Genomic DNA, 41582 nt, shown 5'->3' on the forward strand with positions numbered 1-41582 from the left:
GGCAGCGGCCGGCCGCAGCCGACCACCGCCGTCCCGGCCAGGGACGTGGCGTCGCCACTGCCCTCGTCAGGCTGCCCCGTCGTCCAGCCCTCGCCAGGGGGCAGACCGGTCACCGCGAGGGTGGCCTCAGCGCTTCCGTACGCGGGGACCAGCGCGCCGCGGTCGAGGCCGTACGGGCCCAGCAGCGCGTGGAAGTCGCGCAGCACCCGCGGGTCGACCCGCTCCGCGCCGATGATCACGGCCTGGAGCGCATCGAAGCTCAGGCCCTCCAGATCGGCCGGCCTGACGCGGCGCAGGATGTACGACAGGCCGAAGTTGGGCATGGCCGTCATGACGATGCGCCGCTCGCTGAGGCAGCGCAGATAGCGCAGTGGCGAGCGGATGAAGTCGTCCGGCTGGAGCATCCACCCGTCGAAACCGGTGACGACGACGTTCAGCAGAAAGCCGACCAGGCCCATGTCGTGGTGGACCGGCAGCCAGCTGGCCGCGGGGCGGTGCGGGGCGCAGCCCAGCCAGGTGCCCATCCCGCCGATGTTGGTACGCAGCGCCTCGGCGGAGATCCGCACCCCGCGCGAGAAGCCGCTCGACCCGGAGGTGAACTGGAGCAGCGCGGTCTCGGGTGGTGGCAGTGGCCGCTCCAGCGGCTCGGTGTCCGCGATGAGTTGATCGAAGGCCACCGGTTCGTCGATGCCCTGGTCGGCGGCGATCTTACGCAGGCGCTCCAGCGACTCGTCGTCGCACACGACGGCCGCGGGGCGCACGGTCCGCAGCAGATGGGCGGCGTGCACCTCGTACTCGTCGGCCCGCTGGTAGGCGAACGGCGGGGCGATGGCGCACGGTGTCGCACCGGCGGCCAGAGCACCGAAGAACCCGGCGACGAAGCCCGGGCTCGAGCGCTGCACCAGCGCCACCACCTCGCCCCGCCCGACCCCGCCCGCCCGCAGCGCGGCGGCGGTGGTGAGCACCAGTCGGCCCAGGTCGCGGTAGGACCAGAAGTCCCAGCCGTCGTCGTGGTTCGCGTAGTACAGGCCACGCTCGGTGGACGCCTCGTCCAGCCAGTCGAGCAGGCCTCGGTCCGGGATTCCCAACGTCCCCGTCACGTCCCCGTCCTTTCAGGAGTGCACGGGCCACGCCCGTACGTCCAGGGGCGCGACCGCATGCCCGGCTGTCGCACAGCATCGCCACGAGGTCACGCGGCCACCAGGCAACCGGCCGGTAACTCGCCCGGGGCCGGGCGGCATTTCGACCAGCAACCGCGATTGCCGGTCGATTGCCTGGAAAGCGGCCACGCCACCGATGCAGCATCGACCGAGATTGCGAGCCCTTGGTGCGCCCGGCAGTCCGGCGGAGCGGCCCGTCGAGCGCAGGAGAGAGCGGTTACGACCCGATGACTTCACGCGACACCGAGCTGCTTCCGCTCACGGCCGCCCAGCGGGGCGTGTTCCACGCCCAGCGCCTCCAGCCCGACAACCCGGCCTACAACACGGTGGCCGCCATGGAGCTCCGGGGACCGGTGGACGGGGAGCTGCTGCGGCGGGCGATCCGCCGCGCGGAAGGGGAGAGCGGCAGCTGGGACGTAGAGCTGGTGGAGCGGCCGGACGGGCTGTACCAGCGGCCGGTCGGGCCCGGCTGCTCGACGTGGCGGGAGATCGACCTCAGTGGCGAGCCGGATCCGCTCGCCACGGCCCACGCGCTGATCGACCGCGACCGTGCCACCCCGCGCGACCTGTTCCAGGACGCGTTGTCCGGCCACGTCCTCATGCGGATCGGCCCCGATCACCACGTCTGGTATCAGCGCAGCCACCACATCCTGTCCGACGCCTTCGGCTCCGTACTGCACTCGCGCCGGATCGCGGCCCACTACGAGGCCCTGGCCGCCGGGGCGGAGCCGACGGGCGAGCCGCTGGGCCGCCTGGAGGAGCTGCCGGCGGAGGAGGCGGACTACCGCGCGTCGGACGACTACGCCACGGACCAGGAGTACTGGAACGGGGTCTTCGCCGAGCGGCCCGAGGCCGTGTCGCTCGCGCCGGGGGTGCCGACCGGCGCCGCGGGGCGCGCGCTGTCGGTGACGACGGCGCTGTCGGCGGCCGAACTGCGGGCGCTGGGGGCCGCGGGGCGGGACGCCCGCGCCCCGTGGACGGTGGCGATGCTGGCGGCGGTCGCCGCCTATCTGCAGGGCATGACCGGGGCCCAGGACCTCACCGTCGGTGTCCCGGTCACCGCGCGCGTCGGCACCCGGACGCGCAACGTGCCCGGCATGCTGTCGAACACCCTACCGCTGCGACTCACCGTCAGCCCGGCCGCGGGCCGGACCGCGCTGGTCCGGCAGGTCGCACGGCGGCTCGGCGAACTCCTCACCCACCAGCGCTACCCGTACGACGAACTCCGCCGCGACCTGCGGCTGTTGGGCACGGATGAGCAGCTTTTCGGCGTACTGGTGAACATCGTGCCGGCGGGCTCCGAGACCGCGTTCACCGGGCTCGAGGCCCGCCTCACCGCGCTGTCCGGCGGCCCGGTCACCGACCTCAACATCACCTGCCACCCCGGGCCCGACGGGCAGGGCGCGCGCGTCGAGTTCGAGGCCAACCCCGACCGGTACACCGCCGCCGAACTGGCCGCGCACCAGGCCCGTTTCACCGAGTTCCTCGCCCGGTTCCTCGCCGCCCCGCCGGACCTCCCGCTCGCCCGCGTGGACGTCCTGACGGCCGCCGAGCGCGCCCAGGCGCTGGCCGTCGGCCGGCCGCCGGGGCCGGCGCGGGATATCGCGCCACGGACCTTCCCGGAGCTGTTCGAGGAGCAGGTCCGCCGGACACCACACGCCCCCGCGGTACTCACCCCCGAAGGCGCCCTCGACTACGCCGAGCTGAACGCCCGCGCCAACCGCGTCGCCAGGGCCCTGGTCGCACTCGGTGCCGGCCCCGAGCGCCTGGTGGCCGTCGCCCTGCCACGCGGCGTCGCCGCGCTGACGGCCGTGATCGCGGTGATGAAGGCGGGCGCCGCGTACCTCCCGGTCGACCTCGGCTATCCGCGGGCGCGTATCACCGCCATGCTCGATGACACCGAACCGCTGCTCCTGCTGACCACCCGGGCGGCCGACGACACCACAACAGCCCCCGACGTGCCACGGCTGTATCTGGACGAGGCCCCCAGCGGCCAGTTGGCAGGACTACCGGAAACCGACACCGACGCCGACCTCGACGACCGCGACCGCCGAGCTCCGTTGCGGCCGGGCCACCCGGCGTATGTCATCTACACCTCCGGCTCGACCGGCCGCCCCAAAGGTGTCCTCGTCACCCATACGGGCCTGGCCGCCCTGCTGCGCCACCAACACAATCAACTCCAGCTGACCCCGGACACCCGGGTGCTGCAGTTCGCGTCGCCGAGCTTCGACGCCTCCGTGTGGGAGCTGTGCGTGGCGCTGCTCACCGGCGCCGCCGCGGTGGTCGCCCCGCCCGAACGGCTGGTGCCCGGGACGCCGCTGGCCGAGCTCGTGGCCGAGCTGGGGGTCGACTGTCTGCTGCTCGCCCCCTCGGCACTCTCCGCCATGCCACCGGACAGCCTGCCCCGGGGCATCAATCTGGTCGTCGGCGCCGAGGCCTGCCCGCCGGAGCTGGTCGCCCGCTGGTCCCCGGGACGGCACATGGTCAACGCCTACGGCCCCACCGAGGCGACCGTCATCGCCACCCAGACCGGGGCGTTGTCCGGCCGTACCGTCCCGCCCATGGGGCACTCGGTCCCCGGCGGCCGGATCCGGCTGCTCGACTCCGCGCTGCGGCCGGTGCCGCCCGGGGTCGCGGGCGAGGTGTATCTGAGTGGCGACGGGCTCGCCCGCGGCTACCTCGGCCGCCCCAAGGTCACCGCCGAGCGGTTCGTCGCCGACCCGTTCGGCCCGCCCGGCGCACGGATGTACCGGACCGGCGATCTGGCCCGGTGGACGGCGGACGGCGAGTTGGCCTATCTTGGCCGCGCCGACAGCCAGGTCAAACTGCGCGGCCACCGCATCGAACCGGGCGAGGTCGAAGCCGTACTCGCACAGGCGCCCGGCGTCGGCGGGGCGGTCGCGGGCGTCCGCGAGGACCGGCCGGGGATCCGACACCTGGTCGGGTACGCCGTCGCCGCCGCGGACACCGACCCCGGCGAGTTGCGCGAGTTCGTGGCGCGGCGGCTGCCGGCGTATATGGTCCCGGCGGTCGTGGTGGTGGTCGACGCCCTGCCGCTGACGCCGAACGGCAAGCTGGACCGGGCGGCGCTGCCCGCCCCGCGGTTCCAGGCCACCAGCGCGTACCGCGCCCCGACGAGCGAGCGGGAGCGGGTGCTGCACGAGGTGTTCACCGACGTGCTCGGCGGGGAGCGGATCGGCGTGGACGACAGCTTCTTCGACCTCGGCGGCGACTCGGTCGTCGCCATGCAGCTGGCGGCCCGCGCCCATGCGGCGGGACTCGCCGTCACCAGCAACGACGTCTTTCGCCACAAGACCATCGCCCGGCTCGCCGAAGTGGCCCAGGACACCGGCCCCGAACCCGGGACACCGCGGGACGCCGGGAGCCTGCTGCACCTCGACGCGGAAGAACTCGACGAGCTCGAAGCCCAGTGGGAGACATCACGGTGAAACAGACATCCCTGGAAACGGTGCTGCCGCTCTCCCCGTTGCAGCAGGGCATCCTCTTCCACGCCCTCTTCGGCGAGGGGGACACCGAACGAGGGCCCGCCGGGCCGGTTGACTTCTATACCGTGCAGACCCCCCTGGAACTGGTCGGGCCGCTCGACACCGAGGCGCTGCGCCGCTCCTGCCTCGCCCTGCCGGCCCGCCATGCGAGCCTGCGCGCCGGGTTTCTGCGGCGCCGCTCGGGCGAGCCCGTCCAGGCCATCGCCCGCGCGGTCGAGCCACCGTGGGAGGAGGTCGACCTCTCCGGCCACGGCGCCGAGGAGCGCCGGGCGCGGCTCGCCCGGCTGCTGGCCGAGGACCGCGCCCGGCGCTTCGAGATGACGAAGCCGCCGCTGCTGCGCTTCACCCTGGTGCGGCTGGCATCCGACCGCCATGTCCTCGTGCTCACCAACCACCACATCCTGCTGGACGGCTGGTCGCTGCCCCTGGTCCTCGCCGACCTGTTCCGTATCTACCGGGACGGCGGCAGCGCCGAACGGCTGGAGGCGGCCCCGTCGTTCGGGGAATACCTCGGCTGGCTCTCCGAACAGGACCACGCGGAGGCCGAACGCGCCTGGCAGGCAGCGCTGTCCGGGCTCGACGGCGCGACGCTGGTGGGCGGCGGAGCGGGCACCGGCACCTCCGACCGCGGTCAGCAGCGCGTCGTCGCGGAGCTGTCCGAGGCCGATACGGCACGGCTGACCGACGCGGCCCGCTCGCGCGACCTCACCACCAACACCATGGTGCAGGGCGCGTGGGCGCTGTTGCTGACGGCGCTCACCGGGCGGCGGGACGTCGTCTACGGAAACACCGTCGCCGGGCGCCCGCCCCAGCTCCCGGGCAGCGAGCGCATGGTGGGCCTGATGATGAACACGGTGCCCGCCCGGGTACGGGTCGACCCGGCCGAGCCCGTGGCGGACCTGCTGGCCCGTATCCAGCGCGAGCAGACGGCCCTGACCAGGCATGAGTACCTGGGTCTCGCCGATATCCAGCGCGCCGTCGGCGCCACCGAACTCTTCGACACCACCGTCGCATTCGAGAACGTCCCCGTCGACGAAGCCGTCCAGGGGTCCTCGGTGGCGGGGCTCACTGTCACCCTGCTGCGGGACGCCGTCGAGGACGCCTTCGAGGGCACCCACTATCCGTTGAGCCTGGCCGTCCACCCCGGCGCCCGGCTCCGCTTCGAACTCAACTACCGCGAGGACGTCTTCAGCGGTGAGGCGGCGGCCGAGGTGGCGCGGCGCCTGTGCGCGCTGATCCGGGACATCGCCGACCGGCCCGAGGCTCCGGCCGGGCGGCTGCCGCGGTGCTCCGACGGCGAGCGGCGGCGGATCCTGGGCGCGTCGAGCGGCCGGAGCGTGGCGTACCCGGACCAGACCCTGCCCGAGCTGTTCGAGGCGCAGGCCCGTACGACCCCGCACGCGGTCGCCGTCACCGATGCCACGACCAGCCTGACCTTCGAGAGGCTGGACGCCGACGCCACCCGGCTCGCCCGGCTGCTCGTGGCGCACGGCGCCGGCCCGGACCGCCTGGTGGGCGTCGCCCTGCCCCGTACCGCGGCCGCCGTGACGGCGATCTGGGCGGTCTGGAAGTCGGGGGCCGGATATCTGCCGCTCGACACCGAACACCCCCCGGAGCGGATCGCGGCGATCTGCGCCGAGGCAGGACCTGCCCTCGTCCTGGCCACCGCTGAGACCGCCCACGCCGTACCCGAAGGGGTGGCGGCCCTCCTGGTCGACGAGGCACCGCCGCCCGAAGCCACGGACCTGGACACCGCTGGGAGCTTCGGTGCGCCGCTGCCCGGCCACCTGGCGTATGTGATCTACACCTCCGGCTCCACCGGACGGCCCAAGGGGGTCGCCGTCGAACACCGCAACCTGGCCAATATGTTCCACAGCCACCGGGTGAACTTCTTCGACCCGGAGCGGACACGGGCGGGCGGCCGGCCGCTGCGGGCGGCGCTCACCAACTCGCTCGGCTTCGACGCCTCCTTCAGCCAGCTGCTGTGGATGGTCGCGGGACATGAACTGCACATCGTCGACGACACCGTGCGCAAGGACGCCCTGGCGCTGGTCGACCGTGCCGTGGCGGCGGAGGTCGACGTTCTCGACACCACGCCGTCCGTCGCCCGCCAGATGCTGGCCGCGGGCATGTTTCAGGCGCCGGGGGAGCGGCACCGGGTGAGTGTTCTGGCGCTCGGTGGCGAGGAGGTCGCGGACGGCCTGTGGGCCGAACTGCACGCGGTGCCGGGCCTGTCGGTCTACAACCTCTACGGCCCCGCCGAGTGCACCGTCGACGCGATGCTCTGGCACGGCGAGGGCCGGCCCGCCATCGGCCACCCCGCCGACAACGCCCGGGTGTATGTGCTCGACCCGTTCCTGCGGCCGGTGCCGGACGGGGTGGTCGGCGAGCTGTACATCGCCGGTGCCGGGGTCTCCCGCGGCTACCTGGGACGCCCGGGCCCGACGGCGGAGCGTTTCGTGGCCGATGTGTTCGGCCCGGCGGGCGCCCGGATGTATCGCACCGGTGACCTGGGGCGCCGCGGTCCGGACGGGGTCGTGGAGTACTGCGGGCGAGCGGACTCCCAGGTCAAGATACGCGGCCACCGCGTCGAACTGGGCGAGATCGAAGCCGCGCTGGCGGCGGCGCCCTCGGTGGCGCGGGCGGTGGCGGCGGTGTCCACCGACCCGTCCGGTGTACGGCGCGTCGCGGGCTACGTATGCCCCTCGCCCGGCGCCCGGCCCGACCCTGCCGAACTGCGCGACGCGGTGGCGCGCCGGCTGCCGGCGTATATGGTCCCGGCGGTCGTGATGGTGGTCGACGCCGTGCCGCTCACGCCGAACGGCAAGGTGGACCGGGCGGCGCTGCCCGCGCCGAGTTTCCAGGCCACGGGCGCGTACCGGGCCCCTTCCACCGAGCGGGAGCGGGCGCTGCACGAGGTGTTCGCCGATGTGCTCGGCCGCCCCCGGATCGGCGTGGACGACAGCTTCTTCGACCTCGGCGGCGACTCCATCATCGCCATGCAGCTGGCGGCCCGCGCCCACCGGGCCCAACTGGCCATCACCACCAAGGACATCTTTCTCCACCCCACCATCGCCCGGCTCGCCGAAGTGGCCAAGGACATCGGCGCGCGGGACGAACCGCGAGGTCAGGACCGTGCGCCCGCGGGGCCACTGGTCACGCTCTCCGACGCCGAGCAGGCGGAACTGGCCCAGGACGGGCGGCGGATCGCCGAGGTGCTGCCGCTGACGCCCCTCCAGCAGGGCATGCACTTCCACGCGGTGCTCGCCGCCGACGGCGTCGACGTGTACACGGCCCAGGCCCCCGTACGGCTGACCGGCCCGCTGACGCCCGACGCACTGCGCGAGGCCGTCGGGGCAGCCGTCGCCCGCCACAGCGCCCTGCGGGTCTCCTTCACCCTGCTGAGCTCCGGCCGTCTGGTCCAGGTGGTGCACGAGGAGATGAGCGTGCCCTGGCGGGAGGCCGACCTCTCGGGGCTCGCCGAGGACGAGCGCCGCCACCGCCTCGCCGAGCTGATCGACGAGGACCGGCTGCGCCGCTTCGACCTCGCCCAGCCGCCGCTGCTGCGGGCCACCCTGGTCCGGCTCGCCGCCGACGACCACCTGCTGCTGGTGTCGTACCACCACGGGCTGCTGGACGGCTGGTCGCTGCCGCTGTTCTTCCGCGACCTGTTCGCTCTCTACTCCGGTGGCGGCAGCAGCGCCGGGGACCCGCCGCCCGTGCAGTTCGCCGACTTCCTGCGCTGGCTCGCCGCCCAGGACGCGGAGCGGGCGGCGCGGGCCTGGCGCGAGGAACTGGCCGGCCTGGACGAGCCGACACTCGTCGCCCCCGACGCCGAGGCCGCCGCCGCCACCGTGCCCCATCTGGTGACCGAACTCCTCGACCCCGAGCGGACCACCGCGCTCGCCACCGCGGCACGGAGCGCGGGGCTGACCCTCAACACCGTGGTCCAGGGCGCCTGGGCGGTGGCGCTCGGCCAGCTGCTGGGCCGCGACGACATCGTGTTCGGCGCGACCTGCGCCGGACGCCCGCCGGAGCTGCCGGGCTCCGAGGACATCGTCGGCCTGCTCATGAACACCGTGGCGGTCCGGGTGCGGCTCGACCTGGCACGGCCACTCGTCCAGGTCCTGGCCGACCTCCAGCGCCGACAGGCCGAGCTGGGCCCGTACCAGCACCTGGGCCTCGCCGAACTGCAGCGGACCCTTGGCCTCGGGGAACTCTTCGACACCGTCGTCGGGTTCGAGAACACCCCCGTCGACGGCGAAGCCGTCCAGAAGCACATCCCCGGCCTGCGGATCTCCGTCGACGACCGGCCCGTGCCCGGCGCCACCCACTATCCGCTCAGCCTGGTCGTGGTGCCGGGCGAGCGCCTGAGCCTCGAACTCAGCTACCGCGCCGACCTGTTCACCGCCGAGGCATCCCAGAACCTGCTGACCCGGGTGGGCAAGGTCCTCGAAGGCTTCGTGACCGACCCGGCGGCGCCGCTGGGCCGTATCGACCTGCTCACGGCGGGGGAGCACAAGCGGTTCCGCGCCGCCGCCGACGGCCCGTCGCACCCCGTCGTGCGGACGTTCCCCGAGCTCTTCGAGGAGCGGGTCCGGGCCCGGCCCGAGGCCGTCGCGGTGTACGAAGGGCCGCTGGCCGTCAGCTACGCCGACCTCAACGCGCGGGCCAACCGGCTGGCCCGGGCGCTGGTGGCCCAGGGCATCGGGCCCGAGGACACCGTCGCGGTCGCCGTGCCCAAGTCGGCCCGCTCCGTGCTCGCCGTCGTCGCCGTACTCAAAGCGGGCGCCGCCTATCTGCCGCTGGACCTCGGATACCCGCCGGAGCGGCTGCGCCAGGTCATCGCCGATGCTCGGCCCGCCCTCGTCCTGACCACCGCCGAGGCGGCCGGGCCGATGGCCGAGGCGGGCGCCGGACGGACTCTTGGCCTGGACGGCGCGGATGCGCCATCTCAACTCCTCGCCATCAACGAGGAGTTGACCGACGGGCTGTCCGGCGAGGACCTGACCGACGCCGACCGCGTGGCGCCGCTGCGGCCCGAGAACACCGCGTATCTCATCTACACCTCCGGGTCGACCGGCCGCCCCAAGGGTGTGCTGGTGCCCCACCGCGGTCTCGCCGCCCTGGTCGCCCAGCAGCGCACCGGTCTGCGACTGCGCGCGGACGAGCGGGTGCTGTTGTTCGCCTCGCCGAGCTTCGACGCGTCGGTGTGGGAGCTGACGACCGCCCTGCTGACCGGGGCGAGCGCGGTTGTCGCGCCCGCCGACGAACTGCTGCCGGGCCCGGCCCTGGCGGCCACCGTGGCCCGCCACGGCGTGACCACGCTGCTGCTGCCGCCGTCCTCGCTCGCCGTGCTGCCCGAGGACGGACTGCCGGCCGGTGTCACGCTCGTCGTGGGCGGCGAGGCATGCCCGCCCGAGCTGGTCGAACGCTGGTCGTCCGGGCGCCGGATGGTCAACGCCTACGGACCGACCGAGTCGACCGTCATGGCCACGATGAGCCGCCCGCTGGCGGGCCGGACCAGACCGCCGCTCGGCGACCCGGTCGCGGGGGCGCGCGTCTATCTGCTGGACGGCGCGCTGCGACCGGTGCCGGTGGGGGCGCCGGGTGAGCTGTATCTGGCGGGCGAGGGGCTGGCGCGCGGCTACTTGGGCCGGGCCCGGCTCACCGCGGAGCGGTTCGTGGCCGACCCGTACGGCGCGGCCGGGGCGCGGATGTACCGCACCGGCGATCTGGCGCGCCGTACGCCGCACGGCGCCCTGGAGTATCTGGGCCGGGCGGACCAGCAGGTCAAGGTGCGCGGCTTCCGGATCGAACCCGGCGAGATCGAGACGGTGCTGGCCGACGACCCCGCGGTCGCCCAGGCGGTCGTGGTCGCCCGCGAGGACCCGGCCGGCCGACGGCTGGTGGCGTATGTGGCCCCGGCCGCCGACGCCCTGCCGGATCCGGCGGCCCTGCGCGGCCGGGTCGCCGCCGCCCTGCCCGACCATATGGTGCCCGCCGCCGTCGTCGTCCTCGACCGGCTGCCCGTCACGCCGAGCGGCAAGCTCGACCGGGCGGCCCTGCCCGCGCCCGACTTCTCCGGCACCCCCGCCTCCCGGTCGCCCCGTACCGCCATCGAGGAGCGGCTGTGCGCGCTCTTCGCGCAGGCCCTCAAGGTGGAGCGGGTCGGCATCGACGACAGCTTCTTCGACCTCGGCGGCGATTCGATCAGCTCGGTCAAGCTCGTCACCCTGGCCCATGCCGACGGCCTGGACATGGCGCCGCGCGATGTGTTCACCCACAAGACGGTGGCCGCGCTCGCCGACGCGGTGAAGGAGCTCGCTCCGGACACCGGCACGGCCACCGACGAGGCCGAACTGGAAGAGCCGCTGATCACCCTGGACCAGCACGAACTCGACGCCTTCGCCGAGGACTGGCAGGAGCCGGTCTGACCCCCGGCGGCGGCCGGACACTTCCATCGCACGACCACTGGGCCAATACGGCCGGGACCCTGCTCGGCCGGCTCCGTGGGGCACCACCACGCGGCCCGGCATTGGTGCGCGGGCCGCACAGGACCGAACGACGGACGACCCGAGCGGTCACGACCCGGTGGAGGACCATCGACATGACAAGCACGTACCCCGCTGCCCGCGCCCTCCGCCCGGGAGCGGCCGATCCGGTCCCCGACGTCCCCGACACCCCTCTCGAATACCACCTCGACGCCCACGAGGCCGCCGAGCTGCGGGCCGTCGTGGCACGGTTCGCGGACACCCAACCTGCCCCCGACCAGCCGGAGTTCTACGACGGCGACCACGCGGCCGAGGAGCTGCTGCCCGCCGGGCTGCGCGGCTTCCTCCTCTCGTACCGCCGCACCGAGAGCACCGCCGCGTGCCTGGTGCACGGCTTCCCGGTGGACGACGGCCGGCTCGGCCCCACCCCCGGCCACTGGCGCGAGGCCATCGGCGGCCGGGCGGCCAGGGCACAGGAGCTGTGGCTGGCGATGTGCGGTCTTGCGCTGGGCGACCCGTTCGGCTGGGTGACCCTCCAGGAGGGCCGCATCATCCAGAACATCCTGCCGATCCGCGGCGACGAGCGGCGCCAGAGCGGCTACGGCAGCGAGAGCCTGCTGGAGTTCCACACCGAGGACGGTTTCCACCCCAACCGCTGCGACTACCTGCTGCTGTTCGGCCTGCGCAACCGGGACCGGGTGCCGACCGTCGTGTCCTCCGTCCGCGACGTCCGGCTGAGCGATCACGATCGTACGGTGCTCGCCGAGGAGCGCTTCCACATCCTGCCGGACACCGAACACATCCGGCAGCTGGAGGCGTCCGCGCCCCGCCACCCCGCGCTGCCCAGGCTGTACGCCATGACGGACCGGCCCGTGCCCACCGCCGTGCTCTTCGGCGACCGGCTCAATCCGTATCTGCGCATCGACCGCCCCTTCATGCGGGTGGGCCCCGGGGACAGCGAGGCGGCGGCCGCGCTCGACCGGCTCATGGACGAACTGCGGCGCGTTCAGCGGGAGATCGTGGTGGGCCCCGGCTCGCTGCTGATCGTGGACAACTACCGCGCCGTACACGGCCGCCGCGCCTTCACCCCGCGGTACGACGGGACCGACCGCTGGCTCAAGAAGCTGACCGTCAGCCGCAATCTACGGCGCAACCTCAGCGGATACGCCCTGGAGCACCCCCGCGTCATCGTCTGAACCCGGCCCCGCGCCCACCCGGTCTCCTACGGAAAGGCAGCCACACCCCATGCGCACCGTCATCGTGTCCGGCGCGTCCAGCGGAATCGGCCACGCCACCGCCGAGAGGTTCGCCCGCGGTGGCGACTACGTGGTCAACCTCGACCTCCAACCGCCCGCCCCCGGCACAGTGGACGGCCCCCGCGAGGGCGGGGGCCAGGTCCGCTGGGTCGAGCTTGACGTCGCCGACTGGTCGGGCGTCCGCGCCGTCGTCGACCAGGTGCACGCCGAACTAGGCCGGATCGACGTCGTCATCGCCAACGCCGGCATCAGCGTCCGGCACGGCATCCTCGACCTCACCGAGGAGGAGGCGCGGCGCACCCTGGACGTCAATCTGATGGGTGTCCTCGCGCTGTGGCGCCACGCCGTCCCGCATATGCTGCGCCGCGGCGAGGGCGTCCTGCTCGCCACCGCGTCGGTCAACGGCTCCCGCGGCTATCCGCTGTACGCGGACTACAACGCCAGCAAGGCGGGGGTGGCCTCGCTGTGCCAGACCTTCGCCATCGAGCTGGCCCCCCTCATCAGAACCGCCTGCGTGGCGCCCGGCGCCGTGCTGACGCCCATGCAGCGCGCCGAGTACACCAACGCCATGCTCGACGAGGTCAACGAGCGCATCCCGGCCCGCCGCCACGCCCTCCCCGAGGAGATCGCGGACGTGTTCCACTTTCTGGCCTCCCCGCAGGCGTCGTTCGTATCGGGCCAGCAGTTCGTGGTGGACGGGGCCGAGACCGCCGGGGCGACCACCGCGTTCTTCCCCGGACCGACCAAGCCCCTGGGCTGAGCCCACCCCGCACCCCGTACCGCAGCGTCCCGCGCCCCAGCGTCCCGCCACCACGCCTAAGGAAACCGCCATGGACACCCGCCGGGCTCTCCCCCCACAACCGCTCGACCAGCTGGATCTCGCCGATCCCCTGCTGCACGCCCACCACGACCTGGGGCCGCTGTGGCGCCGGCTGCGCGCCGAGGCCCCCGTGCACTGGCAGCCCGAGACCGCGCGCGGCCCCGGGTTCTGGGCGGTGAGCGGTTACGCCGATGTGGTCTCGGTGCTGGGCGACAGCGAGACCTTCACCTCCGAACGCGGCAATGTGCTCGACACCCTGCTGGCGGGCGGCGATTCGGCGGCCGGGCAGATGCTCGCCGTCACCGACGGCAGACCGCATCAGGCGCTGCGCAGCGCACTGCTGAAGCCGTTCTCACCGCGCTCCCTCGATGTGGTGGTCGACAGCGTCCGGCGCGGTACCCGTGCGCTGGTCGAGGAGGCGGTGGAGCGCGGCGAGGTGGACTTCGCCGCCGATGTGGCCGCGCATATCCCGCTCGCCGCCATATGTGATCTGCTCGGCGTCCCGGCCGCCGAGCGGCAGCACATCATCGACCTCACCTCCGGCGCGCTGTCCTCGGCGGACGGCGCGCCCACCGAGGAGGCCACCTGGGCGTCCCGGAACGGCCTGCTGCTCTACTTCTCGGAGCTGGCCGCAGAGCGCCGCGCCAAACCGTACGACGACGTGGTCAGCCTCCTGGTGACCAAGGAGATCGACGGCCGGCCGCTGACCCACGAGGAGATCGTCTTCAACTGCTACAGCATCATCATGGGCGGCCATGAGACGACCCGTTTCGCGATGGTCGGCGGTCTGCGGGCGCTGATGGAGCACGAGGACCAGTGGCAGGCCCTCAAGTCCGGCCGGGTCGCCACCGCCTCGGCCGTCGAGGAGGTGCTGCGCTGGACCACCCCGGCCCTGCACAGCGGCCGGACCGCGACCCGGGACGTCCTCCTCGACGACCGGTTCGTCGAGGCGGGGGACATCGTGGTCACCTGGCTGGCCTCCGCCAACCGCGACGAGCGGGTCTTCGACCGGCCGGACGAGTTCGACCTGTCCCGCACCCCCAACAAACACCTGTCGTTCGCGCACGGCTCGCACTTCTGCCTCGGCGCCTTCCTGGCCCGCGCAGAGCTGACGGCACTGCTGGAGAGCGCGCGGGACCTGGTCGACAAGGCCGAGCCCGCGGGCCCGCCGCGGTATGTGTACTCCAACTTCCTGAGCGGCATGTCGGCGCTGCCGGTGTCCCTCACGCCGAGTTGCCGTGTGCTTGCCGGGCCCGTTGCCTGGGAGGGGCCCACGGCTGGGCTTACCGTCGGAAACATGACTCACACTCCTGCCGCCGTCGGCGCCGAAGCCGTCTCCGCCGTGGTGTGCGGCATGGTCCGGCTGGTCGCCCCGCGCAAACTCGACCAGGTCGAGCTCGACCACCGGCTCGTCGGCGATCTCGGCTTCCACTCCCTCGTACTCGCGGAACTCGGCTACAACCTGGAGGATCTGTACGGCCTGAGGGCGCTGACCCCGGAGGAGACCATGAAACTGGAGCGCGTCAAGGACGTGATCGAGTTCGTCTCCACCGAAGTGGCGAGCGGCCGGGCACAGCTTCCCGACGAGGAGGAGCTGTCCGACCTCTTCGCCCGCTACGGCGCCGACGCCCCCACGGCATGACCGGCGAGGTGTCCGACCGCCCCTCCTACGCGCTGGCCGCGGACTTCGAGCGGGTGCTCGGCGACCCGGCGGCGAGCGGCGGTCCGTTCAGCCACGCGGAGACGGTCGAGCACGAGGAGCTGGGCGCGCTGCCACCGGGGGCGGTGGACCTGGTCCGCTCCTGGGGGTTCAGCCGGTATCTGGTGCCCGAGGACTTCGGCGGCGGGCTGCGCAACCTGGAGCAGCTGGTCCTGCTGACCCGTGCGCTCGCGCGCCGCAATCTGACCGTCGCGGTGATGTTCGGCTCGGCGCTGCTCGGCGTCAACCCGGTGTGGCTGTGGGGCGACGAGGAACGGCGGGCCCTGGTGGCGCGGGGCGTCCTCGACGGGGATCTGGCCTGTTTCGCGGTGTCCGAACCGGACCACGGCAGCGACCTGGGGACCAACGAGACGACGGCGTCGCCGGACGGTGACGGATATGTCCTCACCGGGGAGAAGTGGCCGGTGGGCAACGCCACCCGGGGCCGTTTCCTCAGCGTCTACGCGGCCGTCGAGGGCATCGGCCCGTCCCTGCTGCTGGTCGACAAGCGGCAGCTGTCTGCCGGGAGCTGGGACAACCACCCCTTCGTCCGGACGGTGGGCCTGCGCGGCCACGATCTGAGCGGGATCACCTTCCGGGGCACCGAGGTGCCCGCCGGCGCGCTGCTCGGCCGCCCCGGCGCGGGCCTGGCCCAGATCCTTCAGGTGCTGCAGATCACCCGCACCGCCATCGGCGCGCTGTCGCTCGGCACCATGGACTCGGTGCTGCGGATCGCGCTGCGCCACGCATGCTCGCGGGTGCTGTACGGGCAGGAGATCTACCGCATCCCCGTCATCCGGCGGCACTTGGTGCACGCGCATCTCGACCTGCTGATCGCCGAGTGCACCACGCTGCCGGTGGCACGCGCGCTGTCGGTCGCCCCGTCCCGGCTCAGCCTGTGGTCCTCCGTGGTCAAGTACCTCGTACCGACGCTGGGCGAGGAGGTCGTGCAGGAGTCCGCCCGGGTCCTGGGGGCCCGCGGCTATCTGCGCGAGGGCGTGGCCTCCGGTGTCTTCCAGAAGCTCCAGCGCGACCATGCGATCGCGAGCGTCTTCGAGGGCACCACCCATGTCAACCTCCATGGCATCGCCTCGCAGCTGCCCACCGTGGCCCAGGTGGCCGACCGCCCCGCCCCCGGCCAGGACGGTGTGCTGCGGCAGCTCTTCGACTGGTCCCAGGAGGCCCCGGTGTGGCATCCCTCGGGCCGGGCGCTGCGGCTGACCAACGCCACCGAGGACGAGATCACCCGGGGGTGGGGCCCGGCGGTGGCCGAGGCGCGCCTGATCGCGGAGCGCGAGCTGGCGGTGTCCGAGGCCGATGCGCTGCTGAAGGTCCTTGACGCGCTGTCGGCCCGCCGGGCTGCCTTCTATACGCGGATCGCCGCCGAGTCGCTGGACGCGGCGACGACCGAGGGACAGGACCGGGCCGCGGAGCACTGCGTCCACCACGCCGCCGCCTCATGCCTGTACACCTGGCTGTACTCCTTCGCCGGGGAGCGGGCCTCGGCCGGGGGTACGGGATGGCTGGTCCTCGTACTGCAACGGCTGCTCGCCCGGCTCGACCCCACGGCCGGGCTTGAGGAGAGCCTGCTGCCCTGGCTGGAGGAGCTGATGTTCGCCCGCCTCGACGGCCCGGAGTACTTCTCGCTCCGGGCCGTCAAGGCAGCCGCCGGAACGGCGGAAGGCTGAGAGGGGGCCGGCCGCCGCTCAAGCGGCGGTGTTCTGGGAGTGGCGCGCCAGCTGCGTCACGACATGCCGCACCAGGGCATGGATGCGATAGGTGTACTGCCGCTCCCGGTGGGTCTGGACCAGCGAGGCGTCGGCGAGCTCGGCCAGCAGATGGGCCACCCGCACCATCTCGGGGCGGCGGCTCGGCTGGGCGGTCAGCACGTCGTCGAGTGAGAAGCCGTCCGGCAGGGCGACCAGGTCGTGCAGCAGTTCACGGTGTGGCGCGGGGAGCAGATCGTAGCTCCATCGCACGCTGTCGGACAGTGTGCGATGCGCGCTCAGGCCCCCCGTGTCGGCCTGGCCGAGCAGATGGAAGAGCGTGTCTTCCTGGAGGAGCGAGGTCAGCGGGAGCGATCGGAGCCGCTGTGCGGCGATCTCGATGGCCAGGGGCACCCCGTCCAGGAGTTGGCACAGCGTGGTGACCAGCGGGAGGTGATGGGCGAGATCCAAGGTCGGCAGGGCGGCCTGCACCCGGCGCAGCAGGAGCTCCACCGCGCTCGGCACGGGCATGTCACGGCCCTTGGGGCCGTCCACGCGCAGCGGTTCGACCTCCCAGGTCTCGGCCGCGCTGGCGGCCAGGGCGCGGCGCGAGGTCACCAGCAGATGGAGCCCGGGATGCTCGTCGAGCAACTGCCGCGCGGCACGGGCCGTCTGCTGCGCGACATGTTCGGCGCCGTCGAGCACCAGCAGCCGCCGGCCGCCGCGCGCGCCCGCGAGAGAATGTCCGGATACGCCGGTGAACTCCCGTGTGACGCGCGTCAACTCGGCACGTGCGTGTGCGGGGTCGAGATGTTCGGGCGGGCAGTCGCGCAACTCGACGACGGCGACTCCACCGCGGAACAGCGGACGCAGCCGGGACGCCGCCGCGAGGGCCAGCCGTGTTTTGCCCACCCCGCCAGGACCGGTGAGGACGACCAGCCGACTGCGCTGGGCGGAGGCCAGAACATGGCGCATATCGAGCTGTCTGCCCACTAACGGATCGCCGAGCGGCCGGGGGCCGTGCCACGGCGAGGGCTCCGACGAGCGGCCGCGGTACGCCTCCGGGCGCTGTTCGGGCAGCGCCGCCATGTCGTCCGCGCCCCACGGTGCCGTCTCAGAGGGCGCGGCGGGCGCCGCACCCAAGGCGCTGAGCAGCAGGGCCACCGAGGTTCTGCGCGGGTTGGTGTTGGAGCCCGTCTCCAGATTACGGATCGTCCGCACGCTCACCCCGGAGCGCTCGGAGAGCTCTTCTTGAGTCCAGCCGGAGATTCGGCGTTGGCTGAGCAGAAAGTCGCGCAACTGATGAATGTCGGTCCCGTCGAACGACATGAATTCATTTGGAATCACCATGGAGTGAGTCCCCCTTGCTTCCCCGCTTGTGCATGCTCCAGAACCCGAAAAGTCATGTGCACGCAATGACAATGTCCCCGTAGAACAGCAAGAAGACCGAGGTGTGACGGTGTGGCAAGAACCGGACCCTACTCGACAACTCGGCCGAGTGGGAGTGGTAGTCTTGACATGAAAGCGCCAGGTGTCCACTAGTTGACAACTCCGCCAATGCGGCCCGAAGTGGACATCCCGACATTACGCGCTCTTGAAACATTCTTTCTTCGTCACACGGCCGCTCCCCTCGGTGAGCGGCAATTCTCCCCGTGAATTGCCGGTGCACTGCCTGGCCCGGGCCGACACACATCGACCAGCATGCTGCGCGAGATCCACAGCGGGGCCCGGAGCCCCAACGGGCGAGATGGCGAAGGAACAGGGGGGCGCAGGCGATGGCGCAGTCACGTCCCGAGGAGTCCGAGGAGACACAGGGCACTCAAGGGAAGCGACCGTCGCTCTGGCGCAACCGCGACTACCTGTACTGGTGGTCCGGAAACGGCCTTTCCACCCTGGGCACCAGCGTCTCCACGCTCGCCTTCCCCCTGCTCATGCTCTACGCCACCGGGTCCGCGACCCAGGCCGGCACCATCACCGTGCTGCATATGCTCGGCAAACTCGGCACCCTCGCGGTGGGCGGAGCGCTCGCGGACCGCGTGTCGCGCCGCGCCATCCTGTGCCTGGTCCCCCTGGTCGAGGCGGTGTCGATGGCCGCCGTCGCCCTGCTGGTGTACCGGGGCGACCCGCCGGTCCTGGGGCTCGACGCGCTGGCGCTGGTCAGCGGGTTGGCCGCCGGGCTGAAGGTCGGCGTCTCGACACCGGTGCTGCGCCGGATCGTCCCCAAGGAGCAGATCGCCACCGCGACGGCGCAGGGCATGGGCCGCGACATGGTCGTACAGCTCGTCGGCGCCCCCCTCGGCGGGCTGCTGTACTCCATGGCCCGCTGGATCCCGTTCCTCTTCGATGCCGTGTCCTTCGTCTTCATCACGCTGAGCTCGCTGTTCATCCGCCGCCCCCTCGGCCCGGACCGGCACACCGACGGCGAGCGGCGGACCGGCCTGGCCGAGGACATGAAGGACGGTCTGCGGCTCATCAGACGCAGCGACTATCTCGTGTTCACCCTCGCGTGGGGGGCCCTGCTCAACACCGTGGCGCAAGGGCTCACCCTGCTGTTCGTCGTGCTGGTACGGCACCGCGGTGGCGGGCCGACCGCGGTCGGCGTCGCGACCTCGCTCGCGGTCGCCGGCGGTGTCATCGGGGCCGTCGCCGGACCGTGGCTGATGCGCAGACTGGGCGCGCGGCGGGTGCTGATGCTCTCCGCCTGGGTGTTCGTGGCCTCCTTCGCCGTCGTGGCGCTGGTGCCCGAGCCGTGGCAGATCGGTCTGGTCCTGATGGCCGGCATGGTCAGCATGGTGCCGATGAACGTCGTCATCGAGTCGTACGAGGTCCGGCTGGTCCCGGACGCGTATCTGGGCAGAGTCGCCGCAACCAGCCAGTTCTTCTTCCAGGCGCTGCAGTGGATCGGTCCGCTGGCGGCCGGTGTGCTCGCCGACGCCCTGGGGGTGGAGGCGGCCGTGCTGATCCTGGCCGTGGCCATGGCCCTGCTGGCGCTCGCACTGCACACCGCCCGGCGCCAACTGAGCGTGCTGGACATCCCGCTGGCCGAGGTGGTCGAACTTCCGCCCCCGCCCCCGGCGGCCGGCCGCCCGTCCGAAACCGAACCCGTTCACCCGCACGACGGGGGCTCGACCCTGCAGCGGTGAACACCCACCGTGGGAGCGAAGGGACAACACGTGGCCACTTCAGTGGAGATGGGCATCGTCGCGACGGGCACGTCCTTCGGCGAACAGCGTGGTGTGGCCGAGACGGCCGGTGCGTATGTGCCCGACCCCGAGGTCGTCGGCGCCCTGGGGTACCGGACCTACCACCGGGTGGCCGACGGTGACACCGCCACCGACCTCGCCGCCGAGGCGGCCCGCGAGGCGCTGGCGAACGCGGACCTCGACATCGTCGACATCGACCTGATCGTCGTCGGCCACTCCGATGTCCCCGAGTATCTGGGCTGGGACTCCTCGGCCGCCGTGGCCCGGGCGTTGGGCGCGTACGGCACCCCCACCGTGCTGTGCACCCAGGTGTGCGCCGCCTGGTCGGTGGCGCTGGACCACGCGGCCGGTGCGATGGCGCTCTCGGCCGACACCGGGACCGTGCTGGTGGTCCTGGTCAACGCGGCCAGTGAGGCGCACACCAACAGGATGGACTTCAACGGGGCCATCGCCAGCGACGGCGCCGTCGCCGCGGTGCTGCGGCGCGGACACCCACGCCTGCGGCGGCTCTCCTCCGCCCACTTCACCAACCCCGAGTACGCGGACTTCTTCCGCATCGAGTTCGGCGGTTCCGCCGCTCCCGTACCGCCCGCGGGCCGCGACAATCTGCATGCGGACCCGATGGTCGGGATCTTCCGCCACTTCGACCGCGACCCCGGGCGCTTCCAGGCGTTCATGAAGGAGATCAGCGGGCGGATCGCGGACGTGGTCGACCAGGCCCTCTCGCGCGCCGGCAAGGACCGGACCCAACTGGCCCGGCTCATCTACCTCAACGACAACCAGCAGGCGATCCGCGAGGCCGCCGACGCCGTCGGCCTCCCCATCGAGCGCACCAACGCCGAACTCGCCCGCGAACTGGGCCATATGGGCGCCGCCGACCAGCTGATCTGTCTGCGGCGCCATATCGAGGACGGCGAGGTGGCGCCGGGGGATCTCGTGGCACTGGTGGGTGTCGCAGCGCCGGGCATGCACTGGTTCTGCACGCTCATCGAAGTGTGAGCCCAACGATGTGTGAGGACGTCAGGGATCAGTGGAGGGAAACAGCATGTCCGCCCAGCCCCACCCCGCACCGCCGACCGCGCCCGCCGTCTCCGAGGACGACATCGCGGCCTTCGTCGTCGAGCGGTTTCTGCCCGGCGTCGACGCGGCCGAACTCGATGCGGAGTACGACCTGCTGGCCACCGCCGTGATCGACAGCCTCGGTGTGCTGCGGATCGCCGAATGGCTGGCGGACCGCTATCGCATCGTCGTCCCCGACACGGAACTGACCAGCAGAAACTTCCGCTCGGTCGGCGCCATCCGGAGCACGGCCGAACGCGCGGCGGCCGGAGAGGGACACGTATGACCGGCACGTTCGTCACAAGGTTCGCCCAGCACGCGGCCACCCGGCCCGCCGCGCCCGCGCTCGTCTGGGAGGACCGCACGATCGGCTACGCCGAGCTGTACGCGATGGCCTGCCGGGCCCGCGCGCAGGTCGAGACCGCTGCCCCGGACGCCTCCCGCCCGGTGGGCCTGCGGATGCGTAAATCCCCCGAGGCGGTGGCCCTGGTGCTGGGCGCCCTGATGGCCGGCCGCCGCATTCTGCTGCCGTCCCATGAACTGCCCGACACTCCGGCGAAGGAGCTGTACGAGCAGGCGGGATGCGGCGTCGTCCTCGGCCTGGCCGCCGGTCCGCTGATCGACCAGGTGGTGGACCCGCACACGGTGTCCGGGAGCGCCGGAGGGCCGCCGCCGACACCGGTCGCTGACGACGCCATCGGCTTTATGCTCACCACCTCCGGCTCGACCGGCCTCCCGAAGATCGTTCCGCTGTCGTTCGGGGCGGTCACCCGGTTCACCGCGTGGGGGGCCGAGACCTTCGGGATCACGCCGGGCACGGCCGTACTCAACTACGCGCCGCTCAACTTCGATCTGTGTCTGCTGGATGTGTGGACCACCCTCGCGTACGGCGGCACGGTCGTCCTGGTCGACCCCGACCGGGGCGCCTCGGCGGGCTATCTGCGCGATCTGGTTGTCGACCACCGCGTCTCGCTCATCCAGGGCGTACCGCTGCTGTTCCAACTGCTCGTGGAGGCGGCGGCCGGCGAAGAGCCGCTGGCCGGGCCCGAACACCTCGTCTTCGCCGGTGACAGCATGCCCGCACGGGTGCTGGCCGGGCTCTTCACGGTCTTCCCCAAGGCCCGCTGGTACAACAACTACGGCTGCACCGAGACGAACAACAGCTTTCTCCACGAGGTGGACCGCGCCCGGCCGGTCCGCACCCCGCTGCCGATCGGCCGCCCACTGCCGGGTGTCAGCTGGCTGGTCGTCGGCGGGAACGGGCGCGCGCTGACCGGCCCCGGACAGGGCGAGCTGCTGGTCAACACGCCCTTCCAGACCACCGGTTATACGAATGTGCCGAGCGAGGAGAAGTTCGGCCCGCATCCGGACGGCGTCCCCGGTCTCGTCTACTACCACAGCGGCGATATCGCCACCCGGCACGAGGACGGCTCCCTCAGCATCCTCGGGCGCACCGACTTCATGGTGAAGGTACGGGGCTTCCAGGTGAGCACCCAGCAGGTCGAGGGCATCCTGCTGGACCATCCGGCGGTCGTCGAGGCCGCCGTCGTCGCGATCCCCGACCCGGTGGCCGGACACCGTCTGCACGCCCGGCTCCGCCTCGCCGAGCCGGGCTCGGTGGGGGTGCTGGCCCTGCGGCAGTACTGCGCGGAGCGCACGGTGCGGGCGGCCATCCCCGGGGTGATCGAGACGGTGGCGGACCCGCTGCCCAGGACCTCCACCGGCAAGATCGACCGGAACCGGATCAGGGAATCCCTGGCCGGGGCGAGTATCAGCCACGCGCCGCGCGGAAGCTCTTGAACACCGCGCTCACGCCCAGGGCGAGCACGATCAGCGCCGTGCCGGCATAAGCCTGGTCCGTTGATGACCACAGGGTGTCGGCGTCCGCGAGGAAGTCCGGGTTGAAGACGGACTTTTCATTGAACACCCAGGCCAGCGGAAGCGTGAACATCGCCTGGGCGACGGCGTTCCCAGCAGCCAGGGGGACGGTCCAGCCGCGTGCGGCCACCCGGGCCAGCTGGACCACCACGAGCCCGGCGAGCCCGGCGAGCATCGGCCACACCCAACCCGACCACAGCCCCGGGTCCAGCACCTCGATCCGCTTGGTGTCCCCGCCCGCGCCGTCCGCCCGGTAGGGCTCGGCGGTGTGCTGCCAGATGATCAGCCCGACCAGCAGCCCGTACCACACCGCCGCGGCGCAGGCCGCCACGCCGCCCTTGTCGGGCTGCCGGACCTCGGGCAGGTCGTCGGGTGTCCAAGTGGCGGCATCGACCACGCCCTTGTGGTGCCGGACCCGCTCCATCACGCCGAACACCACGGTGAGCACGGCGATCATCTGGCAGCCGAGCGTGAACAACGTGCCGATGCCGGAGCCTATGGCCGAGCCGAGGTTGTCGTCGTCCAGGACGTCGAGTACGACGAGCCCGAAGGTGACCGCCGGCAGTAAGGTGCACAGCAGGGTGACGAGCAGTCGGATATACGTCGGATAGAGGTCGGGGCCGATCAATGCGAGCGGCCGGTCCGTATAACGAGAGGCGTACCTGACCGGATCGCCCAGCTCGCTCAGCACCTCGCGCTCCGCCACCCGCGGGTCGGCCGAGCCGCGCCCCTCGACGGTGTCGGCGATGGTGGTGCGCAGCTCCTCGGCGATATCGTCCCGCTGCTCGGCCGGGAGCCGCCGGACCACCTCGTGCACATATCGCTCAGTGAGCACGCTCGTACTCATCCGCTCTCCTTGGTAAGTCGTGAAATCGAGGAGACAAGGTCCTGCCACTCGCGCACCAGACCGGTGCGGACCCGGGAGCCGTCGGGGCTGACCTGGTAGAACTTTCGCGGCCTGGACTCGTCGGTGTTCCACTCGCTGGTCAGCAGGCCCTGCTTCTCCAGCCGGCGCAGCAGGGGGTACAAGGTGTTGCCGTCGACGGTAACCCCCGCGTCGTTCAGCGTCTCCAGGAGCGCATAGCCGTAACTCGGCTTCCGGAGCAGCGCCAGACAGGCCAGCACGACCGTCCCGCGGCGAAGCTCCTGAGCCTGGGCAAGGGTCAGTTCTTCTACGGACACGCGTCACACGATACTGTGCGGCACACACTAATGTCACCCCTCGGGGTCGGGGTGCTGGGCCACGGTCGGGAGCGTGATCGTCACCGAGGCCGCCCCGCCGCCGCTGGTGTGTTCCACGGTGCCGCCCATGGCCTCGGTGAGGTCGCGGGCCAGCCGCAGCGACGGGCTCTCGCGCTCGCCGTCCACCGCGCCACCGGTGGTGTCGCCCGCGATCCGGACCGTCAGCCGGTCCGGCAGCGCCTCGGCCGTGAGGGTCGGCGGGGCGTCGGGCGGGCTGTGGCGCAGGGCGTCGGCCACCAGCGTGGCCAGCACCCGGGCGAGGAGGGCGGCGTCGGCGATGACATCGGGCAGCCGTTCCGGCAGCCGCAGCGAGATGGAGTGGCCGCCGGGGCCGAGGTCGTCGAGGGCCGCGGTCAGCGCCTCGTCCAGATCGACCGGGCGCAGATAGAGGGCTGCGGCGCGCGGTCGGCCCTGCTCGTCGAGGTCCGTCCCCGCGCCGCGCCGGGCGAGTCCGCCCTGGGTGTGGGCGACGCCGATCTGCGCCGCACACGCGGTGAGGATGCGGCGGTCGTCGCCGCTGAGGCCCCGGCCGCGGGCGGCCAGAGTGAGACGGTCGTCGATGGGCGCCTCCACATCCGCGTCGTACGGTCGCTCGGGCGGCCGGACACCGGTGCTGGCGACGACGTACCAGCGGGGTTCCGGGCCGTGGTCCGTACCGCGTTCCAGCAGGCTGACCGCGGTGAGGGAGAAGTTCTCCCGCACCTGTTCCAGCAGGGTCGGCAGGGGCTCCCCGCGCATCATGGCCGCCGCCATCCGGCTCAGCGCCCGGGCCTCGGACGTCGCGCGGACGGCCTGGTACGTATGGCGGGCGGCTGTCCCCGCCGCGCTGCCCACCAGCCACGCGGCGGCGAGGAACACGACCAGCCCGACGACGTCGACGCCCCGTTCGACCTTGAAGGAGTGCAGCGGCGGGGTGAAGTAGTAGTCGGTCAGCAGGCCCGCCGCGACCGCGGTGAGCAGCGCGGGGAGGCGTCCGCCGACGAGCCCGGCCAGCACGACGGCCAGCAGGTAGAGCACCAGGGCGCCGGACAGGCCGACACCCGTGCGCAGCCCGGTGAGTACGAGCGTCATCAGGGGCAGCAGCAGCGCGGCTCCGACGAGCGCGGACCAGTACCGCACCGGTCCGGTGCCGCCGTGGCCGGGCCGGGGCAGCCGGGGCGCGGAGGCGCCCGCCGCCGCCTCATGGGTGACGATGTGGACGTCGATGGGGCCCGAGTCATGGATGGTCCGCTGCCCCACACCCGCGTGCAGCAGCAACGAGAACCTGCCGCGCCGGCTGGCGCCGAGCACGACCTGGGTGATGTTCTCGGCCTCCGCGAACTGCAGCAGCGCCTCGGGGATGTCCTCGCCGGTCATCTGGTGGTAGCTGCCGCCCATCGACTCCACCAGGGAGCGCTGGCCGGACAGCGCGGCCGGGTCGCCCCGCGCGAGCCCGTCGCCGGGCACGACATGGAGGGCCAGCAGCTCGCTGCCGGGCGTACAGGCGGTGATCCGGGCGGCACGGCGGATCAGTGTCTCGCCCTCCGGGCCGCCGGTCAGGCCCACCAGAATGCGCTCCCGGGTTTCCCACGGGGCGGTGATGCCGTGTTCGGCGCGGTAGCGCTGCAGACCCTCCTCCACCCGGTCGGCCAGCCACAGCAGGGCCAGCTCGCGCAGCGCGGTGAGGTTGCCGACGCGGAAGTAGTGGGTCAGGGCCGCCTCGATACGGTCCGGGGGATAGACGTCGCCGTGCACCAGACGCCGGCGCAGCGTCTCGGGCAGCAGATCCACCAGCTCGATCTGGTCGGCGCGGCGCGCCACCTCGTCGGGCAGGGTCTCGTGCTGGGTGACGCCGGTGATCTGGCGGACGACGTCGTTCAGGGACTCCAGGTGCTGGACATTGAGCGTGGTGACCACGTCGATGCCCGCCTCCAGCAGCTCCTCGACGTCCTGCCACCGTTTGGCGTTGCGCGACCCCGGCACATTGGTATGCGCCAGCTCGTCGACCAGCGCGACCTGCGGACGACGGGCCAGCACCGCGTCGAGGTCCATCTCCGTGAACGACACCCCCCGGTGGACCAGGGTGTGGCGGGGGATGGTCTCAAGCCCCTCCGCCAGCGCCGCGGTCGGGCGCCGCCCGTGCGGTTCGACCAGGCCGATGACCACCTCGGTGCCCAGGGAGCGCAGCCGCTGGCCCTCTTGGAGCATGGCGTACGTCTTGCCGACCCCGGGGGCCGCCCCGAGGTGGATCCGCAACCGTCCACGGGCCATCGGCGTACTCCTGTCCCATGTGGAGGCGCGGCGCGATCACGCGCTCCGCACTTCCATGGTGCGCTCGCGCGCATACTCACTCGATCGGTCCGAATTGCGGCAGGACACGCCGAGGTCCCCGGCCCAGGCGTCACGGGCGCGCTAACAAGGGGCGTATGCCGGATTTGCTGTTCATCGCGGTCACCGTCGTGGTGTTCGCCGTCATCGGCCTGGTGGCGAAGGGGGTTGGGCGGCTGTGAGCGACGCACGCGCGGCCGCCGGTCCGCACACGACCGCGATGGCCGCACCTCTGCGCCGCGCGGGCGACAGTGACATCAGCCGCTGCCGCGGCGGGGCGAACGGAGAGGCACTGTGAGCGTCGACAACGTCGTCGGGCTCGTCGTGGCCGTGGCTCTCCTCGGCTATCTCGTGCTGGCCCTGATCTTCCCGGAGAAGTTCTCGTGACCGGCGCCCTCGCGGGCTGGCTGCAGATCCTCGCGCTGGTGGCCGCGCTGGCCCTGTCGTACCGGCCGCTGGGCGACCACCTCGCCCACACCCTGACCACCGCCCGGCATCTGCGTGCCGAGCGGCTGGTCTACCGGCTGGGCGGCGTGGACGGCGACGCCGACCAGGGGTGGCCGGCCTATCTGCGTGGCGTACTCGCGTTCTCCGCGGTGTCCGTCCTCTTCCTCTACGGATTCCTGCGGCTGCAGAACCATCTGCTGCTGTCCCTCGGCAGGCAGCCGATGCCCGCGGACCAGGCCTTCAACACCGCGGCTTCCTTCGCCACCAACACCAACTGGCAGTCGTACTCGGGCGAGTCGACGCTGGGCCATCTGGTGCAGATGGCCGGGCTCGCGGTGCAGAACTTCGTCTCCGCGGCCGTGGGCATCGCTGTCGTCGCCGCCCTGATCCGCGGCTTCACCCGGGAGCGGACCGACCAGGTCGGCAACTTCTGGGTGGACCTCACCCGGATCGTGGTGCGGGTGCTGCTGCCGATCGCGTTCGTCTTCGCGATCGTGCTGGTCGCGGGCGGGGTGATCCAGAACTTCCACGGTGTCGAGTCGATCCGGACCGTCGTCGGGGGCCACCAGAACCTCATCGGAGGCCCGGTGGCCTCACAGGAGGCGATCAAGGAGCTGGGCACCAATGGCGGGGGCTTCTACAACGCCAACTCCGCCCACCCCTTCGAGAACCCCAACCCCTTCACCAACTGGTTGGAGATCTACCTCCTGCTGGTGATCTCCTTCTCCCTGCCGCGCACCTTCGGGCGGATGGTCGGCGACCACCGCCAGGGCTATGCGATCGTCACGGTCATGGCCGTGATCTGGGCGGCCTCGGTCGCCGTCGTGACCGTCAACGAGCTGCACAGCGTCAGCAGCCGGGCGGGCCATGCGGCGGGTGGAATGCTGGAGGGCAAGGAGCAGCGGTTCGGCATCTGGGCCTCGGCCCTGTTCGCCGCGCCCACCACGCTCACCTCCACCGGAGCCGTCAATTCCGCCCATGACTCCTACACGCCGTTCGGCGGCGGGATGACGATCTTCAACATGATGCTGGGCGAGATCGCGCCCGGCGGTACCGGCTCCGGGCTCTACGGAATCCTTATCCTGGCGATCATCGCGGTCTTCGTGGCCGGGCTGATGGTCGGCCGCACCCCCGAGTACCTGGGCAAGAAGCTCGGCGCCCGGGAGATGAAGTTCGCGTCCCTGTACATCCTGACCACACCGGCGATCGTGCTGGTGGGCGCGGGCCTGGCCATGGCGCTGCCCGGCCAGCGGGCCGCCATGCTCAACCACGGGCCGCACGGCTTCTCCGAGGTGCTGTACGCCTTCACCTCGGCCGCCAACAACAACGGCTCGGCCTTCGCCGGGCTCGGCGCGAACACCGCCTGGTACAACACCGCGCTCGGCCTCGTCATGCTGCTCGGCCGCTATCTGCCCATGGTGTTCGTCCTCGCACTGGCCGGATCGCTGGCGCGGCAGCAGCCGGTGCCGGTCACGGCGGGCACGCTGCCCACCCACCGGCCGCAGTTCGTCGGACTGCTGACCGGCGTGGTCCTGATCGTCGTCGGCCTCACCTACTTCCCCGCACTCTCCCTGGGGCCGCTCGCGGAAGGACTTCAGTGATGTCCTCGACCACCGCCGAAGCTACGGCGCACCGGGTCTCGGGCGGTCTGCTCGACCCCCGACAGCTGTTCACCTCCCTGCCCGACGCGGTCGGAAAGCTCGACCCCCGGACCATGGTCAGGAACCCGGTGATGTTCGTCGTGGAGGTCGGGGCGGTCCTCACCACCCTCTCGGCCATCAAGAACCCGAGCGTCTTCGCCTGGGTGATCACCGTATGGCTCTGGCTGACCGCGGTCTTCGCCAACCTGTCCGAGGCCGTGGCCGAGGGCCGCGGCAAGGCCCAGGCGGAGACCCTGCGGCGGACCAAGACCGCCACGGTCGCCCGCCGGATCGTCGACTGGCGGCCGGGCGCGCGGCCCTCCGGCGAGGCCGACGGCCAGGCGGCCGGTGGTGCGGTGGGCGAGGAGTCGGTGCCCGCGGCCGAGCTCCGGCTGGGCGACCATGTGGTCGTCGAGGCGGGGCAGATCATCCCGGGCGACGGCGATGTCGTCGAGGGTGTGGCCTCGGTCGACGAGTCCGCGATCACGGGCGAGTCGGCCCCGGTCATCCGCGAGTCCGGGGGCGATCGGTCCGCGGTGACCGGCGGCACCAAGGTGCTGTCCGACCGGATCGTCGTCAAGATCACCTCCAAGCCGGGGGAGACCTTCATCGACCGGATGATCGCCCTGGTGGAGGGCGCCGCGCGGCAGAAGACACCGAACGAGATCGCGCTGAACATCCTGCTCGCCTCGCTCACGATCATCTTTCTGCTCGCGGTCGTCACCCTCCAGCCGTTCGCCGTCTACGCGCACGCCGAGCAGACCATCGTCGTCCTGGTCGCCCTCGTCGTCGCGCTCATCCCGACCACCATCGGCGCCCTGCTGTCCGCGATCGGCATCGCCGGAATGGACCGGCTCGTCCAGCGCAATGTGCTGGCGATGTCCGGCCGGGCCGTCGAGGCCGCGGGCGATGTCAACACCCTGCTGCTGGACAAGACCGGCACCATCACCTTCGGCAACCGCCAGGCCGCCGAGTTCCTGCCGGTCGACGGGGTGGGCGTCGACGACCTCGCGGACGCGGCCCAGCTCTCCTCGCTCGCCGACGAGACCCCCGAGGGCCGCTCGGTGGTCGTCCTCGCCAAGGAGCGGTACGGACTGCGCGCCCGCGACGAGGGCGAGCTGGCCCGCGCCGCATACCTGCCCTTCACCGCCCAGACCCGGATGAGCGGCGTGGACGTCGAAGGCCGACAGGTCCGCAAGGGGGCTGCCGCGGCGGTCACCGCCTGGGTGAACGAGCACGGGGGGCGGCCCGGCGACGAGGTCCAGGGCGTCGTGGACCGGATCTCCGAATCGGGCGGCACCCCGCTCGTGGTCGCCGAGCGTACGGAGGGGGCCGCCCGGGTCCTGGGCGTCATCCACCTCAAGGACGTCGTCAAACACGGTATGCGGGAGCGGTTCGAGGAGCTGCGCCGTATGGGCATCCGCACCGTCATGATCACGGGCGACAACCCGCTGACCGCCCGCGCGATCGCCGACGAGGCGGGGGTCGACGACTTCCTCGCCGAGGCCACGCCCGAGGACAAGATGGCGCTCATCAGAAGGGAGCAGGCGGGCGGCAAGCTGGTCGCGATGACCGGCGACGGGACCAACGACGCCCCGGCGCTTGCCCAGGCGGACGTCGGCGTGGCCATGAACACCGGCACCTCGGCCGCCAAGGAGGCCGGGAACATGGTGGACCTGGACTCCAACCCGACCAAGCTGATCGAGATCGTCGAGATCGGCAAACAGCTGCTGATCACGCGTGGCGCGCTGACCACCTTCTCGATCGCCAACGACGTCGCCAAGTACTTCGCGATCATCCCCGCGATGTTCGCCGCGGTCTACCCCGGCCTGGACAAGCTCAACGTCATGCGGTTGCACAGCCCCACCTCGGCCATCGCCTCGGCGATCGTCTTCAACGCGCTGATCATCGTCGCGCTGATCCCGCTCGCGCTGCGCGGAGTGCGCTACCGGCCGTCCTCGGCGGCGTCCCTGCTGAGCCGCAACATCCGGGTCTACGGCCTGGGCGGGCTCGTCCTGCCCTTTCTCGGCATCAAGCTGATCGATCTCATCGTCCAGTTCATCCCGGGACTGCGCTGATATGCCCGGCCCCCTTCCCCGTACGGTCCGCCACCATCTGTCCGCCCTGCGGATGCTGCTCGTGTTCACCGCCGTGACCGGCATCCTCTATCCCCTCGCCGTCACCGGCGTGGCCCAACTGGCGCTCCCGGACCAGGCGGACGGCTCGCGGATCGAACGCCACGGCAGGACCGTCGGCTCCAGCCTGATCGGCCAGAGAGTCGGACCCGACCCCAAGTGGTTCCGGCCCCGCCCCTCCGCCGGCGGGTACGACCCGCTGGCCTCCGGCGCGTCCAACCTGGGGCCGAACAACCCGGACCTGGTCAAGGCGGTCGAGCAGCGGCGCGCCGCGGTCGCCGGGTACGACAAGGTCGCTCCCGAGGACGTACCGGTCGACGCCGTCACCGCGTCCGGCTCCGGCCTCGACCCGCATATCTCGCCGACGTACGCCTATCAGCAGGTGGGCCGCGTCGCCAAGGCCCGTGGTCTCAAGCCGGCGACGGTGCGCCGGCTCGTCGCCGAACACGTGCAGGGCCGGGTCCTCGGCTTTCTCGGCGAGAAGCGCGTGAACGTCGTCGAGCTCAACGCCGCGCTGGCCGGGGACGCGCTCAGCCGACGTGTACGTGGGGGCGGCGGGTCCGGTCGGGCTCGGCCTCGCGCAGCACCTCGCGGGTGACCGGGGCGACCTCGCCCTGGCCGAACAGGAAGAACCGCAGGAACTGGGCGAAGGGGCTGCCTTCGGTCCACTCGAAGTAGATATGCGGCCGGCACCCGGTCAGGTCCCGCACCTGCAGCAGCAGCGCGGCCAGGGAGTTGGGGATGCTGGAGCCGTCGAGGGTGAGCACCCGGTAGCGCCCGTGCAGCACCTCGCCCCGGACGCGCAGCGCGGATTCGAAGTCGGAGGGGTCGCGGACGGTGACCTCGACGAAGACGAAGTCCTCCTCGACGGGGATGTCGTTGTCCGCCCGGATCTGATGGATCTTGTCGCGGTACTCGGCCGCGTCCCGGCTGTCGGGCTCGTTGGCGATGAACCGCATCCGGCGGGTGGCGGTGTCGCGGACGAACCGCTCGGCCATGGGGTCCAGGTCCACCTCGGTGACGCGCAGCTCGAAGGCGCGGGCCAGCCGGGACAGCAGGGAGACGGCCATGATCCCCGCGATGAAACAGGCACCGATCTTCACACCGTCGGGCCGCTCCACGACATTGACCGCGGTCGTGTATCCGAAGACGGCGGAGATGACGCCGAAGCCGATGGTCCAGCCGCGCTGCCCGGCGCGCCGGGCAGCGATGGTGACGGCGATCGCGGCGGAGGTCATCAGGACCAGCACCCCGGTGGCGTAGGCGCCGCCCTGGGCGTCGACATCGGCGTCGAAGATCCAGGTGACCAGGAAGGCGACCAGGATGAAGACGATGACCATGGGGCGTACGGCACGGGCCCAGTGCGGCGCCATGCCGTAACGGGGCAGATAGCGCGGCATGAGGTTGAGCAGCCCAGCCATGGCCGAGGCGCCGGCGAACCACAGGATGCCGACGGTCGCGGCGTCGTAGACACTGCCGAACCCGGAGCCCAGGTACTCATGCGCGAGGAAGGCGAGCGCGCGGCCGTTGGCCTGGCCGCCGTCCTTGAACTCGTCCTGAGGGATGAGGAGGGTGGTGATGAAGCTGCTGGCGATCAGGAAGACGCTCATGATCACCGCGGCGGTGGTGAGCAGCTTCTTGGTGTCCCGGATCCGGCCCACCGGCCGCTCCTCGGTGTCACCGGGGCCGCCGTCGACATGGGGCATGACGGCCACGCCGGTCTCGAAGCCGGACAGACCCAGCGCCAGCTTGGGGAACACCACCAGTGCCAGGCCGACCATGACGAGCGGATTGCCGTGTTCGGCGGTGAGCGCCTGGGACCAGTCGGTGATCACATGCGAGGCGGTGGCCACATGCCACAGGCCGACCAGCATCACCACCGCGTTGAGCACCAGATAGATACCGACCAGGACCACCGCCACCCCGATGGCCTCCGTGAAGCCCTTGAGGAAGACCGCGCCCAGGAGGGCGACCAAGCCCAGGGTGATGACGACCTCATGGCCGTGCAGGGTGCTGGTGAAATGCGGGTTCTCGACCAGGTGGGTGGAGGCGTCGGCCGCGGAGAGGGTGATGGTGATCAGAAAGTCGGTGGCGGCGAACCCCAGCAGCGTCAGGACGAACAGCTTGCCCTTCCAGAAGGTCAGCAGCCGCTCCAGCATGGCGATGGACCCCTCGCCGTGCGGGCTCTCCTGTGCGACCCGCCGGTAGACCGGCAGCGCACCGGCCAGGGTGACGGCCACCAGCACCAGGGTGGCGATGGGAGACAGCAGCCCGGCGGCCAGGGCGGCGATGCCGGGCTGATAGCCGAGGGTGGAGAAGTAGTCCACACCGGTCAGGCACATCACCCGCCACCATCGCTGACCGCGGTGGCCCTCGGAGCCCTCGGAGCCCTCAGAGCCCTCAGAGCCCTCGGAACCGTTGGAGTCCTGGGTCTGCGTGCCCGGCTTTTTGCCCATATCGGACAGGCCCTTGAGCATCCAGGCGCGGAACCGACTCTCACCCGGCCCCTCCGGAGGGGCTTCCACTGGGGTGGAAGTGGCCATCGTGTACTCCTGTCGCTTCCCAAAACCGAACACACCGCCGAGTGGACGGCCAGATCAGGGTAGACGTGCCCCTCTCCGGCACCCCACGGCGGTGTGGTCGGGCCCGGCGTGTCGCGCCCGCATCACTGCGGGCGCTGCGCGCACGGTGCGCGCGGTGTCACTCCGTGTCGGGCAGCAGATACCAGAACTCGATCTCGGCGAGGTTGCAGCGCCCGTTGTGGCCGTCGAGGACGCGGATCAGCCGGTACGAGGCGCGTTCGGGGAGCTTCACCTCGTACCACTGGGCGGCGGAGATCCCGCTCAGCGTATGCAGATCCGTCCAGGTCTGCCCGCCGTCGTCGGACCCGCGGAACACGGTGCCGTTCGCGCGCAGGATCTTGTCCGCGGCGTCGGTCCGGGGATGAATACGGATCCGGTCGACGGTGATCGGCCCCTTGTCGCCGGCGTCGATGTCGATCCAGCTCTCAGCGGCCAGGGTGTCGGTGTACGTGACGGTGTCGCCGTCGAACGCCTTCCAGCCGTTGGACTCCTTGGTGCCCTTCCCCGGCCACTCGATGGTGGACGCCTGGACCATGCCCTGTGTGATCTCGAACTTGCGCAGCAGTGTGTCCACGGACACCAGCAGCTCATACGCCGCGTACGCGTCGTCGATCAGGGCATCCTGGTCGGCCCCGGCATCCTTCGCCGCCTTCTCGATCCGGTCGAGCTCGGCGGTGAACGCGGCGTAGCTCTTCTTCGTCCAGTCGGCCGCGGGGGTCTTCCGGGCGCGGGCCAGCAGCTGGGCGAGGGTTTCGGCGACGGCGACGGCGGGCTCGGCCGTGGTCCGGCTTCCGCCACCGACGAGGGTGGCCGTCACCTTGTAGAAGCGCTTCCCGTGCCGGAACCCCTCCTCCTTGTGGGCGTAGCCACGGGTGTTCTCGACGGCGTTCTCCCACTTCTCGCCGTCGGTGGAGCGGGCCAGGGTGAAGGCGATCGCGTCGTCGGGCTTGTTCCAGCGGACGGTGACGGTGGACGCGTCCCGCTCGACCGAGACCAGCAGCGCCTGCGCCGACAGGGTCTCCAGCGCCACCCGCGCGAAAGTGGCGTCCCCGGTGGCGGCGAGGCCCGCGTGGACGGCGTACGGCAGCGGTGTGAACAGCGTGCCGACCGTCAGCCAGGTCTCGCCGTCGGGGGAGGTCTGGGCCTGCACCCGGTGGGTGGCGAAGTCCCGGACGAGCCGCAGATACGGGGTCGCGGCCAGGGTCTGGCCGTCGAGCTTGTCGACGATCGGCGAGCGTTTGTCGTCCTGCCAGTCGTGGCGGCTGTCGCGGGTGCGGTTGCGCAGCACGAGATTGCCGTCCCGGTCGGCGCCGAAGAACAGATAGCGGGTGTTCGCGGTGAGCTTGTCGCGCAGCATCAGACCGGTGAGCGAGCCGCGCGCCGTCTCCAGGCGGGCGGTCAGCGTCCAGCTTCCGGCTGCGGGGCGGCTGGCGTAGTGCAGCGCGTCCTCGATGTCCCGCTTCAGCACGTCGTAGTCGTCGCCCTCGCCCAGCCCGTCGCCGTGCGCCCCCAGGACGCGGACCGTGGCGCCGCGTACGGCGGTGCTGCCCGGATGCGCACCGCCGAGCGCGTCGTCGCGCCATCCGGACCTCAGCAGCGCGGGCGTGGCGGGGGCGGGCAGCTCGGCCCGTACGGTGTGCGACGGCAGGCCGGAGCCCTGTCCGTTCACACCGGTGACCGTGTAGTAGTAGGTGACGCCACGCCGGGCGGTGTGGTCCAGGTGGTAGCGGCCGGTGGCCTTCGGCGCGAGCAGCGTGTACGGGCCGCCGGCGCGGGTCGCCCGGCGCACCTCGTAGTGCGTGGCGCCCGCGGTGGTCTGCCACGTGACCGCGATGGCGCCGTCGCCTGGCAGGGTGTGCACGAAGTCGACATGGGCGGGCGGCGCGGCCGTGGCCTCGTCGGAGGAGAGCTTCAGCACCAGACCGCTCTTCGGACCGATCCGCACCGCGCCCCCCACGACCGGCAGTTCCCGGCCGGTGACCAGGTCGGTCACGGTGGAGCCGGTGTGGTCGGCGGGCAGGTCGACGGTGAACGTGCGCTCGTTGCCGTACACCGAGCGCGTGGTGTTGAAGACGAAGAAGTAGCGGCCGTAGCGGGCGGTCAGCAGATCCGGGTAGCCGGAATAGGCGTGGTCGGCCTCGAAGTTCTCGCGGTGGACCGTGCCGACGCCCGGCTGGTAGGTGATCGGCGCGATCTCGCCCGCGAGCGCCTGGGGCGCGGTGGAGTCGCCGGTCTGCTGGTCCTCCATGAAGTCGACGTCGATGTTGTCCATACGGGCCCAGTAGTCCCGGTACTGGAACACCGCATCGGTGTTGAGCTGCACCAGCTGATCGTGGTCGGCGCGGCGCACATGCAGTCTGCCGTTGCGGGCGAAGCCGCGCTGGCGCTCGTTGAGCTGGCCGAACAGATGGGTGTCGCCGTCCCGCAGCGATACGAACATGCAGTCCACGTCCACCCACGCGAAGCGTTCGTAGTCGCTTTTGCGCACCGCGAGCGCGGAGAGCTCCGCGGCGGAGTAGCAGGCGAAGTCGGTGTGCGGATGGACGATGCCGGTGGGCTTCTGGTCCTTGAGATAGGCGTAGGTCTCGCCGAGCTGGAGGTCGTACTTGTTCTGGCCGGCGACCGACGAGAAGGTGTTGAAGTACTGGTGGTCGGCCAACTGCTGCTGTGCGAAGCCGACCGCCTCGCGGGCGTACTTCCGGGTGGCCGCCCAGGCGGAGCCCGCGTACCGCTCGGCGTGGTCCTCGATATGCCGGGCGAGCGACACATACAGCAGGATCTTGCCCTCGGACTGGCGCAGCACATAGCCGGGGAACCCCGGGTAGTTGGCGTTGCGCTCGTCGATGACCATCTCCATGCGCATGATGCGCTTGAGGTCGTTGTCCAGGTCGGTGTGGCGGGCGTAGGAGCGGGCGTGCAGATTGCGCAGCGAGAGCTCAAGGATCCGGTCGTTCAGCTCCTCGTCGCCCTGGTGGCCCCAGGTGCGGTGGAACCACTGGGGGAGGTAGTTGGTCGCCTCGCCGTAGTTGGCCACATAGCCGTTCTCGCGGGTGTGGCCGCTCTCGGTGATGGTGGTGTGGTGCCTGCCCAGCGGCAGCCTGCGCACCACCTTGCCGTTCTTGTCGAGCTTCGAGGTGGCCAGGCCCTTGATGACATAGCGGATGTAGTCCTCGGTCCAGCGGGCCGTGGTGTCGTGGTAGAAGAGCGAGTGGAACAGGTCCAGGTCCTGCCCGTCCGGCCCGACCAGGACCTCCTCGCCGAGAAACGGTTCAAACCCGAGCGCCTCGCCCGCGACGCGGTGGCTGCGCGCCTTGCCCTCGTAGAACTTCGAGCCGATGACCCGCAGCCCCTCGTGGGCCTCCCAGGCACCCTCGAAGCAGTACAGCACCTGGTTGTAGATGTATGACAGGCGGGAGCGGGCGTAGTCGAAGTTGGCCTTGAGGACCCGGCCCCAGGCGGCCCGCCGGGTGAGCCTGCCACCGTCGAAGTCGACGTCCTTGAGGGAGGTCTCGCCCTCCTCGGTGCCGGTGGTGAACCCCTCGTCGAGGAAGGTCTCGAAGGCGTCCCGGCCGTAGACATCGTTGTCGTCGATCAGATTCTCGACGATGTACAGGGCCTGGCCGAGCGCCCCGTAGTAGCCGCCCCAGTCGCCCTGGTGGCCGCCGCGCGCCAGCAGCTTGGTGTTGCCGTAGTAGTCCTTGGTGTGGTTGTCGACGCATTTGAAGATCCGCAGCAGCGCGGCCTTCTTCTCCGCGGCCGACTTCGCCGGACACCAGGTGGCGGTGGCCAGGGCACCGCTGTAGAAGAGCAGTTCGTCCTCGTAGCGGACGATGGACAGCCTGCCGTCGGCGGACGCGTCGATCTTCGCGGAGTGGCTGTCGAAGAGCTTCACCTGACCGGCGACATAGCCGTCGACCAGCGCCTGCTTCTCGCCCTCGCCGAGGTCGGCCACGGTGTCGGTGGGCGGTGTGTAATCGGGCCGCGGCTCGTCGCCGACCGCCAGATACGCGCCGGTATGGGTGTATGCGCGGTAGTAGCCCCGCGAGTCGGCGGTGACCTTGGCGCTGAAGGCGCTGTCGTACGTACGCAGGGTGATCTCGGCCTGGTCCCGGCCGTGGGTGTGCTCGAGCGGCAGCATGACGGTGGCGTAGAAGAAACGGCCCGGCAGCGGGCGCACGGTGCCGATGTTCAGCGCCTCGTAGTCGCCGGAGCGGCGGTAGCCGATCTGCTCGCCGTTGATATACGCGATGGTCTTGTACGGCGAGGTGTCGCCGCCCCAGAACTTCACGGTGAGGTAGTTCTGCCGCACCGGGTCCACCTTCATGGTGAACCGCAGCTCGCCACCCTTGATGTCCGGCGGGGCCAGCGGTTTCGCGACCCGGGCCCGGTCCCCGGCGCGGCCGTCCGCGACCGTGGTGTCGGCCGCCGCGAGGCCGTGTGCCGCCTCGGAGTCCGCGTCGCCGAAGTCGAGCAGGTCGAGGCGGTCGCCGGCGGCCCCGCCCGCCCCTTCGGCGGCCTCGGCGGCGGGCGCGGTGGTCCAGAGGAAGGTGCCCGCGGCCGCGGCCGAGGTGCCGGCGGCCGCGGTGCGCAGCACGGTTCTTCTGCTGATGGGCATGGCGAAGTCGTCTCCTTGCGAATCCTTGCGAATCCTTGCGAAGGGTGAGGTGGGGAGGGTGTTCGGCGTGGGGGGTTCAGCGTGGCGAGTGGCCTCGGGGTGTCACTTGAGGCTGCCGAGCGTGATGCCCGACCGCCAGAAGCGCTGCAAGGAGATCATCAGGACCACCATGGGCAGCAGCGAGACGATCGAGCCGACGACGACCATGCCGGTCAGATCGGTGGAGGTGTCCATCTTGACCTTGAGCCAGGAGTAGAGGCCCAGCATCACGGTCCACTTCTCCTGGCTGCGCAGGAAGATCAGCGGCCCGAAGAAGTTGTTCCAGCTGGCGACGAAGCCGAGCAGAAAGATGGTGGCGGCCCCGGTCGACATCAGACGGACACCGATCTGGAAGAAGATGCGGTACTCGCCCGCTCCGTCGATCCGGGCGGCCTCCAGCAGTTCGGGCGGGATGGCCCCCTCCGCGTACACCTTCGCCAGATAGACGGAGAAGGCGTTGAAGAAGCCGGGCAGGATGATCGCGTAGGGCGTGTCGATCAGCTGCAGGTCGCTGTAGAGGAGGAACGAAGGGATGGTGAGCAGCGCGCTGGGCACCAGGAACGAGCCGATGATGCAGCCCATCAACACGCCCCGGCCGCGGAACTCGTACATCGCGAGCCCATAGCCGCAGGCGACGCAGATCAGTGTCATCCCGGCGGTGCCGACGACCCCGTAGTAGACGGTGTTCCACATCCACCGGATGAAGATGCCGTCCTGGTAGGTGAACAGCTGGTGGAGGTTGTCCCAGAGGTGGATCCGGGAGAACCACAGACCGTTGGAGGTGTACAGATCGCCCTGGCTCTTGGTGGCGGCCACCAGCAGCCACCACACCGGGGCCAGCGAGTAGATGACGAAGAACGCCAGACCGGTGATGACCAGGACCTTGGTGCGCGTACCGTGCCGGACCGCGCCGGGCGCGGTCCGGCGGCGTACGGCGCGCTGCTTGGCGGACGCGGACGCGGATGCGGGCGCGGGCTGGAGTGTCGCTGTCATACGGGGGCCTTGTTGGTGAGTTTGTAGAAGACGGCGGACGCGGCGCCGACCACCAGGGCGAGGATGATGGACAGCGCGGCGGCGTAGTTGAACTCGCCCTGCTGGAACGCCCAGTCGTAGATCGCCATGATCGGGGTGAAGTCGCGGGTCACGGTCTCCGGGGTCATGGTCCGGAACAGCATCGGATCGCTGAAGATCTGCAGGGTGCCGATGATGCTGAGCACGGTGATCAGCACCAGGGACCGGCGCACCAGCGGCACCTTGATCGACCAGGCGATGCGCCACTCGGAGGCGCCGTCCACGCGGGCGCTGTCGAAGATCTCGCGCGGCACGGCCTGCAGCGCCGAGTAGACGATCAGCATGTTGAAGCCGACGCTGCTCCAGGCCACCAGATTGCCGAGCGAGATCCAGATCATCTCGCCGCTGTAGAAGTCCGCGTCGACCCCGAAGAGGGCGAGAAACGGCGTCAGCGGACCCACGACCGGGCTGTAGATATAGATCCAGATCAGGATGGCGACAATGCCCGGAATCATGTACGGGATGAGCAACGGCACCCGGAAGCGGGCGGCCAGGCGGTGGCTCAGCGCATCGAGCAGCAGCGCCATCATCAGGCTGAGAAGCATGATGGTGGGGATGGCCACCGCGGCGAAGAGCGCCACCCGCAGCATCGCGGCCCAGAAGTGGGCGTCCTCCAGGCCCCGCGCGAAGTTGTCGAACCCGGTGAACTCAACGGTCTTCTCACCGAATCCGAGCCCGGAGCTCTGCTTGGAGTAAAGGCTCTCGCGCAGCGCGAGGAGGACGGGGGCCAGGGTGAAGAGGGCGAAGCCGATGAAGAAGGGGGCGGTGAAGGACGCCCCCTTCAGCGCCATCATCCGCCGCCACGGCAGCCTCGGCGGCGCCGCGCCCGGCGCGGGCCGAGGGCCCGCGGCCATGGTCGCGGCCTGCGACGTGTCGGCTATCGACGTGTCAGCCATCGACGTTGATGTTCTTCCGCTTGAGGTCGGCGACCGTCCACTTCTCCATGTGCTCCAGCGCCGCCTTCATGGTGGTCTTCTTTGCGGTGACCTTCGCCCACTGGTCCTGGAGCTCGGCGAACATGCCCGTGTAGTTGGGTCCCGCCACCCAGTTGTCCCGGCCCGCCTTGACGGACTTGAGGATCACGCCGCGCGCCTCGGACTTCCTGGGTCCGAAGAGCTTCTCCGGCACCGCCGAGTCGACCCACGGTGAGGGGTCGGGGATCGCGCCCGGCCAGGTGTACTGCTTGGTGTCCTTCTGGTACGAGGCGTCGGTCGAGTCCTTCGAGGTGTTCAGCCACACCGCGGCCTCGACCGCCTCCTTCACGTGGTCGCAGCCCTTGGGCACGATCAGACCGCTGGTCGGCGAGTGCATCGGGGTGACGAACTCGGTGGCGTCCTTGAACTGCGGCCGGTCCACCGGTTCCCAGTTGCCCAGCGACTTCTTGTACTCGCGCTCGTAGTTCTGCAACTGCCAGGTGGAGGTGGGCAGGGACACCATCTTCCCGGAGTCGAAGTAGTTGATGAGCGCGGGCCTGTCCGTATACGTCTGATGGGCCACCAGGTCGTTGTCGACCAGTTGCTGGATGACATCGGCGGCCTTGAGCGACTCGGGAGACAGGAAGTCAATCTTCCACTTGTCTCCGTCGATCTTGTACCAGGAGCCCCCGGCCTGCTGCACCAGTTCGATGAGGGTGCTCGGGTCTTCACCCGCCAGATTCATGATGTAGATGCCGTGCTTCTTGAACTCCTTGCCCGCGGCGATCACATCGTCCCAGGTCTTGGGCGTCTCGACGCCGTACTTGTCGTACACCTTGCGGTTGATCATCATGAACGGGGGCGTAGCGCCGCCGGGGACCGCGTAGTACTTGTCCACCGCCCGCGCGGAGGGCAGCGCCGACTCGGCGAACAGGCCCTTCTTCAGATATGGCGTCAGCTCCTCCGTCACGTCCTGGGCCAGCCCCTCGGAGGCCAGGGACGGCGCCTCGCCGAAGTTCTGGACCAGACACGGGACGTGTTTCTGGGCGGCGACCGCGTTGCGCAGATTCTGCTGGGTGCCGGGGTTGTCGGCCTGCTTCACAAACTTGAGCTTGATGTCCTTGTGCGTCGCGTTGAACTTGGCGACCACCGGGTCGACGTTCTTGGCCTCGAGCCAGTTCCAGTACTCGATGGTGACCGGGCCCTCGGCCTTTCCGGTCGTGCCGCCATCACCGCCGCCGCAGCCGGTCAGGACGACGGAGAGCACCACCGCCGCACAGGTGGCCACTCTGACCCGCTTGCTGTTCATGGAATCCTCCTGGGGATCCGGGAAAACGGACCGACTACCCATAGAAATCGGTCTCTGTGGAAGCTAGAGGTGGGGGTTCGGTTGGACAAGATGTCGTACGCGGAAATCTTGGAGTATCGGCAACTTCGCTGCTCATGGTCGGTGGTACGAACCAGTAGCTCGCAGTTCGCCAGGGGTTTGGTGTAGAGATCGATTGCTGAAAGGGTCTCAGGCGGCGCGTTCCAGTTCTGTGTGATCCACCTGATGGGCCAGTGGCACCCCGGCCAGCAGCCGCTCCAACTCGCCGACTACCGACAGGCCGAGCCGGCGCACCTCGTTGCCCTGCGACCCCGCCAGGTGTGGGGTGATGAAGACGCCCGGCAGCTCGAAGAGCGGGGAGTCCGAGGGCAGCGGCTCCGGCTCCGTGACGTCGAGGACGGCGCTGAGCCGCGCGGTGCGCACCTCCTCGGTCAGTGCGTCGTGGTCCACCAGGCTGCCGCGCGCGGTATTGATCACTACCG

25 protein-coding genes are annotated in these 41582 nt (G+C 71.0%); 14 read left to right on the forward strand and 11 right to left on the reverse strand.

The window, feature by feature from the left end; genetic code table 11:
* Positions 1-1100, reverse strand: a 1100-nt coding sequence (locus CCN51_RS09195; protein WP_245881594.1) for an AMP-binding protein, incomplete at its 3' end; no start/stop codon positions are given.
* 287 nt (positions 1101-1387) lie between these two features.
* Here CCN51_RS09195 and CCN51_RS09200 point away from each other — a divergent pair.
* The 6 genes from CCN51_RS09200 to CCN51_RS09225 all read left to right on the forward strand — a co-directional run bounded on the left by CCN51_RS09200 (position 1388) and on the right by CCN51_RS09225 (position 16623).
* Positions 1388-4609: a non-ribosomal peptide synthetase gene (locus tag CCN51_RS09200; RefSeq protein WP_014181819.1), complete on the forward strand. Its 3222-nt coding sequence runs from the start codon at positions 1388-1390 to the stop codon at positions 4607-4609.
* Positions 4606-11103, forward strand: a complete 6498-nt coding sequence (locus CCN51_RS09205; RefSeq protein ID WP_014181820.1) for a non-ribosomal peptide synthetase — start codon at positions 4606-4608, stop codon at positions 11101-11103. The genes CCN51_RS09200 and CCN51_RS09205 overlap by 4 nt, the downstream gene beginning before the upstream one ends.
* Positions 11104-11276: 173 nt before the next feature.
* Positions 11277-12356 carry a guanitoxin biosynthesis L-enduracididine beta-hydroxylase GntD gene (gntD, locus tag CCN51_RS09210; RefSeq protein ID WP_014181821.1) on the forward strand — a complete coding sequence of 360 codons (1080 nt, stop codon included), beginning with the start codon at positions 11277-11279 and terminating at the stop codon, positions 12354-12356.
* A gap of 49 nt (positions 12357-12405) precedes the next feature.
* Entirely contained in the window at positions 12406-13176 is a 771-nt protein-coding gene (locus CCN51_RS09215) for an SDR family NAD(P)-dependent oxidoreductase (protein WP_014181822.1), read from the forward strand.
* Between the two features lie 70 nt (positions 13177-13246).
* Positions 13247-14878 (forward strand): cytochrome P450, encoded by a 1632-nt coding sequence (locus CCN51_RS09220; protein ID WP_014181823.1) that lies wholly within the window; start codon positions 13247-13249, stop codon positions 14876-14878.
* Positions 14875-16623, forward strand: coding sequence for an acyl-CoA dehydrogenase family protein (locus CCN51_RS09225; protein WP_014181824.1), 1749 nt, complete (start codon positions 14875-14877; stop codon positions 16621-16623). Before CCN51_RS09220 ends, CCN51_RS09225 begins: the two co-directional genes overlap by 4 nt.
* 18 nt (positions 16624-16641) lie before the next feature.
* Here CCN51_RS09225 and CCN51_RS09230 read toward each other — a convergent pair whose 3' ends face one another.
* The gene (locus CCN51_RS09230; protein ID WP_043488190.1) at positions 16642-17991 is read right to left on the reverse strand and encodes a helix-turn-helix domain-containing protein; all 1350 of its coding nucleotides are present in this window, start codon (positions 17989-17991) and stop codon (positions 16642-16644) included.
* A gap of 425 nt (positions 17992-18416) precedes the next feature.
* On the opposite strand from CCN51_RS09230, the gene CCN51_RS09235 reads away from it, so the two are divergent.
* From CCN51_RS09235 to CCN51_RS09250, 4 genes are read left to right on the forward strand one after another with little or no spacing between them, the layout of a single operon-like run.
* A complete protein-coding gene (locus CCN51_RS09235) occupies positions 18417-19784 on the forward strand; it encodes an MFS transporter (RefSeq protein WP_014181826.1) in 1368 nt (455 codons plus the stop codon).
* 30 nt (positions 19785-19814) lie between these two features.
* Positions 19815-20843, forward strand: a complete 1029-nt coding sequence (locus tag CCN51_RS09240; RefSeq protein ID WP_055414068.1) for a 3-oxoacyl-[acyl-carrier-protein] synthase III C-terminal domain-containing protein — start codon at positions 19815-19817, stop codon at positions 20841-20843.
* A gap of 46 nt (positions 20844-20889) precedes the next feature.
* Positions 20890-21189, forward strand: a complete 300-nt coding sequence (locus tag CCN51_RS09245) for an acyl carrier protein (RefSeq protein WP_055414069.1) — start codon at positions 20890-20892, stop codon at positions 21187-21189.
* Entirely contained in the window at positions 21186-22703 is a 1518-nt protein-coding gene (locus CCN51_RS09250) for an AMP-binding protein (RefSeq protein WP_014181829.1), read from the forward strand. Before CCN51_RS09245 ends, CCN51_RS09250 begins: the two co-directional genes overlap by 4 nt.
* Here CCN51_RS09250 and CCN51_RS09255 read toward each other — a convergent pair.
* The 3 genes from CCN51_RS09255 to CCN51_RS09265 are packed head-to-tail and all read right to left on the reverse strand — an operon-like array spanning position 22675 to position 26273.
* On the reverse strand, positions 22675-23628 hold the full coding sequence (locus tag CCN51_RS09255; protein WP_014181830.1) for an HAAS signaling domain-containing protein: 954 nt from the start codon (positions 23626-23628) through the stop codon (positions 22675-22677). The two genes, CCN51_RS09250 and CCN51_RS09255, sit on opposite strands and share 29 nt — an antisense overlap.
* Positions 23625-23963: a PadR family transcriptional regulator gene (locus tag CCN51_RS09260; protein ID WP_043488197.1), complete on the reverse strand. Its 339-nt coding sequence runs from the start codon at positions 23961-23963 to the stop codon at positions 23625-23627. Before CCN51_RS09260 ends, CCN51_RS09255 begins: the two co-directional genes overlap by 4 nt.
* A gap of 33 nt (positions 23964-23996) precedes the next feature.
* The gene (locus CCN51_RS09265) at positions 23997-26273 is read right to left on the reverse strand and encodes a DUF4118 domain-containing protein (protein WP_014181832.1); all 2277 of its coding nucleotides are present in this window, start codon (positions 26271-26273) and stop codon (positions 23997-23999) included.
* A gap of 351 nt (positions 26274-26624) precedes the next feature.
* Between CCN51_RS09265 and kdpF the strand changes: the two genes are divergently transcribed.
* From kdpF to kdpC, 4 genes are read left to right on the forward strand one after another with little or no spacing between them, the layout of a single operon-like run.
* Positions 26625-26717, forward strand: coding sequence for a K(+)-transporting ATPase subunit F (kdpF, locus tag CCN51_RS09270; RefSeq protein ID WP_014181833.1), 93 nt, complete (start codon positions 26625-26627; stop codon positions 26715-26717).
* Positions 26714-28378, forward strand: a complete 1665-nt coding sequence (gene kdpA, locus CCN51_RS09275; protein WP_014181834.1) for a potassium-transporting ATPase subunit KdpA — start codon at positions 26714-26716, stop codon at positions 28376-28378. Before kdpF ends, kdpA begins: the two co-directional genes overlap by 4 nt.
* A complete protein-coding gene (gene kdpB, locus CCN51_RS09280) occupies positions 28378-30495 on the forward strand; it encodes a potassium-transporting ATPase subunit KdpB (RefSeq protein ID WP_014181835.1) in 2118 nt (705 codons plus the stop codon). Before kdpA ends, kdpB begins: the two co-directional genes overlap by 1 nt.
* Before the next feature lies 1 nt (position 30496).
* Positions 30497-31150: a potassium-transporting ATPase subunit KdpC gene (gene kdpC / locus CCN51_RS09285; protein WP_078610778.1), complete on the forward strand. Its 654-nt coding sequence runs from the start codon at positions 30497-30499 to the stop codon at positions 31148-31150.
* Here kdpC and CCN51_RS09290 read toward each other — a convergent pair.
* The 6 genes from CCN51_RS09290 to CCN51_RS09315 form a co-directional block, all read right to left on the reverse strand.
* Entirely contained in the window at positions 31083-33095 is a 2013-nt protein-coding gene (locus CCN51_RS09290; RefSeq protein WP_043488202.1) for an APC family permease, read from the reverse strand. The genes kdpC and CCN51_RS09290 overlap by 68 nt on opposite strands.
* 157 nt (positions 33096-33252) lie before the next feature.
* Positions 33253-37749, reverse strand: a complete 4497-nt coding sequence (locus CCN51_RS54255) for a fibronectin type III domain-containing protein (RefSeq protein ID WP_014181838.1) — start codon at positions 37747-37749, stop codon at positions 33253-33255.
* A 102-nt stretch (positions 37750-37851) separates the two neighbouring features.
* On the reverse strand, positions 37852-38781 hold the full coding sequence (locus tag CCN51_RS09300) for a carbohydrate ABC transporter permease (protein WP_014181839.1): 930 nt from the start codon (positions 38779-38781) through the stop codon (positions 37852-37854).
* Positions 38778-39755 (reverse strand): carbohydrate ABC transporter permease, encoded by a 978-nt coding sequence (locus CCN51_RS09305; protein WP_014181840.1) that lies wholly within the window; start codon positions 39753-39755, stop codon positions 38778-38780. Before CCN51_RS09305 ends, CCN51_RS09300 begins: the two co-directional genes overlap by 4 nt.
* Positions 39748-41082 (reverse strand): ABC transporter substrate-binding protein, encoded by a 1335-nt coding sequence (locus CCN51_RS09310; protein ID WP_014181841.1) that lies wholly within the window; start codon positions 41080-41082, stop codon positions 39748-39750. The genes CCN51_RS09305 and CCN51_RS09310 overlap by 8 nt, the downstream gene beginning before the upstream one ends.
* 207 nt (positions 41083-41289) lie before the next feature.
* Positions 41290-41582, reverse strand: a 293-nt coding sequence (locus CCN51_RS09315; protein WP_281262459.1) for an NAD(P)-dependent oxidoreductase, incomplete at its 5' end; no start/stop codon positions are given.

The organism is Streptomyces milbemycinicus, from assembly GCF_002154605.1.
GTDB lineage: Bacteria > Actinomycetota > Actinomycetes > Streptomycetales > Streptomycetaceae > Streptomyces > Streptomyces milbemycinicus.

Excerpts from the sequence above, each read along its gene's own strand:
- CCN51_RS09290 (WP_043488202.1), bottom strand. The coding sequence starts at position 33,095 with ATGGCCACTTCCACCCCAGTGGAAGCCCCTCCGGAGGGGCCGGGTGAG.
- CCN51_RS09255 (WP_014181830.1), bottom strand. The coding sequence starts at position 23,628 with ATGAGTACGAGCGTGCTCACTGAGCGATATGTGCACGAGGTGGTCCGG.
- CCN51_RS54255 (WP_014181838.1), bottom strand. The coding sequence starts at position 37,749 with ATGCCCATCAGCAGAAGAACCGTGCTGCGCACCGCGGCCGCCGGCACC.
- CCN51_RS09225 (WP_014181824.1), top strand. The coding sequence starts at position 14,875 with ATGACCGGCGAGGTGTCCGACCGCCCCTCCTACGCGCTGGCCGCGGAC.
- CCN51_RS09250 (WP_014181829.1), top strand. The coding sequence starts at position 21,186 with ATGACCGGCACGTTCGTCACAAGGTTCGCCCAGCACGCGGCCACCCGG.
- CCN51_RS09220 (WP_014181823.1), top strand. The coding sequence starts at position 13,247 with ATGGACACCCGCCGGGCTCTCCCCCCACAACCGCTCGACCAGCTGGAT.
- kdpC (WP_078610778.1), top strand. The coding sequence starts at position 30,497 with ATGCCCGGCCCCCTTCCCCGTACGGTCCGCCACCATCTGTCCGCCCTG.
- CCN51_RS09305 (WP_014181840.1), bottom strand. The coding sequence starts at position 39,755 with ATGGCTGACACGTCGATAGCCGACACGTCGCAGGCCGCGACCATGGCC.
- CCN51_RS09310 (WP_014181841.1), bottom strand. The coding sequence starts at position 41,082 with ATGAACAGCAAGCGGGTCAGAGTGGCCACCTGTGCGGCGGTGGTGCTC.
- gntD (WP_014181821.1), top strand. The coding sequence starts at position 11,277 with ATGACAAGCACGTACCCCGCTGCCCGCGCCCTCCGCCCGGGAGCGGCC.
- CCN51_RS09300 (WP_014181839.1), bottom strand. The coding sequence starts at position 38,781 with ATGACAGCGACACTCCAGCCCGCGCCCGCATCCGCGTCCGCGTCCGCC.
- CCN51_RS09235 (WP_014181826.1), top strand. The coding sequence starts at position 18,417 with ATGGCGCAGTCACGTCCCGAGGAGTCCGAGGAGACACAGGGCACTCAA.
- CCN51_RS09230 (WP_043488190.1), bottom strand. The coding sequence starts at position 17,991 with ATGGTGATTCCAAATGAATTCATGTCGTTCGACGGGACCGACATTCAT.
- CCN51_RS09245 (WP_055414069.1), top strand. The coding sequence starts at position 20,890 with ATGTCCGCCCAGCCCCACCCCGCACCGCCGACCGCGCCCGCCGTCTCC.
- CCN51_RS09265 (WP_014181832.1), bottom strand. The coding sequence starts at position 26,273 with ATGGCCCGTGGACGGTTGCGGATCCACCTCGGGGCGGCCCCCGGGGTC.
- kdpB (WP_014181835.1), top strand. The coding sequence starts at position 28,378 with ATGTCCTCGACCACCGCCGAAGCTACGGCGCACCGGGTCTCGGGCGGT.
- CCN51_RS09215 (WP_014181822.1), top strand. The coding sequence starts at position 12,406 with ATGCGCACCGTCATCGTGTCCGGCGCGTCCAGCGGAATCGGCCACGCC.
- CCN51_RS09200 (WP_014181819.1), top strand. The coding sequence starts at position 1,388 with ATGACTTCACGCGACACCGAGCTGCTTCCGCTCACGGCCGCCCAGCGG.